This is a genomic window from Paraburkholderia tropica, from assembly GCF_900109265.1.
GTDB lineage: Bacteria > Pseudomonadota > Gammaproteobacteria > Burkholderiales > Burkholderiaceae > Paraburkholderia > Paraburkholderia tropica.
In genome coordinates this window covers 1-57,671 of record NZ_FNZM01000023.1, presented here as the reverse complement: position 1 = coordinate 57,671, position 57,671 = coordinate 1, and the positions used below count along the sequence as shown (strand labels likewise).

Annotated in this window: 51 protein-coding genes; 25 read left to right on the top strand and 26 right to left on the bottom strand. The window is 60.2% G+C overall.

What is annotated here, in order from left to right; all coding sequences use genetic code 11:
* The first annotated feature begins 377 nt into the window (after positions 1 to 377).
* From BMY06_RS31520 to BMY06_RS31510, 4 genes are all read left to right on the top strand, one after another.
* The gene (locus BMY06_RS31520) at positions 378 to 1,388 is read left to right on the top strand and encodes a PRTRC system protein D (protein WP_074987021.1); all 1,011 of its coding nucleotides are present in this window, start codon (positions 378 to 380) and stop codon (positions 1,386 to 1,388) included.
* Complete coding sequence (locus BMY06_RS31515; protein WP_074987020.1) at positions 1,385 to 1,771, top strand: hypothetical protein; 387 nt, start codon at positions 1,385 to 1,387, stop codon at positions 1,769 to 1,771. The genes BMY06_RS31520 and BMY06_RS31515 overlap by 4 nt, the downstream gene beginning before the upstream one ends.
* A gap of 121 nt (positions 1,772 to 1,892) precedes the next feature.
* Complete coding sequence (locus BMY06_RS39765; protein WP_161495525.1) at positions 1,893 to 2,048, top strand: hypothetical protein; 156 nt, start codon at positions 1,893 to 1,895, stop codon at positions 2,046 to 2,048.
* Entirely contained in the window at positions 2,048 to 2,296 is a 249-nt protein-coding gene (locus BMY06_RS31510) for a hypothetical protein (RefSeq protein ID WP_074987019.1), read from the top strand. The genes BMY06_RS39765 and BMY06_RS31510 overlap by 1 nt, the downstream gene beginning before the upstream one ends.
* Before the next feature lie 73 nt (positions 2,297 to 2,369).
* Here the strand turns inward: BMY06_RS31510 and BMY06_RS31505 are convergent, their stop codons facing one another.
* The 6 genes from BMY06_RS31505 to BMY06_RS31480 all read right to left on the bottom strand — a co-directional run bounded on the left by BMY06_RS31505 (position 2,370) and on the right by BMY06_RS31480 (position 6,463).
* Entirely contained in the window at positions 2,370 to 2,588 is a 219-nt protein-coding gene (locus BMY06_RS31505; RefSeq protein WP_074987018.1) for a hypothetical protein, read from the bottom strand.
* 100 nt (positions 2,589 to 2,688) lie between these two features.
* On the bottom strand, positions 2,689 to 3,825 hold the full coding sequence (locus tag BMY06_RS31500) for a primase-helicase zinc-binding domain-containing protein (RefSeq protein ID WP_074987017.1): 1,137 nt from the start codon (positions 3,823 to 3,825) through the stop codon (positions 2,689 to 2,691).
* Positions 3,826 to 4,073: 248 nt separating this feature from the next.
* Complete coding sequence (locus BMY06_RS31495; RefSeq protein ID WP_074987016.1) at positions 4,074 to 4,688, bottom strand: single-stranded DNA-binding protein; 615 nt, start codon at positions 4,686 to 4,688, stop codon at positions 4,074 to 4,076.
* A 14-nt stretch (positions 4,689 to 4,702) separates the two neighbouring features.
* Complete coding sequence (locus BMY06_RS31490) at positions 4,703 to 5,560, bottom strand: hypothetical protein (RefSeq protein ID WP_074987015.1); 858 nt, start codon at positions 5,558 to 5,560, stop codon at positions 4,703 to 4,705.
* Positions 5,561 to 5,568: 8 nt separating this feature from the next.
* On the bottom strand, positions 5,569 to 6,000 hold the full coding sequence (locus tag BMY06_RS31485) for a hypothetical protein (protein ID WP_074987014.1): 432 nt from the start codon (positions 5,998 to 6,000) through the stop codon (positions 5,569 to 5,571).
* Positions 6,001 to 6,109: 109 nt separating this feature from the next.
* Entirely contained in the window at positions 6,110 to 6,463 is a 354-nt protein-coding gene (locus BMY06_RS31480) for a hypothetical protein (RefSeq protein ID WP_074987013.1), read from the bottom strand.
* 456 nt (positions 6,464 to 6,919) lie between these two features.
* On the opposite strand from BMY06_RS31480, the gene BMY06_RS31475 reads away from it, so the two are divergent.
* The 6 genes from BMY06_RS31475 (at position 6,920) to BMY06_RS31450 (ending at position 12,183) form a co-directional block, all read left to right on the top strand.
* Positions 6,920 to 7,657 carry a nuclease-related domain-containing protein gene (locus BMY06_RS31475; RefSeq protein WP_074987012.1) on the top strand — a complete coding sequence of 246 codons (738 nt, stop codon included), beginning with the start codon at positions 6,920 to 6,922 and terminating at the stop codon, positions 7,655 to 7,657.
* Positions 7,658 to 7,828: 171 nt separating this feature from the next.
* On the top strand, positions 7,829 to 9,139 hold the full coding sequence (locus BMY06_RS31470; protein WP_124263234.1) for a coiled-coil domain-containing protein: 1,311 nt from the start codon (positions 7,829 to 7,831) through the stop codon (positions 9,137 to 9,139).
* Positions 9,140 to 9,210: 71 nt separating this feature from the next.
* On the top strand, positions 9,211 to 10,446 hold the full coding sequence (locus tag BMY06_RS31465; RefSeq protein ID WP_074987010.1) for a FlhC family transcriptional regulator: 1,236 nt from the start codon (positions 9,211 to 9,213) through the stop codon (positions 10,444 to 10,446).
* The gene (locus BMY06_RS31460) at positions 10,430 to 10,609 is read left to right on the top strand and encodes a hypothetical protein (protein WP_074987009.1); all 180 of its coding nucleotides are present in this window, start codon (positions 10,430 to 10,432) and stop codon (positions 10,607 to 10,609) included. Before BMY06_RS31465 ends, BMY06_RS31460 begins: the two co-directional genes overlap by 17 nt.
* Positions 10,610 to 10,623: 14 nt before the next feature.
* Entirely contained in the window at positions 10,624 to 10,992 is a 369-nt protein-coding gene (locus BMY06_RS31455) for a hypothetical protein (protein WP_074987111.1), read from the top strand.
* A gap of 195 nt (positions 10,993 to 11,187) precedes the next feature.
* Positions 11,188 to 12,183 (top strand): CAP domain-containing protein, encoded by a 996-nt coding sequence (locus BMY06_RS31450; protein ID WP_074987008.1) that lies wholly within the window; start codon positions 11,188 to 11,190, stop codon positions 12,181 to 12,183.
* A 676-nt stretch (positions 12,184 to 12,859) separates the two neighbouring features.
* Here BMY06_RS31450 and BMY06_RS31445 read toward each other — a convergent pair.
* Genes BMY06_RS31445 through BMY06_RS31380 form a run of 14 tightly spaced genes read right to left on the bottom strand, consistent with a single transcriptional unit; the run spans position 12,860 to position 27,949 of the window.
* A complete protein-coding gene (locus tag BMY06_RS31445) occupies positions 12,860 to 14,092 on the bottom strand; it encodes a hypothetical protein (protein WP_074987007.1) in 1,233 nt (410 codons plus the stop codon).
* Positions 14,093 to 14,101: 9 nt separating this feature from the next.
* Complete coding sequence (locus tag BMY06_RS31440; RefSeq protein WP_080180130.1) at positions 14,102 to 14,701, bottom strand: type 4 pilus major pilin; 600 nt, start codon at positions 14,699 to 14,701, stop codon at positions 14,102 to 14,104.
* Positions 14,702 to 14,714: 13 nt separating this feature from the next.
* Positions 14,715 to 15,854 (bottom strand): type II secretion system F family protein, encoded by a 1,140-nt coding sequence (locus BMY06_RS31435; RefSeq protein ID WP_074987006.1) that lies wholly within the window; start codon positions 15,852 to 15,854, stop codon positions 14,715 to 14,717.
* Entirely contained in the window at positions 15,851 to 18,172 is a 2,322-nt protein-coding gene (locus BMY06_RS31430) for an ATPase, T2SS/T4P/T4SS family (protein ID WP_074987005.1), read from the bottom strand. Before BMY06_RS31430 ends, BMY06_RS31435 begins: the two co-directional genes overlap by 4 nt.
* 2 nt (positions 18,173 to 18,174) lie before the next feature.
* Positions 18,175 to 18,984, bottom strand: coding sequence for a hypothetical protein (locus tag BMY06_RS39115; RefSeq protein ID WP_143064448.1), 810 nt, complete (start codon positions 18,982 to 18,984; stop codon positions 18,175 to 18,177).
* 16 nt (positions 18,985 to 19,000) lie between these two features.
* Positions 19,001 to 20,317: a hypothetical protein gene (locus tag BMY06_RS31420; protein WP_074987004.1), complete on the bottom strand. Its 1,317-nt coding sequence runs from the start codon at positions 20,315 to 20,317 to the stop codon at positions 19,001 to 19,003.
* 11 nt (positions 20,318 to 20,328) lie between these two features.
* Positions 20,329 to 21,924, bottom strand: coding sequence for a type II secretory pathway protein (locus tag BMY06_RS31415; protein ID WP_080180131.1), 1,596 nt, complete (start codon positions 21,922 to 21,924; stop codon positions 20,329 to 20,331).
* 43 nt (positions 21,925 to 21,967) lie between these two features.
* Entirely contained in the window at positions 21,968 to 22,558 is a 591-nt protein-coding gene (locus BMY06_RS31410) for a toxin co-regulated pilus biosynthesis Q family protein (protein WP_074987002.1), read from the bottom strand.
* A gap of 3 nt (positions 22,559 to 22,561) precedes the next feature.
* On the bottom strand, positions 22,562 to 22,969 hold the full coding sequence (locus BMY06_RS31405) for a lytic transglycosylase domain-containing protein (RefSeq protein WP_074987108.1): 408 nt from the start codon (positions 22,967 to 22,969) through the stop codon (positions 22,562 to 22,564).
* A 14-nt stretch (positions 22,970 to 22,983) separates the two neighbouring features.
* Entirely contained in the window at positions 22,984 to 24,225 is a 1,242-nt protein-coding gene (locus BMY06_RS31400) for a TrbG/VirB9 family P-type conjugative transfer protein (RefSeq protein WP_074987001.1), read from the bottom strand.
* Positions 24,222 to 25,016, bottom strand: coding sequence for a transglycosylase SLT domain-containing protein (locus tag BMY06_RS31395; RefSeq protein WP_244144430.1), 795 nt, complete (start codon positions 25,014 to 25,016; stop codon positions 24,222 to 24,224). Before BMY06_RS31395 ends, BMY06_RS31400 begins: the two co-directional genes overlap by 4 nt.
* A gap of 28 nt (positions 25,017 to 25,044) precedes the next feature.
* On the bottom strand, positions 25,045 to 26,322 hold the full coding sequence (locus BMY06_RS31390) for a TraB/TrbI/VirB10 family type IV secretion system protein (RefSeq protein ID WP_074987000.1): 1,278 nt from the start codon (positions 26,320 to 26,322) through the stop codon (positions 25,045 to 25,047).
* Positions 26,323 to 26,324: 2 nt separating this feature from the next.
* Entirely contained in the window at positions 26,325 to 27,248 is a 924-nt protein-coding gene (locus BMY06_RS31385) for a TrbG/VirB9 family P-type conjugative transfer protein (protein WP_074986999.1), read from the bottom strand.
* The gene (locus BMY06_RS31380) at positions 27,245 to 27,949 is read right to left on the bottom strand and encodes a VirB8 family type IV secretion system protein (protein ID WP_074986998.1); all 705 of its coding nucleotides are present in this window, start codon (positions 27,947 to 27,949) and stop codon (positions 27,245 to 27,247) included. Before BMY06_RS31380 ends, BMY06_RS31385 begins: the two co-directional genes overlap by 4 nt.
* Positions 27,950 to 28,416: 467 nt before the next feature.
* Between BMY06_RS31380 and BMY06_RS39110 the strand changes: the two genes are divergently transcribed.
* The gene (locus BMY06_RS39110) at positions 28,417 to 29,082 is read left to right on the top strand and encodes a hypothetical protein (protein WP_143064447.1); all 666 of its coding nucleotides are present in this window, start codon (positions 28,417 to 28,419) and stop codon (positions 29,080 to 29,082) included.
* Positions 29,083 to 29,128: 46 nt separating this feature from the next.
* Here BMY06_RS39110 and BMY06_RS31370 read toward each other — a convergent pair whose 3' ends face one another.
* The gene (locus tag BMY06_RS31370) at positions 29,129 to 30,511 is read right to left on the bottom strand and encodes a replication initiation protein (RefSeq protein ID WP_074986996.1); all 1,383 of its coding nucleotides are present in this window, start codon (positions 30,509 to 30,511) and stop codon (positions 29,129 to 29,131) included.
* A 797-nt stretch (positions 30,512 to 31,308) separates the two neighbouring features.
* On the opposite strand from BMY06_RS31370, the gene BMY06_RS31365 reads away from it, so the two are divergent.
* From BMY06_RS31365 to BMY06_RS31345, 6 genes are all read left to right on the top strand, one after another.
* Positions 31,309 to 32,517 carry a ParA family protein gene (locus BMY06_RS31365; RefSeq protein WP_074986995.1) on the top strand — a complete coding sequence of 403 codons (1,209 nt, stop codon included), beginning with the start codon at positions 31,309 to 31,311 and terminating at the stop codon, positions 32,515 to 32,517.
* Entirely contained in the window at positions 32,514 to 33,485 is a 972-nt protein-coding gene (locus BMY06_RS31360) for a ParB/RepB/Spo0J family partition protein (RefSeq protein WP_074986994.1), read from the top strand. Before BMY06_RS31365 ends, BMY06_RS31360 begins: the two co-directional genes overlap by 4 nt.
* Before the next feature lie 3,525 nt (positions 33,486 to 37,010).
* Positions 37,011 to 37,241 carry an H-NS family nucleoid-associated regulatory protein gene (locus tag BMY06_RS40325; RefSeq protein ID WP_341809783.1) on the top strand — a complete coding sequence of 77 codons (231 nt, stop codon included), beginning with the start codon at positions 37,011 to 37,013 and terminating at the stop codon, positions 37,239 to 37,241.
* A gap of 146 nt (positions 37,242 to 37,387) precedes the next feature.
* On the top strand, positions 37,388 to 37,738 hold the full coding sequence (locus BMY06_RS31350; RefSeq protein ID WP_074986993.1) for a hypothetical protein: 351 nt from the start codon (positions 37,388 to 37,390) through the stop codon (positions 37,736 to 37,738).
* Positions 37,739 to 38,963: 1,225 nt separating this feature from the next.
* Positions 38,964 to 39,560 carry a hypothetical protein gene (locus BMY06_RS39760; protein ID WP_167371427.1) on the top strand — a complete coding sequence of 199 codons (597 nt, stop codon included), beginning with the start codon at positions 38,964 to 38,966 and terminating at the stop codon, positions 39,558 to 39,560.
* A 261-nt stretch (positions 39,561 to 39,821) separates the two neighbouring features.
* The gene (locus tag BMY06_RS31345; protein WP_074986992.1) at positions 39,822 to 40,973 is read left to right on the top strand and encodes a PDDEXK nuclease domain-containing protein; all 1,152 of its coding nucleotides are present in this window, start codon (positions 39,822 to 39,824) and stop codon (positions 40,971 to 40,973) included.
* A gap of 909 nt (positions 40,974 to 41,882) precedes the next feature.
* On the opposite strand, the gene BMY06_RS31335 is transcribed toward BMY06_RS31345, so the two are convergent.
* A complete protein-coding gene (locus BMY06_RS31335; RefSeq protein WP_074986990.1) occupies positions 41,883 to 42,776 on the bottom strand; it encodes an H-NS family nucleoid-associated regulatory protein in 894 nt (297 codons plus the stop codon).
* Between the two features lie 973 nt (positions 42,777 to 43,749).
* Here BMY06_RS31335 and BMY06_RS31330 point away from each other — a divergent pair.
* Complete coding sequence (locus BMY06_RS31330) at positions 43,750 to 44,070, top strand: hypothetical protein (protein ID WP_074986989.1); 321 nt, start codon at positions 43,750 to 43,752, stop codon at positions 44,068 to 44,070.
* Positions 44,071 to 44,576: 506 nt separating this feature from the next.
* Positions 44,577 to 44,927 (top strand): hypothetical protein, encoded by a 351-nt coding sequence (locus tag BMY06_RS39105; RefSeq protein WP_124263237.1) that lies wholly within the window; start codon positions 44,577 to 44,579, stop codon positions 44,925 to 44,927.
* A gap of 324 nt (positions 44,928 to 45,251) precedes the next feature.
* On the opposite strand, the gene BMY06_RS31325 is transcribed toward BMY06_RS39105, so the two are convergent.
* Together BMY06_RS31325 and BMY06_RS31320 are read right to left on the bottom strand one after the other, a co-directional pair.
* Entirely contained in the window at positions 45,252 to 46,250 is a 999-nt protein-coding gene (locus BMY06_RS31325; RefSeq protein WP_074986988.1) for a hypothetical protein, read from the bottom strand.
* A gap of 380 nt (positions 46,251 to 46,630) precedes the next feature.
* Positions 46,631 to 47,635 carry a spore germination YkwD domain-containing protein gene (locus BMY06_RS31320; protein WP_074986987.1) on the bottom strand — a complete coding sequence of 335 codons (1,005 nt, stop codon included), beginning with the start codon at positions 47,633 to 47,635 and terminating at the stop codon, positions 46,631 to 46,633.
* Positions 47,636 to 48,482: 847 nt separating this feature from the next.
* Here BMY06_RS31320 and BMY06_RS31315 point away from each other — a divergent pair.
* From BMY06_RS31315 to BMY06_RS31300, 5 genes are all read left to right on the top strand, one after another.
* Positions 48,483 to 50,270, top strand: a complete 1,788-nt coding sequence (locus tag BMY06_RS31315; protein WP_080180123.1) for an OmpA family protein — start codon at positions 48,483 to 48,485, stop codon at positions 50,268 to 50,270.
* 6 nt (positions 50,271 to 50,276) lie between these two features.
* Positions 50,277 to 52,049 carry a hypothetical protein gene (locus tag BMY06_RS31310; RefSeq protein ID WP_074986985.1) on the top strand — a complete coding sequence of 591 codons (1,773 nt, stop codon included), beginning with the start codon at positions 50,277 to 50,279 and terminating at the stop codon, positions 52,047 to 52,049.
* 61 nt (positions 52,050 to 52,110) lie between these two features.
* Entirely contained in the window at positions 52,111 to 52,974 is an 864-nt protein-coding gene (locus tag BMY06_RS31305; protein ID WP_074986984.1) for a hypothetical protein, read from the top strand.
* Positions 52,975 to 52,984: 10 nt separating this feature from the next.
* Positions 52,985 to 53,893 (top strand): GIY-YIG nuclease family protein, encoded by a 909-nt coding sequence (locus BMY06_RS39100; protein WP_124263238.1) that lies wholly within the window; start codon positions 52,985 to 52,987, stop codon positions 53,891 to 53,893.
* Between the two features lie 303 nt (positions 53,894 to 54,196).
* Entirely contained in the window at positions 54,197 to 54,673 is a 477-nt protein-coding gene (locus BMY06_RS31300; protein WP_124263239.1) for a hypothetical protein, read from the top strand.
* Positions 54,674 to 54,898: 225 nt separating this feature from the next.
* Here BMY06_RS31300 and BMY06_RS31295 read toward each other — a convergent pair whose 3' ends face one another.
* Complete coding sequence (locus BMY06_RS31295; protein WP_124263240.1) at positions 54,899 to 55,684, bottom strand: HNH endonuclease signature motif containing protein; 786 nt, start codon at positions 55,682 to 55,684, stop codon at positions 54,899 to 54,901.
* Between the two features lie 564 nt (positions 55,685 to 56,248).
* Here BMY06_RS31295 and BMY06_RS40670 point away from each other — a divergent pair.
* Positions 56,249 to 56,509 carry a ParB N-terminal domain-containing protein gene (locus BMY06_RS40670; protein WP_074986981.1) on the top strand — a complete coding sequence of 87 codons (261 nt, stop codon included), beginning with the start codon at positions 56,249 to 56,251 and terminating at the stop codon, positions 56,507 to 56,509.
* 93 nt (positions 56,510 to 56,602) lie between these two features.
* On the opposite strand, the gene BMY06_RS39755 is transcribed toward BMY06_RS40670, so the two are convergent.
* The coding region (locus tag BMY06_RS39755; protein WP_208608918.1) for a hypothetical protein at positions 56,603 to 57,671 on the bottom strand (1,069 nt) is incomplete at its 5' end.

Here is a 57,671-nt window from a genome sequence, read left to right as displayed (position 1 = left end):
ATGTTGGCCCGTCGGGCCGGAGAAAAGACGCACGAAGTGCCTTGCACTTCAGGTCGATGCGTCAGGGACGCAGCAGGTATTCCAAGAATAAAGCCAGGACGCAAGCGCGCAGCCCCAAAAGATCACCTCATCCCGCGCGCTTTCGGCGACTTGACTTTGCAATGGGCTCGATAGACTGGACTCAGCAATACCGGAGATTTGCCCGGAGTTTGCCTGGGGCTGCCAGGCAAACTCCGGGATTAAACCGGGGTTCGTGAAAGCAGCATGCACGAACCCCGGGCAAATCTCCGGGATAGCGTTTTCAGCGCCGACAAACCCGGACTTTATCCCGGACTTTCGGCGCACCACTCAACGATTATTCAAGAGAGCCACACATCATGAAAACCCCGGTCTTCGCCATCGACGTCGGCTACGGCAACACCAAAAGCGCGTACCGAGCAGCAAGCGGCACGGTCGCGACCGACATGTTCCCCTCTCTCGCCCCTCTCGCCGCCACCCGTTCGCTGAGCGGATACGGTGATGCCGTTCTTACCTCGCGCAAGGTCGCGACCGTGACGCTCGACCGGATCGAATACGAGGTCGGCCCCGACGTGTCGCTGACCGCTGCATACGGCAAGACCGGCCGCGCCCTGGCCGACGACTACGTGCTCACCAACAACTATGCGGCCCTGCTCTTCGGCGCGATCCACTTCGCGGGCGTCACGCACATCGAGCGACTGGTGCTCGGCCTGCCGGTGCATAACCTGAAGAAATACTCCGATCTCCTCAAGGAGCGATTCGCCGGCGACATGGACTTTGGTTGCGGACATGTCACGGTCGACAAGGTGGTGGTGCTTCCCCAGCCGCTGGGCTCGCTCATCTCCGCATCCAGCTCGCGGGGCAAGGCGTTTAACCCCAACGACGAGCACCTGGTCGTCGACGTCGGTTATTTCACGACCGACTGGGTGTATGCGAAGGGCTTCGCGATGGACGATACCCGCAGCGGTGGCATGCCGGGCGGCGCGTCGCAGATCTACCAGCGCATCGCCAGCCTGATCTCCCGCGATGAAGGCGACGACGTCGAAGGCATTGAGCTCATCGACAAGGCCCTGCGCGAACACACCACGTTCCGCTTCTACGGAAAGGAAATCGACCTCGCGCCCTACCTTGAGCGTGCCGAACCCGTCATCGCCGGCGTCGTACTCGCGATCCAGAACAACGTCGGCAAGATGCCGAACCTGCGCTCGATCATCCTCTCGGGCGGCGGCGCGGCTCTTTACGCCGCGGTGCTGCGCCGCGCATTCCCCCGGCTCGTGATCGAAATGATCGGCTCGCCCTGCGTCGCGAACGTCGGCGGTTTTCTGATCGCCGGTGAAGCCGGACTCGCACGCGAACGGCGCGCCGCATGAACGGGAAGCTCGTGATGGAGGTCACGGTCACCGAACTCGTGAGTCCACTGCTGTTCGCGCGGCTGAGCGCCTGCGCCTCGCCGCGCGAGCGCGCAGCCGTGTTCAAGGCCTGCGCCGAAGCGCACCTTCGGGGCGAAAGCAGTGGTGCGCGCGACGATGCGGCCAACGTGAACGACCGCCATTCAGGCTCGACCACACGCAGCGCCACCAATGCGTTCGGCCGCGCTGATGTGGCGTCTGAGGCAGCTCCAACGAAGACGAACGAAACGCTCAACGAACTGGGCGCTGAACTCGGCCTGCAGAGCATCCCGATAGCACACGAGAGCGAGCAGTCGAGCGTCATGACCGACGCCCTCGGTGACAGTCTCGCCGGGTTTCTCTAGCCATCCGCCCACGCCTTGACTTCACCATGCGCGTGCGATCATGAATTCAGGACACCAGTGCAACGCGGACCCAATTCGCCTTGCACCGGTGCATAACCCCAAACTGAAAAGGAAAGACACAATGGAATACGCACTGCTCAACGCAATCCTCCACGGAGAACGACTGACCGAACCGCTCACGTGGATCTACATCGCAGCGCTGATCGCAGTCAGCATCGCTGGCTGGATGGTCGGCGGCATCGCGTTCGACAAATACCACCAACCGGAGGGAGAGTGATGGATCGTATCGAAAAGGCATGGACGATGTTCATGAGCTGGCCCGCGATCGCGCGCCGCGCGGCAATCGCCGCTGTGTGCTACCTCGTATGGCTATCATCCGCGTGGTTATACAGCGAGGGCCTCCACGACGCGGCCGTGTACATCGGCCTTGCTTCTGCACTCGGTTTTTTCTTCGCAGCCGGCGGTTGGTATGCATTGCGTGGCGCCGGCTTTCTGCTTGTGTGGTGGCTTCGCGTATCGCGGTGATCGATTTGCAATCACCCGAAGCCAAAAAAAACGGCGACCCAATTTCGGGTCGCCGTTTCTTCATGCGCGCGCACTACTGCGTGCGCTTCGTTACTACCACAGCAAGTCGTAGCGTGCAAAAGTCGAATGCCTTATCGAAGGGCTCGTCGCGTGCGACCGTCCTGCAGCTCGCGCGGTCGAACACGTCGAAGCCGGTCGCCTCGGATTTACAGACAGGCTGGTGACCGTTGGCTGCGCCATTGGTCGCCACAATCGTGAAGCGATTTCCAACTTTCATCTGGAAGTAGCTCATTTTCTGCCTCAGGGAAAAGAGCCCGGACGGACCATCCCCCGGCGGGGATGAATCCCCACCGGGCAGGTCAAATAGATTGCCGGACGTTCCGGCTAACAGATCAGGCGGTCACCGCCGGGCGCGAGGCCCGGACTAACCGCAGCCCCGTCGGGGCGATTTCATTCGCTGCAAGAAACCGTGCTTTCCACTGGTCGGCAAAATCGGTGCCGCGCACGCGCGGGCGATGCTGCACGACCGTGTAGCCCTCGGCCCGCAGGCGCTTCGCGAGTGCCATACCGGCCGCAACACCGGGCGATTTCCCGGTCTTCAGGTCAATGTGATCGAAGTCCATGAAGATGTGCACGACCTTGATACCGAGTCTTTCCGGTACGACAAACTTCGCGAGCAGGACACGGTTCAGGCAGTTCCAGACCGGCACACCGGTTTCCATGAAGGCGCCATACACCGTTTCCAGTCCCTCGCCGACACCGATCTCGCCATCGATCGGCTTCATCAGACGCACCGCGCCGCCCGCGAGCGGGTTGAGCGTCATGTCGTTGAGCTTCGCATCGAGGATTTCGCCGTCCGCTGACACGATCGCCGCCTTGGCAGGCCTCATCGGGTCAAGGAACGTGCGATGCAAGGTGCCGAGCCGGCCGTCGGGCAACTCGAACCGCGCGAGGATGCCGGGCCATTCACCCATCACCGCCCCGTCGTGCCGGTACTCGAGCTCACCGAGTCGCAACGCAGCAGATGGACCAGCCGTCAGGCCCGGCACCCGCTCCTGCAGATAACGCATCGAGAGATCGCCGATGGTCTGGGGCCTGGCGTCCTGCCACAGACCGTTCAGCCGCTTTTCAACGAAGGCGGGGCTCGCCTTGCGTTTCGGGCGTGGCGCCTTGAAATCCACAACAGGGCGCGTCGACGACGGCGCGCCTCCCGTGAGCTCCCGCATCAGCCTGAAGAGACCGATATGGGCAACGCGCGTGATCAGCTGCAGGCCATCACCAGCCATCGGATCGCCGCCATTGCACTGGCGACAGACCCAGTCGCCGCGGCCGTGCTTGTTGTCATAGGTGAACCGGTCGTCGCCCCCGCAGACCGGACACGCTGTCGCGCGTCCGGTGAGATAGTCTGCGGGAATGCCGTAACTCATCAGGATCGAGATCCACGCCTCCGGAGAGAGCGTGAATCCCTTCAGCGTGCGTTGCAGCCACTCGTACTGCTCGGGTGACAGCCCGCGTCCAGTCGTACTCATATGTCACTCTCCATAGGGAAGTGGGTTGGGTCGGTGCCTGAGCAACAGGCGTGAAAACTCGTGCTCAAAAGAGCCGCCCGCGTGTGCGAGTCGCTCTTTTCAGCAGGTTTCCGGTGTTGTGTCGAAGTGGATCAGCGCGCGGCTGCGCAGCTCAGAGGAATGCGTCGCACGACGCACCCGAAGGTGCGTCGCGAAACGTAGGTGAGGACTTGCGGGAGCAGCAAATCCTGCGGTGAGAACTTACGGGATCAGATGGCCGACCACGCTGCCCGCGGATAGGCGGCGCGGAAAGGAATGTCGTCGTCCATCTCGTCAAAACCTCCGCCCGACGGCGGCCGCGTTCCGCCTCCACCACCCGCCGACGATTGCGGCGGATTAGCACGAGGACTCACGCCCGAGGGTACCGAACGCGATCCGCCGCGTGCACCTTGCGATGCGCGCGCGGGCGGCTTCGATTCAAAACCGCCGTCGTCGGCGTAGCCGTCGTCGCCAGCGTCGCGACGTTGACCGCCAGCGCTGTCACCACCGCTGCGGCCGCCAAGCATCTGCATCTGGTCCGCGACAATCTCCGTCGAGTACCGGTCAGTGCCGTCTTGCGCCTGCCACTTGCGCGTGCGGATGCGGCCCTCGATATAGACCGACGAACCCTTCTTCAAATACTCGCTGACGATTTCCGCGAGACGCCCGAAGAATGCCACGCGGTGCCATTCGGTCATTTCCTTGAATTCGCCCGACGCCTTGTCCTTGTAGCGGTCGGTGGTTGCGAGCCGGATGTTGGCCACAGCGTCACCGCTGGGCAGATAACGCACTTCCGGTTCCGCGCCGAGATTTCCGACGAGGATGACCTTGTTGACTGATGCCATGAAAACTCCTGTTATTAACGTGTGATGGACCAGAGCCACTTGTCCCAGAGGACCTGCTGGCCGTCTTTCATGACCGGTTGTCCGCTTTCGCGGAAAGCGGACACCTTGATCTTTTCGAGGCGGCGAACCGACACGGTGTCGCCGATCTTGCAGCCCGAATCGGCGATCGCGTCCTTGAGGCCTTCGCCTTGCAGAGTCTGCTCGCCCATCGCGGTTTGGATACGCATTGCGAACGAGGTGTAGAACGGCTTGCCGTTGGGCTTGCGATTGGGAAACTTCTCCTCCCCCCAGCTCACGACCTTGCCGTGTATCGCCGCGAGCATGTCGCGACGATGACCACCGGCGTTTCGTTGCGCGCGCGGCTCCTGCGCCGCGTGTGCCGCCAGCCGTTCAGACTCCTGATGCGCAGCGTTGAAGTGTTGACCCACTGGTGACGGCGCCTCTACGTGACTGGCTGCGGAAGGTGCCGGCGACATCTGCGGCGCACCGCACCCGCGGATTGCCGCGGCGATCGCGTCTTTCAATGGTGAGGCGTGCTCCCGAAGAAGCGACCAGTGCGGGGCAAGTTCCGGAAGGATCTTGGTGCCGAACGGCGTGTCGCGCGCGCCCTCGTCAAACGCCGGGACGAACTGCACGACGCAGTCCCCCTCGTCGACGAAGAGGTTGGGCACGTCCTTGATGGTGACGAACGTCTCGTTCGTTGCTCCCTCGCCGACACGGCGCGGTTGCGCGATTTGTGTGGGTTGCGTCGGCTGAACGGGCATCGGTGCAGAAGACGCTTCGGCATTACGTGCCTGGTGCTCCCTGCGAACGTCCCCTTTTGCAACGGGAAAGAACTCCGCTAGCGCGCGGAAGAAATGTTGAGCGGCCATATTCACTCCTACAGCAACGAGCCGAAACAGATGCGGCGCAACTCAGCGAGATCGCGCGCGAGTAGTGGTGTCTCGAAGATCACGGACTGGAGCGTCTCGGGATCGATCCCGTTGACACTGCAAACGTGCTCATACGACAGCGCCCCGTCCCAGTAGCCCATGATCCAGCCTAGCGTGGCGCGGTAATCGTCGACGTCGAGCTTCACGTTGCGCAGCCGATCGCTGAGCATCGCGGCGCAGTCCATCAGCGACTCCGGCATGCGGTCGCCACGGCGGCTGTCGCGCGCAAGGGTGATCAGTGCGTCGATCATCCCTTCGCGCACTGATGCGCTCCAGTACTGCGGGTCGGGTAAGGGATCGGGTTTGGGAGGGACGACGAGCACCGGAGTGGCCTCGCCGCCAAAGATGTCGAGCTGCCAGGCAGCGACTTTTGGTTTCATGGGATTGCTCCGGGATCGGCCGGGCAATCGCACCCCTTGCCGGGAATGGATTCCCGGCGGGGTAAGGGCCACCGCGACGAGCGCCGCGGTGGAAGTGAAATGACGGACCCTAGTCGTGGGTACCCGTCTTCTTCATCGGAATGACAACGGCGGAACGTGCGTACTGACGGACCGGCGTGACCTGTGCAACAGCAACGGAATCCGGCGCGACCTGTTCCGCAGGTTTCCCCGTGGCCTTCAATGCCTGCTCACGAACCTCGTTGGCACGCTCGCGTGCGGCTTCGGCTTCGGCAGCTTCAAACGCCTTCGCCTTCAGCATGATCTGCTTGCGCACCCAATGAATGGCGACCAGAAACAGGAACAGGCCCACGAAGAACGACATCGCGGCCAGATAGACTACAAAGCACAGGGCGAGGAGCTTGCCCGGTGATTTCATGACGTCTGCAACAAACAGCTTCAGCATTTCTCGCTCCAGAAAAATTAACGCACAAGGGAAAGTCCAGGCGTCGCCTGGTGGTTTCGATGCTCGAAGCGAGCAAGGAAAACCGGTGCGCGAAGCACGTGCGCCGTGACCCGTTGTCAGGCCACCGCGTACGGACTCTCGCGGACTTGAAGTGAAGGAAGGTTGCGGCACGAGAACCGTGCGGCCGTTTCGATGCGTGCAGGACGCCTTGACATCCCGAGGTTAGGTCAGATGGAGGCGTAGGCATCGTCACTATGCTCGCGAATTCACGTGAGCTTTCGTCCAGATGCACTGAGCGGTGGTTGCCGACAGGCGCCTGTCGCCCAAAACCCGGAAAGCTTCACTTTTTGTTGAGCTTTCCTGGTTTAAACAGACATGCGCCTGCCGGGCGCGCGCACTTGACTTCGAAAAATGCCTGGCAGACTGGATTCACTACCTTCATTGAACGGAGTGACCATGACCAGCCTCTTGGGTGTCGCCGCCATCGGCTATTTCGGATACAGGTTCGCGCGGCGCGCGCCGCGCCTGCGTCGAAGCATGCCTGCCCGCGCGGAGCATCAACACAACGCGCCGCCGCCCACGCGGGCGATGATCCGCGGCGAAGCCGGCGAAGCCGCCGTGCGCGCGGAACTGCGTCGTGTGCTCGCGGGACTGTGCGGCAACGACTTCTACCTCCATGACGGTGCGGTGCTCGTGCAACACGCGCCGGGCACGGCGTTTCCGACTGCGGAGATCGATCACATCGCCATCACGCCCTTCGGCATCTTCGTGATCGAGACGAAAAACTGGAGCGGCCAGATCGCGCCCGCGGCGAACGTCGACGACGTGGTTCGCACCGGCGCCGATGGCGTGGCCGAAGTGCGCCGTTCCCCACTCGCTCAGAACCGCACCAAGGTCGCATTTCTCAACCGGAAGCTGCCGCCCGTCTGGCCGATCGAAGGCCTGGGCGTGTTCGCCGCGGCGGACTGCACGCTCCATCCCGATCTGCCGCTTCCTTTGATCCATATCAACGAACTCGCACTCTGGCTGCGCCAGCGACGGACAGATTTCGGCACCGCGCGCAAGAAACCAGTCAATGTTCGCGTCGCATGGGAGGCGATTATGCTGAATGCATCAACCTGCGACTTCGAGATAGATGAACACCGAAAACGATTGCGCACGCACGCTAAAGATCACGCAAACGATGCCGTTTGAATACATGGCTTTGTCTTTTAAGCAAAAGCTGCATGTTTTTCATCATCTTTCGCGGGGCTGCCAACCGCGCGCGCGCGTACCCTTGGCCAAAGAGTGCCGGTGTCCAAGCGATCTGCTCTGTCAGATCGGCTCTTTCGCAGACCGCGCTTTCCACATTAAGAGACCAACAAAATGAGCAACAAGAAAAAACCTCCGTTTGACGCCAACTCAGATGCGAGCAGTCCCGCTCACGGCGAAGATCGCAAGAACAGCGGGAATTTGACGCCACCCAGCGACGACTTCGACCCGACCATCCCCGAGGAAGGGGTCGTGTTGCCTTCCGACGACGGCTCCGGCGGCTTCTTCGGCACGCACCTGCCGTCGCATAACGACATCGCGCACGCCGCACGGGAATCGTTTGGCGGGACCCTCCCGGAAGAGCGACTCCAGGAACTCATGCAAAGCTGCACCGAAATCAATGAATCGGTGCGCCGCATCATGCATGAACACATGACGCTCGGCTTCCGCTTTGGCGAAGTCATTCGCATTGTTCACGCCGCCTACATCGCGAAGTTCGGCGACGACGCGAGGACACACCAGCGCGCCCAAACCGATGCCTATCTCTATCTCGAGAAGCTCCATCAGTTCTCCAGAACGAAAATCAAATCGCACCTGCGCGCATACGCAAAATTCCACGCCAACACGGAAGCGGTCGAATTCCTGCGTCAAACGGATATGCAGTTGCTGCTCCCGAAGGACCTGGGCGATGAAATCGTCAACGCGGTCATTGAACAACGCAAGGCGAATCCCGATCTGTCCACGCGCGCAGTAAGAGATCTGATCGCCGCTTACCGGGAAAAGGTGGACGAACTCACGGCCACGCGCGAGCAGGTCGAGACCAACAACGAGGAAGTCGCCCGCCTGACGGCGCTCTACGACATCAGCCGCGCAGAAGAACAGCGCGTGCAGCGTGAAATGGAGCAGATGCGCCTGGCGCAGACGGCCAATCAAGAAGAAACCGACCGCCTGCGTAACGATCTCGCTCTGTCCGGCAACTCGCGCAACGCGCTTCATCAGCAGTTGAGCGAAGTCGAAAAGGAGCTTGCTGTCGCACGTCGCGAGGTCGCCGAAGCTAATGCCCGGCCTCCCGTCAAGGACGACGCAGCACGGGAAGACCTCAACCGCCTGAACGATCAGTTCCAGAAGTTGCTCAAGGAATCCACGGAGCTCCAGGCGCGCATCGAGGCCCAGAAGGCGCAAGAGACCGAGATCGCGGCGAAGGTCGCAGAGGCCGAAACCGCCCTTGAAGCCAACAAGCGCGTCGAGGAGGAGATGAATGCGCTCGTCATCGAGTTCGGCCAGGTCGCCCAGCGCTACACGAGTGTCCAGCTGCTGTGCACCGCGGAGGGCAAGCTGCAGCGCTACGCGCCGATGTTCAACGCACTCGCCGATGTGGTCGGCAAGTTCCACACGGAGATAGTGGCCGCAGCCAAGGCAGCCTGAACGCAACACGCGCCCGGGGGCGCGAAAACGTGTCTCGAAAGCAGGTCACCAATACACCGTAAAAATCAAATATGGATCACACAAAAAACAACCATGCCAAAAGTGTAGAGGACTACAAGGCGCTGGACCGGCTATACCTTCCGCGCTGGCTCCGCGAGCGTATCCGTGCGACCAACTACGATCTCGTTGAGCACATGCGCCAGGTCCTGGTCTCCAAGCCCGCTTTCAGCGCAATCTACGGCGTCGACCCAAAATCGATCGAGCATCTGCACCGCAACGAAGCTTCGCTGCGTAGCCTGCTTGGCACGCCATTCTTGATGGTTTCACCGTCGCTTCCATCGGTCGAAGACTGGCGTTGCTTCGTTGACAACACGGCAACGACTATGGCTGTAGACGCGCTGCGAGACAGCATGCCGGCAGCACGCGACGCGCTAACCATCCAATCGATCCAACACCACAACCGGCAGTTCCTCGACCTCATCCAGTCTGTCGCAAACATGAATGTGCTTGCCGCGCCGCTGCTCGGCATGACGCCGGAACTCGTGCGCTATCTCGGCAGCCTCCCCGCGTACAAACTCCGCACAGCGCTCGAGCGCATCCGCGACCTGCCGCTCTTCTGCTGGCGCTTTCGCGATGACGCCTTCTGGTTCCAGTTCACCGCACATGACCTGAACGTCGAGCAGGTAGCCCATCACATCATGTCAACGACGCCGTTTCGCGCGGGTGATCTGCCGCACACAGCCAACTGGACCGACCTGCGACTGGGCCGCGAGACGCACGAAATGTATGCCGCGTCCCTGATGGCCCACGGCGGCCGCGCGAGTACTGCGGCCACGCTGTTCTGTCTGCCTCAGAGCAAGACGCGCCAGATGTACCAGACGATCCACGGCAAGCGCTCGCCGTGCGGCAACCTCCCGAACTCGCTGCAATGGTTCGTTGACAAACCGCAGCATCGTCTGCACTCGACGGTCTTCATCTGGCTCTTCAGCGCGGCGCTGGGGGCCGACGCAAACACGCCTCAGGCGCTGATCGCGGCCGCCGATCTTTATTCGAACCTGTTCGCCGACACTTCCCCGGTACTGCTCACGGTCGACCGCGCGTGCGGCTTGACTCGGTGGATGGGCGCTAGCACGCGACTGTCCCTCGCGCCTTGCCGCGAGTGCCGCACACATTACATCGTGTCGAACAACGAGTCGAAGATCGAAATGCGCCACAGCTTCGTGTGCCCGGCATGCAACGGCAGCTTGTTGCCCCGCGCGCGCGGCGCCGGCCGAAACGGGAGGAATGGAAATGCAGCAAGTATGTGACCGCGTTGAATTGCCCGCCGGCCTTGTCGTCTTGAGCACCGACGGTCGCGCGCAGTTTGGCTGGCAAGACTCGGAGACGGGCGACTACTTCGCCGAGGAAGACGGCCGCTGCATCGTGAACGCAATCGGCTCCGTTCCGTGGTTCGCGCGCGCCGTTCACTGATGAAGGACCGCCGCATGGAAGATCTCGCCTGGCTAGTCAGGGACAGCGCTGCGGCGTGGCTACGTGGTTACGGAGACGGCCGCTTTGCGGGCTATGAATCGTTCTACCGGGAGGCACGAAATGTCGCTCCGGAAAGCTTCGATCTTGAACGGCTCAACGAGGACTATTCGGCGTGGGTGCGCGAGCGCCCATCGCGCTTCGTGAGTGCCCTCAATCGGCCCATCGTTGCACGCGCACTGATCGCGTTTCTCGCCGTCTGGATCGGCGCGCAGGCGGTCCCTCACGCGGCCGGCTACGCCCCAAAGACGACGGCGGGCCTGCTGGTCGCGGTATTCGTCGGTCTGCGGATCTTCCACCGACAGCGGCGTAAACGCCTGATTTGATGCAAATCGCATTTCCCCGCTCTTGAGGCGGGTTTTTTCTGCGGATACTTAAAGTCTTTCGAAATCTTTCCGTTAGTTATAGGATCGCCCGCGGCGCGACGGGCTCGCCGACTTGACTTCCGGACGAGCCTGGTAACCTGGGTTTCAGGTTCGCGCATGGGGCGCGGCTAAAAATCTAAAAAGAGGACCACACCGATGAAACAGAAGAAAATCTCCTCCGTCACGGCTTTCGCCTTTGCAGCTTCGCTTGCTCTCGCCGCGTGCGGCGGTGGTGGCGGTGGCGGCGACGCCGCATCGAGCTCGAACAACTCGTCGACCGGCTCGACTGCACCGTCGGCTAGCACGGGCAACGTGTCGACCCCGCAGTACGCGGCGAACAGCGCCCAACTAGCGGTGTTCAACACGATCAACACGCAGCGCCAACAATGCGGCTTTCCGGCCCTGACCGAGAACACCGTTCTCGACCAGGCAGCACAAGCGCACGCATCGTATATGGGACAGAACGGCGGCACGGTCACCGATACGGAAGTCGCTGGCAACCCCGGCTTCACCGGCGTCACCTACACCGATCGGGCGGTTGCGGCTGGCTTTCCTGCTGCATCGATCGCAGGCGGCGTGAGCGCGGGCTTTTATACGAACGCAACGCTCACCGAGACTGCATATGGCGAGCAAATCGCTGCGGGGTGGGCCGCTGGGGTATATCACATCGCGCTGACCGTTCTGCCGATCACCCAAGTCGGCGTGGGCTGGAACGAACTGTCGTACAACGGGTACCCCGAAATCCAGTCAACTGTGACCATGGGCAGCATGCAAAAACTTGCGGGTACGTTGCCGCTGACATATCCGTGCGAAGGCACCACCGACGTTCCGTACCAAGTGGCTGGCGAGTCGCCCGTTCCGCCGAATACGTCGGGCGCTTGGGGCGCCGCTATCGGCATCGAGGCAAATCCCGGCGATACGATTCGGATCACCTCGGGAACCCTCTCCGACACGTCCGGAAACGTCGTGGCGCTGCAAGTGCTGGATTCATCAACTGACACGACTGGTTTGATTAAGGCGTACGAGGGCCGTGCCTATCCCGCCGTAGCATTGAGTAAGAGCACCACGTATACGGCAACGATCAATGGGACGTGGAACGGTACGGCATTCACCCGGACCTTCCGCTACACGACTGGCACCAGGGTCGGATAAACACCTAACGAAGAAATGAAAAAAGCCCGCTTATTGCGGGCTTTTTTCTTCCGGTTTGCGAAACGTCAGTGACCGCATGACCCAGAGGCATGTGTGGTGTAATAGGCCCACTTGTAGAAAAGGCTATCGGACGTCGTACTCCAGCACTCCAAAATAGTCTCGTAGTAGGTCGTCCCGCATTTATCTGTCAGAAGCGACGTGCTGCCGGTGTACCAGCTAATTTGGTATCCAGCCGGTGGTACTGCCGAGGATGCCGATCCACTATAGGTCCCGTTCACTGTCCAGCCGGACGGCAACTGCGCCATGCACTGCGTTGGAATGTCCGGGCGCGCCGGCAACGTCGGTTGACACATGAGATCCACCCAGGCAACGCCGTTCCAATCGGGGCCAGAAATCTGCGTATAACCTGGCGCACAAGTCGGCGGCGCCTGATACTGGCACTGAGGTGATGAATACTGTGCCCCTTGCCAGACGGCGGCTACAGCGGTCGTCCAACCCGCGGCCGCAGGACACGCGCCGGGAGTTTGTGGCGCATTGACCAGCTTTGGCGTGCATGAGGAATCTTGGTAGCCATTTGTACAGCGCACGGGCGCTGCGAATGCAGCGTTGGAAATTATCGGAGTGCAAAGCACGATGACCGTGTACATCAATCGTCGGAAATTCATGTCGTCCTCGGTCAGAACTCGCAATAAGTTGTGGCGATAGCCACTCCCTGTATGCCTGCCCCGCTTCCATCTGTAATCGTCACCGTCCAGGGTCCGGTGCCCGTTGCCCCCAAGTTCACTGTTGCAGTGGGATCGACGTACAGTCCCTGAGCATCGAGCAAGATCGCGGGTATTCCACCGGAAGCGCAGTATGGCGCCGGTACGGTCGACCCGTTAGAAACGGTGTAGTAGCCGTAGCGCAGCGTGGTTCCGCCAATCGGAAGCCATTCATACCCACTTGTCGTGTACTGACACGAAAGCATGAGCCCGGAGCCGTCTGCATTTGCCGCGATTCGCGTCGTGCCGGTGGTCGAAGTGCAGCTAGCGCGCGGAGTCGCCTGGTTCGCGACCTCGAGCGCGCCGAACACGGTCGCGTTACCGTGCACCGCGGCCGCACCCGTGTCGATCGGCGCCGAGTCGGTGCCCGCTGCGCTCTGCACGTAGAGCGTGCCCGGCGAGCGCACCGCGTTAGAGACGTCCACGTTCGACGCTGCGACGATCGGTGCCGCGATCGTGCCCGTCGCGTCGATGCTGCCGACGTTGTGGAGATCCACGCCGTTCACGTTCTGGCTGCCGGTCCATGTCAGGCTGCCGTCGCGCCGGATATACAGCGAGTTGCCGTCGTTGCCTGCGCCATTCGTCGCGAGAATCGCCGCGGCCGGGGTGCCCGATAACGGATTGGTCGCGGTCCACGTGCCGCTGATGCCCGAAATCGTTCCTGAATTTCGCGTCGACGAGAACCCGAACTGCGTCCCCTGCGAATTCGCTGCGAGCGCAATCTGGGCCGCGCCGGATACGTCAGGCTTGCCGTCACGCGTATAAGGCAACGACGGATAGAAGACCCAAGACACATGGCAGTTGCCGTCCTGCTCGGTGCAGCCGTCCGGCACCATGCTGACCTGGATCGTGTAGCTTCCGCCCCAGAACGGCCCCGCGCGGTACGACTGTTTCAGATTGCCCGCCGCTTTCAGGTCGGCCACCGTCGGCGCCGTCAGTGTCGCGTTACCCGACTGGGCGTACTGGCTGAGCAGCGTCGAGTAGTTGTCGTTGGTCCAGCTGCCGAGCGCGTCCGCGATCACGGCCTCGTTCTGCCCTTCGCTCGCAAGCAGCGCGGCCCGGTGCTTCTGGATGTCCTCGCGGATCTGGTACACCGTCAGGATCGCCGCCGCCGCGAGGTAAACCGCCATCTCGATGATGCTGCCCATGCCCGGTCCTCAGCTGCGCGTCGTGTACATGTTCACCGTGGCGGTATCGCCACCCGCCGCACACGCGCTGCCCGCCTTCGCGCTGCTGAACGTCGTCGACGGACCGGACACCACCGTGCCGTTAACCGACACCTCGGTGAAGATGTTCACGACCGCGCTGAGCGCCATCGAACACACCGCCTTCGGAACCGGGTAGCTCGTCACAATCGCGTCGTTGGACGAGGTGACCGTCCCCGGCTCCGCCGTCACCTGCCCGCCGAAGATTCCCGTCACCGTCGAGTAGTCGCTCGACACGCGCGCACCCGCCGCGTCGAACGCGTGGTTCTGCGCGAGTGTGGCCAGCGTTTCGCTGGAGAAGTCAGCGTCGTTGGACGTGGCGTTCTGGATGCCGGTGTGGAACATGCCTACCTCGCTCTTGAACGTCGAGGACTGCACCATGTTGCGCACGAACGGCACGCCGTAAAAGAGTGCGAGCGAGAGCAGCGCGGCCGCAGCGAGCACCGCGCCCGCCTCGGTCAGCGAGAGTTCGCCGGTCTGCTTCTTCAGACGGCCGAGGCGTCGCATCTGAGCCTTGTGCGCCGAGGCGCGTTGAGTGACATTGGTTTTCATGTGATAGCCCAAGTTAGAAGTTGTTTCCCGAAGTCGCGCTCAGCGCGCCCTGGAAACTGGTGATGCCGGTGACGACGTAGGAACCGACACCGAGGCCGATAAACAAGGCTGCCGCGACACTAAGGAGCACGTAATGGGTGATCCGGGCATTGCGGCGCACAGCCTCGACAACGCGATCGAGAGACGTGCGGCCGAGCGACTTGATCGCATCCACGAAGTTGTCGCGCCGCTCCGAGTCGGCGATCCGGTCGACCACATCCTCGGAGAAGATGCCAGTCGCGAACGCGCGCATTGGCTGCTCGGGATGCTCCTTGAGGCGACGCTCCATCGTCGAGACGTGCCAGCTCAACCACGGATCGGCGTGGCGGCCAATGCGCTTGAGCGCGGCCGACAACGTGAGGCCCGAGTCCAGCAGACCCGACAACGAAACGATCAGGAGCGCCGCGCGCAGGTCGCGCCGGTTGCGCCACATGAGCGGCACCGCATCCACGCGGTTGCGCAGCGCGCCGGTCCAGCGCTTGAGCCCGTAGTAATACGACGACACGCCCGCCGCGAGCAGCGCGACGTTGAGCAGGCAGTAGTCGTAGCAGTACGTGTCGACCGCGTAGAGGATCTTTCCGGACGGCATCCACTGGTCGAGCGGCCGTACCTGGAGCAGTTGCGGATACACCATGCCGCCGAAGAGCATGCACAGGCCGTACATGTAGCAGAGCAGCACCATCGGATAGGCCATCTGGAGCGCGGTCGTATTCGACAGCACGCGCTTGGCCGAGGCCGCCATCTCACACAGGTCGAAGCCACGGCGCGCGGCATCTTCCTTGTCCGACGCGAACGCCAGATCCAGCAGCGCGTACTCGTCGAGCGGCACGAACGGCTTGATTGCGAGCGCGAGGCCGTCGCCGTGGCGCATGCGCGTCTCCATCTCGTCGTAGGCGAGCCAGACGATCTGGCCTCGTTCGCGCGCGCGCTTCTTAAGCACCTGGAGCCGCTCGATGAGCGTTTCGCGGTTGCGCAGACCGGTGGTCTGCTCGATGTCCAGACGCGACTCGCGATAGAACATCTCGCGAACCTTCTGGAAGCGCCACTTCGCGACCTTCATGCGCTCGGCGCGCGGCAGGCGCATGCAGACGCGGTAGAACAGGCGACCGATCATGACGGCGTCCTCCCGTCACGGTCCGGCATGACGCTGTAAACGCTGAACGGCTTCATCCCCCGATCGATAAAACGCGGGTCGATCAATCCCTGCGACGCCTTGTAGAGCGCGTGCTCGTAGATGGTCTTGCCGGTCATGTCGGCCGAACCGAAATCCGCCGTACGCTCCTTGCGCCACACTCTTTCGGCGCCGCGCCAGTCGCGCACCACAATGCGGTCGAGAAACTCTGGCGTTGGCCGATACAGTTCCATCGCGAGCGTCTGGCCCTTCGTGCCGGCGGCCACCTTGCCGTCGCGCGTCAAAAGGCCCTTCTTTCGGCAATGCTCGCAGCCGTCATCGTTGCGGCACGCCATCTTCGCCGTGTCGAGGCCGAATTTGACACGCAGCGTTTCGAGTGCGTCGGCGCTCATGACGTCGGCCGCAGGCTTCTTGCAATGCGGGCAGAGTAGCGGGATGAGCTTCTGGTTGCCCACCGCGTTGATGAACTTGTCGGATGCGACTTCATCGGCGGCCAGCCGCAGGCGGTCGCCCATGAGGCGCATGAAGACGCCGATGATGCTGTCAGCGTGGATGGTCGAGCGCACCGGATGGCCCGTGAGCGCGAGTTCGACCACGAGACCGGCGATGGTCGAATCGAGGATTTCCGCGATCGTCAGATCGTCCGGGTCCATGCGCATCAGCGTGCGGATGATTGTCGCGACCTTGCGGCGGAACTCCTCTTCGGTCTCGTCCAGACCACGCGGCACCGACTGATCGGAGAGCCACGGCAGCGGATACTCCGAGGGCATGCTCACCGCGTACTGCTTTTTCAGTTCGCGGTCTTCAACCATGAACGACAGCGCTCGCAGCAGCGTGGTTTTGGCCGAACCCGTCTCGCCCGAGAGCAGCACGGCGCCCCCGCTGACGTGGCCTAGCGCTTCGACGATCGCCAGCTGGCTCGCCTCGAGCCCCATCTTTTCGGGCATGCGCACCGAGTAGTTGCGGAAGTTGCCGTCGAGCATGCGCAGGGCCACGTCGAACCCGCCCATCTGGGGCGCGCTCTGCCAGCGCAGGTTCAGCGTCGCGGTCGCGAGCGCGATCGGGATCATGGCCGACTGCGCGGCGCTCGGCTGGAACGCGTTGCCGCTGTTCGTGTTGCTCTGGACGAGATCCTGATAGACCGCTGACAGCGCCCGCAGGATCGTCGCCTTCGGCATGCGCTCGTAGGTGTAAAGATCACCGTCGACGCGAAAGCGCACCTCCGCATCGGAGAGGTAGTCGCGCGATTCCCAGTGCACGTCGCTCGCACCATACGTGTTGGCTGCGTCGATCACGTCGAGGAACAGGGCAATCGCGCGCGATCCCTCGGGTACATGTTTCGAGAGCCGGATGCGCGCACGCTCGTAGACACCGCCGATGACGTCCGCAGTCGCCACCATTTCCTCGCGAACGGTGATGTGTACGCGCTCCAGATCCTGCAGATAGGTCGCGTACAGCGCAGTCTCGTGAAACTCGCGTGTGGCGATCACCACAGCCATGCCGGCCTGCATGTCCACCGCCACGAACTCGCTGCGCGCCTCAGGCGTAATGCGCAGCGTTGCATCCGGCGTCGTATCGCAGAGCACACGTTTGAAGTCCGCGAGTGCCTGGGCCGAATTCAGACGTGGCATGCCGACTGGCGTGTACTCGATGTCCGACACGGCGAGCGCACGCTGCTGCGCCTCGCCTTTGTCTTCATCCGGCGTTTGCCGGTTGTGGCCGCGTGGCTCGTCGTGATCGCCGCTGTTCCCTTCGTCGAGCCTTTCGCTGCGGGGCGCACCGTCCGCTGCTGCGCGCGGGTCATCGCCGACCTGTTCGCGAACCTCGTCGCGAACCACTTCACGGACCTCATCGCGTGCCTCGGCACGTGCCTCTGCGCTCGGTGCTTCGACGGGCGATCCGGACACCATGTTCTCCGGCATCGCGAAGCTCAACGCTTCGTCGTCCAGCGCCGCCGCAGGCGGCACGCCGGGATGCACGCCAGCATCGGCACCGTCGTCGCCCGCCACGTCGTTCGGGGTCTTCGTGCCGCTCCAGCCATCGGCGGTCTCGAACGCATCGACGTCGGTGACGTCCGCGTCGCGCAGGTACGCACCGAGCGATCCAGCAGGTGCGCCGGTCCCCTTGCGCGCCGCATGCGCGGCATGCACAGGCCGCGTCGCTCCGAGAACCGGCTCGACCGGATCAAGTGACGCAGCCGCCTCAGACTCTTCAACAAAGCCGCCACGCCATGCACGCAGCCGCGCCATCATGCCGCTGCGGGGCTTTTCGCTACTTTCCATATTTCCGAACAGCGACATCTCTACCTCCCAAAACGTGCGATCGGTTGAGCAAGGCTCACCCCCAGCGGCAACGGCGACGACAGATCGCCGAGTGCCGAGCCGGCGATGTACGGCGAACCCGTGGATTCCTGTGTGCCGCCGCTCATCGGCACACTCCAGGTGTGTTTGCCCTGCGCCACGACAACCGACAGGCCATCCACGCGGCGAGCGATCCAGCCGTTGAGCAGCTTCTCGCCCACGCGCGCCGGATAGACCGCCCCGTTGAACTGATAGAGAACGTGTTGACCGGCCGAGTCGGTATAGGCGCCCACGAACGTCACCGGCGTCGTGCGTTCGCGCGCAACGAACGGCTGCACCATCGGCGCCGGAGCCGCCACGGGCGCGGCGGGTACCGGCGTCTTCAGCGTCACGGCCGCGCCGCTCGCAGGCGTGTCGCCGTCGCCGCGCAACGCGCGCGTGAGCTTGCTGCGGGCAAGCTCGTCGATGTCGTGAAGCGTGAGATGGGTGTCACCAACTGCGGCGGCCACCGACGGCCCGGCAGCGCTTGCGCTCGGTGCCGGCGCGCCCGCGGCTGCGATCGCGCCGGTACGGGCCGCTTCCTCGGTCAGGCGCGACGCTGGCGCAGCGTTGGAGGCTTCGGCGGGAGTCGCCGGTGAGGCAACGACGGAGTGCGATACCGGGTGCGATTCGGCATGCACGACAGGCGCAGCTCCGGTTGATGCTGGCGTGGATGAAGGCGCGGGCGCGATGGCTGCCGCGAATGACGGCGTGGCGACGTTGGCCGCGTGGGCAGCAGCGACACCGGCGAGCAGCGCGATGCCAAACGGCACGGCCAGATGGCGTGATTTAGTGGACGACATAGTATTTGCCCTTCGCAACGAAATGGATGCCGACCTTGCCCAGTTCCTCGGGCGCGGCGGTGTCGAGCTTTACGCTCAGGGACTCGAGGGTCATGTTCGACGGCAGCGCAGCGAGCAGCGGCGATTGCCACCGGTATCCGTCGATCTCCCAATTGCCCTCGCGCAGCAGCGCGCGACCGCGCTCGTCACGCGGAAGCGGCTCCGAGATCAGTGCGCGGCTCGGTTCGAGCTTCACCTCGTAACCGAAGCTCTGGAGATTGAGCGGCTTGATGGACATGCGCTGCGGCGGCGTCTGGAGCATCTGGATCAGCCGCTGTTCATCGGGCCACGCCTTCATGTCTGCGACCGACAGATTCGCCGCGCGCGGCAACATCGGTCCGCGCGCATAGAGGTGCAGGCCATCCGGCGCAAAGGTGACCGGCTGCATTGCGGCCGGCGCACTGCGCGAGAAGTCCTCGAATGCGCCGCCCGCGCGCTGCCAGGTCAGCGAACACGAACCCACCGGCGGGCACTCTGCCTTCTCGAACTGCCAGCCCATGCGGTTCGTGTCGATGTAATCGAGCAGCGTGAGCGTGTCGGGCGCCAGTTGCGACGCGAGCGGCCTGTGGCCCGCGAACACCTTGCCCATCGCCTGCTCATAACGCTGGTCCCAGCTCGGCGCGGTATTCACCACCGGCGGCGGGTTGAGCGCGCCCCACATCTGCTTTCCGGCAAAGCCCGCGATCGCCAGTGCGAGCAGCAGCACAACGGACGTCGGAATGCCGCCCGGCACGCGCTTGATGCGCCCCGCTTTCTTCTGCTGCAGCAGCTCCGCGGGGCTGAATCGTTCATCGCCCGGTGCGAGCGCGTCGCCCGAAACCAGCACGGTCAATCCCAAGTCCAGCTTTGCACTCTGGAGCGCGATCTCTTCACGGCGTTTCGCTGCGGCGGAGAGCGCGATTACTTCATCACGGCGCACCGCGCCACGCACGACGTGCACAAGATGCACCTGGGCGCCGTCCTGCATGAGCACCAGTACAGCGGGCTTCGCGCGCACGCGCTCGAGCATCGCCACCCGCGCGGCGCCTGAATAAAGCTTTGCGCCACGCAGTTCGCCCTTCTCGCCGGGCGCGGAAACACCGGGCGCGCAGAAGCCGCCGATCAGCTCGGTACCGACCTTCATCTCGACGTAGTGCGTCGCGGAGAAGTCGCCCGCGTAGCGCGTGCGGCTCTCCTTCGCGCCCTTCTCGGGATAGGCGCTCCAGTCCAGCCCGAACGCCAGGCGCGCGCGCTTGTCTCCGGGCAGCGGTTCAGTGATATGCATGCCTGTCGCGCTCACATCGAAGGCACAACGCTGGCCGTGAGCATCACGATCTGGAACGTGCGCGACTTGTTCCACGTCCCGGTGATGCCAGCGAGGCCGCCGTTGGTCGTGCTGTCCGCCGTGTCCGTCACCGCGCCATAGAGCACGACGGTCTGTCCATCGGACAGCGAAATGGTCTGGTCATCCTTGTTGCCGATGACGTGCGCAAGCTGGATCGACTGTGCCGTCTGACCCGAGCCGGTGCCCGCGGTCGTGAATGGACCGTTCTGCTTGGACGAGTCGCGCCAGTACGCGAGCACGATCTGGTTGTGGTCGTTCACGGCGGGCAGGATGTGCAGGAAGTCGCCCGTCGTGAGCGTGCCTGGCGTGAGGCCGACAACACCGCTCGACGTGCCCGTGAGGCTCCCCGACGAAGGCGACGTCGTGCGCAGATAATCGTCCGACTGGAAATTCGCCACCGACACGGGCAGGCCGTTGAGCGTCATCTTCGTGATGGTGTTGTCGGAGACCGTGCGGCCGTACTGGTTCAGGCCGTTGATCACCGCGTTCGTGCCGGAGAACGGCGCGTTCGACTGCAGCACCGAGAAACCGACCGTGCCACCACCAGAAGAAAGCGAAGTCGGCGAGGCGAAACTCACCGCCCACTTCGCAAGTCCTCCCTGGATGCTGTTGAACACCACGTCCGCGTTCAGCCCGGACTGCGTGCCGCGATTGAGCGCGATCTGGATCGTGCGCACGCGCAGCGCAACCTGACGCGTCGAGATGGCGTTTTCATTCTTGAGCAGCGCGCCCATGCGGTCGGCCGCTTCCTTCGTGTCGTACACCATGACGAGGCGGCTCTGCGGGTTGACCGTGATCTTGCCCATCGGCGAGCGCAGATCATTGAGCTCGGCGGTGATGTTCGCGATCTGGTCGAACTCGCCCTTGCGGCCCGTCGACGTGACAGCTGTGAAGGAGCCCGTATCGTTCGTCGAGCCCCCGGTCGAACCGGTCGACTGGTTGCCCGTCGACGTGTCAGTGCCCTTCGACATCTTCGACTCGATCGACACCTTGCCCGGAATCGCGGCGATCTGGAACATGCGCGTGACGAAGCGGCTGACGTTGATTGTCGAGCCGTCGAACGACCAGTCGAGACCGAGGTTTTCCGTCACGTCGTGCAGGTACTGGCCAACACCGCAACCCTCGCAAGGCTGCTCGTACAGGGGTTCTTCGGTGGTTTTCAGGCCCATGCCCACCATCGCCTGGGTCGTCTTGCCGTCGTTGCTCGGACGCGGGATCAGCGAATCGCGCGGGATGTACACGTCGGGGCTCACGTGCACCGGATAGCCCGTCGCGTTCGATACGAGGGTCGCGATAGTCTTGACGCCCAGTCGCGGCGGAAACGTGACCTTCTTGTCGCGGAAAATCGCGGGCAGCGTCGCCTCATAGGCAACCGGCACGGGGCGATCGCCAAGGAACGCGCGTGGCACAAGCTCAACGAGCGGAATGCCTTGCCCGAAGCCGCCGTAGGCGGAAGACGCCGTGAGATTCGCCTGGTTGTAGGCATCGTTCACGTCGCCCTGCGTGACAGCGCAACCGGCGAGCGCCGCCACGAGCGTTGAAACCATGGTGGCGGCAATGAGAGAGCGGTGACGGAGTTGGCGCATCGGTTCAGTCCTTGCAGTTCGCCGCACGCGCGATCACGCGGATGACGTTGTTGGTGTGCTCGCAGACGCGCGCGGGCGTGCGCATATGGTTGGTGGCTTCCATCACCTGCGTGAGCACGGAACGGAAGTCGCCGGTGAAGGTCGCGTTGAACTCAACCGGCAGATCGTCGTCGATCTTCCAGGCGAGCTGCCAGCCGAGCGTCTGCAGCCAGGCGTCGAGCGCGTTGCGCAGGTTCATGGACATCGGCGTGATAGAAAACGTTATCGTTCCCGCTGGCTCGCCCGTGGCCGTGCCAGGCAGTACGACCGGCTTCACGTCAATGGACGCGGCACCCAGGGGCGATGCCGCAAGCTGTCCGGACGTCACAGCAGTGGAAGCCGTCGGCGTCGCGGGGACGGCAGTTGCGGCAGGGGTGCCAGATGCCGGGTCCGTGTTCGCAGCGGGCGATGAAGCCGCGAGCGACGCCGGGCTGAGCACCTGCCAGCCATCGCCAGCCGGCGCGTGCACCTTTGACTGGTCGGCTTCGACAGCGGCGGCAGCGTTGGCGCAATAGAGAGCCAGCAGGGACGACGCGAGGATGGAAATTTTTCTCATTGCTCAGTGCCCCTGCAGGCGGCGATAGATCGAGTTGGCGTAGACGAGCTGGTGTGCACTCGTCGGCGAGTTGTAGGCCCCCACGGCTTTCCACGTCGGGCCGAATTGCCGGATGTTCGACGCGAGAATCCACGTGCCGACATAGGCGTTCACGCACGCGTTGAAGAGATGCTCGCGCCGGATGCCGTAACGCGCGAGCTTCGGCAGCCACGACGAATTGATCTGCATGAGGCCGATGTCTTCGGTGCCGTTGCGGTTCACGTTGACGGCGTCCGCGCGCATGCCCGACTCCTGTTTTGCGATGGCGCGCACGAGCTGCACATTGATGTGGCGGAACGCCGCCGCGTCGTCGAGACAGTCGGCGTGTGCAACGAAGGGCGTGACGCTGGCCAGAGCGGCGGCGGCGACGATGAAGAGCGGGCGCGTCACGACGACGCCCCCGCACGCTCGAAATACTTGACGTCATGGCGACGCAGCACGCTGATCGTCTGGCCATCGGCGGTCACGATGAACTGCTCGGACGTGCCGTTGAACTTGTAGTACCGGCCCTTCTGCTCGCCCGAACCGAGGTGATGTACATCGGCAACCGTCACGTTGATCACGCTCGGCGAGAACTTGAAATACGTCTGACCGCCCTCGTCGAACACTGATTCGAGATGCGCGGCGTTGCCCGCCGGAAAGTCGTAGACCGTGCCCGCGTTGCGCGCGACTTCGACGTGGTTCATCGCGTCGGCAACGACGAAGCGATCTGCCCGGTCGATCGTCATCACCCCCGCGTCCGCGTCCCACTTCGGATGCAGCGATTTGCCGTCGGCCGTGGTGAATTTCAGGTCCTTCGGCTTCGACGCGAAGCGGATCTGCGTGTGCTCGTCGTCGCCGTCACGGATGGCGTTAGCACCGAAATACTTCGCAAGCAGGGACTCGGGCGCGGAAACGTCAGGCGTTCTTGTCGCAACGGTCGCGACCGGCTGCGACGACGAGGCCACCGCGTAATTCAGCGCACCGGACTTCTCGACTTCGCTGCGCAGACGCACGTGACGCGTGCCGAAGTCGACATCGGCGTAGAGTCCGCTCGCATTCATCAGGCGGTCCAATGCGTGCAGCCAGTTCTCGCCCGCCTGCGTTTCGAAGCGCGTCGCGGCCGTCAGATCCACGTCCTTTTGCGCCGCGCCACTCCAGCCCTGTGGCACCAGCGCCTTGACCATCGAGGCGACCGGCATGTTCGCGTTCAGACTGCGCACAGGATCGAGCGCGCCGTGCTCGCCGATGAGCGCGAGACGACCACTGAAGCCCGCGAACGCCACCGGCTGATCGTCGCCCGCACCGGGCACGACACCGTGGCCGCCGATGAAGCTGTTCGCGCGGTTCCACGTTGCGGTCGCGGTGTGGCCTGCCACGCTGTACTGGATCGACGCGGGCGTGCCGTCGACCACGATATAGGGGCCTTCGGGATGGCTGCCTGCGACGGTGATGGCCTGCCCCGCGCGCGGCTGGATGTAGGTCTTCGATCCGTCGTTGAAGATCAGTGCGGGCCGCTCGGCGATGCCACCCGCGACCTCGTAGTCGAAATCGAACGGGTCGGTGTTGGCGGCATTCGCGAAAGGCGCAGCGACCGGCGCAGCCAGGAGCGCGCCGAGGATCGCGATACGGATAACGGTCTGCTTCATAAGCCGGCGTTGATCTGGTTGAGGTGACGCACGAAACGCGCGAGATAGGCACTGCCCGGGGCTGGGTTCGCGCTGTGGTAGTACGCGATCGCCTTCGCGACCGAGCGCGTGCTCTGGAAGTTCTCGTTGAGAATGGCCTCGGCCACGCGCACGTTCCTGGCGGGTGAGAGCGCGTCCCACGGTGACGCAAAGCGCTGGTGGTGATACCGCCAGTTGATCTGCATGATTCCGACGTCGAAGTCGGAGCGGCCTGCCGCGATCAGCGCGCGCATCGCCTCGTACGCGTCTTCGCGCGAACGAAAGAAGAAGCCCCGACCCGCAACGTTCAGCGTCCACGGCCACGCACGACCGTTGTAGGCCGACTCGTTCAGCGCAATGCCCGCGAGCACTTTCGGATCGACACTGGTATGCAGCAGCTCGAACGGCGTGACCACGCTCGCGCATGCCCAGCCGCCTCGGCCTTCGGTCATCGCCGCCTGCGCGTCGTCGTCGAGTTCGCGCGGTTGCAACCAGCCGCTGCGCACCATCAGGCCCGCGAGGGACACGTCGTGGGCGTCCACTGACACGGTCATGCCCGCATCGGTGGAACTGTTCACCGGTTGCCCGAGCAGCGGTGCCGCCCAGGTTTCAAACGGCGCAAGGCCGCAATACAGGACCGGCTTGCCGTCGAGCGTCGCCACCTCGCGCGCCCCGCCCGAACCGAGAACGAGCGAGACCGGGCTGATCACCTGTGTGATCGACGCCGCGTGCACAGAAGCGGCGCACGCGAGGACGGCTGCCCCGGACGTCAGCGCGAGGCACAGGGATGCGAGCGCGCGCCTAACCACGGTACGGCTCCAGGTGAATGTCGCGGTTCACCTTGATCATGAAGCGGTCGCCCGGCTTGAGCGTGATCGTCGGCGGGATGTTCTGGTAGCGGCTCAGGATCGACTGCGCGGTTTGCGCGGCCACCTGCCCGGCCGTATTGCCGACCTGCGTGACGCCATACGGGCCACTCGTTGTCGAGCTCGTGTCGCTGCCGTCGAAACGGTTGAGCAGGATGGCGGTGATAAACGACGCGCTGTAGATCTTCCAGAAGTGGTTGTTGACGTCACCCGAGAAGCCCGCGTAGCCGTTCTGGTCCGCGCCCTGCGCGCCGTAGAGCGGCACCTGCTTGCCGTTGGGCAGACGCATCTCGGTGGCGGCAACGAGGATGCTCTCCTGCCCGACCTTGATGTCGCTCTGGTACGGCGCGGTGATCATCGTGCCCTTCGGGATCATGAGACAGGTGCCCGTGAGGCTGTCATAGATATCCCGCTCGACCATCAGCGACGCCGTGCCCGGCCGGTCGGAGTTTTCGCCTTCCGTCACGAGCACGCCGATGTGATGCGGCGGCGAGAGCGTGCACGCGCCCGACTGGCCGACGAAGCCCGCGCTCAGAAAGCCTTCGCCCGACGCTGACTGCGTTTTCGCATCCTTGAGGAACTGCAGATCGCGCTGGGCGGACGAGGTCGTCGAAGCCGTGTTGCCCTGCCCCATGGCCGCGCTAAGCGCCTTGGCCTGCGCTTCAGCCGCGCTCGTCGCCGATTGCTGGGCTGCGGCCGCCTGCATCGCCATCTGAGCGGGCGTCATCACGCCCTGCACCCCAGCCTGACTGGTCGCCTGCGCATTCTGCTGTTCGTTGACTTTCTTGCCCGGCGTGAAGATGGGCGAGGCGTAGATGGCGTCGACGTTCGCCGGCGTGCCGAGATTGGGCGACGTCGTTTCCTTCGCAAACTGATCCACCGAAAGTGCGGGCTTCGAGGCCTGCGCGGGCGTGGATGCGCCGGCAGTAGCACGCGCCCTGCGTTCGGCTTCGCGCGCAGCGGCCTGCTGGTCCTGGATGATCTTGTCGATGTCTTCGCCGCTATGCGTGTGATCGACCGACGCAGCCATCTTTGCGGCCTTCTCGGCCTTGGCGTCCGCATCGGCCTGGCTCGCTTCCTTCGACTGGTAGTAGAAGCCAAGGCCGCCGATGACCAGCGCGAAGAGCATGCCGACGGCGAGCAGCGCGCCGCGCGGCGACTTGCCCTTTGTGACGCGCTCCTGATCGGTCGGCTGGGGGTTCTGGTTCGACATGCTCAGAACCCGAAGATGCCGCGGCGGCCGCGCGTGATCGTGACGTCGTCGCTCCCGGCGCGCAGCACGATCTTGTTTGCGAGCTGCTGCACGACGATGTACTGCCCGCGGCGGATAAAGTTGGGCGCGATGTCATCGCCGTGATCCTTGACAATCGGCACGGCGAACGGCGCATCGGCGGGCAGACGCAGCCAGACGAACTTGCCGTCATCGAACACCGTCTCGGGCTTGAACGGCGCCGAGCCCGAAATCGTGTATTCGAAATTGAGCTTCTCGGGCGAGACGCCGAGCGGCCCCGAGTCGGTCGAGCTGCCGTGCTCTGCATCTGCACCGGTATCCACACCAGCGCCTGTTCCTGCTCCCATGCCCTGCCCGATCCCGGCCGCATCACGCGCACGCGCCTTCGCCAGCAGCGACTGTTGATAGTGAAAGCGCACGCTCTGGTAGAACAGGCCACCGACCGGTGACGAGACAAGCGTGAAGTCGTAGTCGCGCAGGTTCGTCGTGATGTGCATCGTATTCACGAGCGACGGGCGCATCGGCTTGATGTACAGGTGGTTCGCGTTATCGGAATCCCACGTCCACGACACCGTGTCGCCAAATGCCGGATCGGAAACCAGCTTCTCGCCCGGGGCGAACTCGATCGTCGTGAGCTTCGCGGGCGCAGCCATCACCCGGTAGATCTGGTCGCGGCTGTAGTTGAAAACCACGATGCGCGCGTCGTTGGGCATCGTCACCGGATCGACACCCGTGTTGTACGGATTCACCGGGCTCATCGGGTCGCCGATGATCGAGCCGACATCGAGCGGGCCGGAGAGCGTCTGCAAGGACTGCGTCTTGCGCGCGGCGTGCGCGGGGACAGAGATCGCGAGCGCGCAGGCGAGCGCGGCAAGCGGCACGAAGGAACGGGATGCCGGGTTCGTCATGCGGTCTTTTGAAGCGTCCAGAATGGGAAGAAAATCCCGAAGGGGTTGGTGCCGATCGCGTCGTCGGAGCTGGCCGGAACGATCTGGTAGCGCAGCGTCAGCGCGTAGCGCACCTCAACAGGTTTGTCCGACGGGAACTGGGTGGTCGTCGTTGTGAATTCGACAACGACGGTCGAGTCATCGAGGACGGACACGTTGATGACCTTCACCTCGCGAACGAGCTTGGGGTTGGCCGTGATGGTCTGGAATGGCGCGTCCAGCTTGACCCAGGCGGCAAACTGGTTCTTGCCGTTGTCGACCATCTGCGCCTTGACGGCGTTGATGTTGCGAGCAAGACGGGACGTCTCGATGGTCGGCGTGAGCACGGGCTCGATCGTGAACCAGTATTCGACTGACTCGGAAACGGACTTCCGCAGCGCCTGATCGTCGGGCTTGTAGGCGGCGAGCTGGCGAACGAGCGGGTGGCCGCCCGCATCTGCGGACACACCATAAGCCTTCACCACGGACGGCGGCGGCTGCCGTGTCCACACTGCCCCGCCGGCGATGGCCGCGAGTAAAAAGCAGAAGAGCTTCCAGTGGTTCGCTTCGACGCGCAGACGCGTGCCTTTATCGAAGATGATCTTTTCGGGATCTTCTTCGGAGTAGCCGCCCGGAGCTGTGGACAGGGCGATCTGCTTTTTGGAACGACGGAAGAGAGGCATGACGCGCGCGCAAGACGAGTTGGTTCGCGTCAATTGAATCAGTGCGGCACCCCACGCTCTGGGCAAAAGCCGAGCTATTTTGCACACCATTACGCCGCGCTGTGTTTCGCGAGCCGAGGTGACAAGCGCCTGCCGGTGTTTTCGCGGAATGGTGAGGTTTTCGTGCAGCTTTTGAGGCAAACGTAACGGTTGCTCGGTGTTACGTTGTGTCCCAACAATCCCACACCTATCGCGGCATACCTTCCTTCTAATAATCAACGGCTTGTGCGCGAAATGTCACTCCCAGGTGACAAGCGCCTGTCGGCTTTGATTCTTATCCGGAAAGAATCGACAGTCCGATCGTGCCCAAACATGGGCGATTGTTTCGCGGGCGATGGGAAATCACGCGTCGAGCGATCACAGGCAAGGACTTGACAAGCTTTCTCGCGAACTATCTTGAGAGAGCCCTTCGCTACCACTTTGACACCATGGAACAACTCTTCGTCGTCCCGCAATCACTGAACAAACGCACTGCGCGCTCCATGCACGCTCAAATGCAGGAACTAGATGTTTCCCGATATGAAGTCGGGCGTTTCTATCGTGGAGTTCTGCGACAACAGATCTGGCCATCGCAACGAGATATGGCGAATGCACTCGGCGTCTCGACGTCTAGCGTATCTCGTCTCATTGCACTGGCGCGCATTCCCGCGGAAGTGGTATCCGCGCTAGGAAGCCCAAACGAACTTTCGTTTCGTGTGGGTGAGCTTGTGCTTGGAGCGCTCAAAGTGTCCGGCGAACGCGCAGTGATCGAGAGAGCGATGGAAGCGAAGCGGTTGGGCTACCAAAAAGTTGAGGAGCGTATCGAGTACATTGTGTCTGATCGGGTACCCCAACAAAACGTCGGGGGAATTCGAGTTCGACTTGCGCGGGATAAGCAGAGCTTGCGAGTGGAAATACCTCAGCTCTTGCGCTTGATGCCGCATCTTTCAGCCCTTGAAGAGTGGCTATCCAGTTCGATTACTTTCTTTGAAGCGTCGGTACTCAGCAAAGTGGCCGTCGCAGCCCACGATGCACACGGGGCACGGCGGTCACCCCTCGATCGACCGGTCTCAACGGGGCAACAGAAATCGGGCACTGAGAGGGTTAGACTTTAGCGTTCGGCCTGCGGATCACAAAACAAGAGCCGACGTGCTGCCACAGCTAGCGCGCCCTACCCTTTGCTGCACGCGCTTTGTTATACACAAAGCCAGCAAAACCATCGCGGAGGTCCGGGTAGCGCTCAACCATCGTCTCGGAAAAATCTCCTGAGACGTCAATGCCCAGTCGACGCAATGTGAGCTTGCCTGCCGCACTAGCCTTGAACGTTCGACGCAAATCATCCCGCTGCTTTGACGTTGCTTCTTGGTAGATTTCCCAACCGCGGCGCACCTCATCGACGATGCGATTTTGCGCATGTACATCCTGAGCCGCGATTTGCAGAGCCACACGTGTTTCCACATGCTCTCTTGCATCGGCTTCACGTCGTTCCGCAAGTGCGAGCGTCTCCTGCTGCTCTACCATCAGGCGTTCAGCGTCCGACACAATCCAGCGCTCCTTCAGGGCCTTCATGAAAAAGCCCGCAGGGCTTTTCGATACCTTGCCGAGCTTTAGACTGAAGCGAGTGCGCTCAATGGCCTGCTCTAAGCGTTCGTCCGTGTACGTGTCGCGATCCGATGCAATCTGACCAAATTGAACGCTGGAGAGCCCGAACTCTTGCTTGAGCGTTTCGTACAGCACTTTCGCTTGCTCGTGCGTATGTAACAAGCGCTCCTCGACGGCTTTACGTTCGATGCGGAAACGGAGGCGGCCGATCTTTCGCGACCCCTGCTCATTGCGAGTTTCGAAGGACAGGTGGAGGTCGGAAACGGCATTGATCTGCTCGACAGCTGGTCCGAGCCAGTCGCGCTTGAAATATTTGAACTCCTTCGCCTTTGCACCGATCGCTCCCTGCCAAGACCGTAGTTCATCGAGAGTGAACCATTCGGTTACGCCCTCATCTGCATACGGCAGTAGGTGGTCGTACATCACTCGCGCATAGCTAAGCGTGAACAGTGAAGTGATGCGAAGACTCAACCAGTGCGATTTCCCGGGACCACGAATTATGCCGATGAGGTCGGGCGGAACTCGAAACTGGAAGCGGCCGCCGGCGTAGGAAATGCGACCGATCAACTGTACAGAGCCGAACGGCTTTGTACCGTCCGCCTCGGCTTCCGCTGTAGCCTGGATTAGAGCTCTCTGCGCTTCAGTGATGACCTGCTCGAGGTGAGCGTTGTTGCGGCTTGAGTACCGCATGAGCCACTTAAAGTAATCGAGTTCGACGTCATAGAGATCGTGAACGCCGGACTCCTGAGCCACCACAAAATAAGCAGCATCGATCAACCGCCGCGCGGCAACACCAAGATCCACGATCCGAATGAGGACGTTTTTTCGGGCAAAGCCGATATCTTTTCGGGCGGCTTCGACCGGTAGGTCTTCCCCTCGCGCATCGTCGAAAAGCGCCAACGCCAACTGCCTGGACGTGGCTACCTGCCCTCCTGCCGTCATTCGACTCCCCTCGCCATCGTGGCCGCATATTTGTGCCGTACGGTACCGACGGCAAGGTGCGCTGTCAACACAGATCACCTCACCTTATCCAGCATAGCCGCTCAAATCACCTCACCTTTTGCTGATCGGATCACAACTTACCTCACCATTGCCGCCCAAACACCTCACCTTACGGACCTAAATACCTCACTTTTGCGGGGTAAACGCCTCACTCTTGCGCTCAATCAACAGCACCTTGGACACAAAATTCCTCACCTTTCGGCGCTAACCCATTGTTTATATTGACAGACACTGCCGCTGTTTGTGGTTGGTAGGTTCTATGTTTACAAAAACAAACTAACCCCTGTTCTGCAATAACAGAAATGTGTGCGCTCCTTTCCGTGCCGTGGAACTGCCAACCAGCGGAGAAAACGAAGATGCGTCGTAAAAATCCGCGACCACAAGGTGAGGCGAATTGTGATCCATCGAGAAAGCTGCACAGGATCACGCGACTTTTGCAGCCCTAAGGTGAGGTGTTTTGTGTTGCTCTACCCGGCGACGCAACGTGGATTGAGGCGGTGCTTCGTAGCTCGGACGGCCGAAGGCCGTCCGTTGGACCGAAACCCTCCCGCTAAGCGGTTGAAATTCAAACCTTTTCGAAAAATCTGTCTCAGTGGGCCTCGAAAGGGTCGAATGTAATGGCAATTCTTCGGCACGACGAGTATTCTACGGTTCGACGGGCGAATGCTGCCAAACCGTAGAAATGGAAGGTGGGCGTTCGGAAATCGCCTCACCTTTGATGAAAGGGAATTTCCAATATGAATTTAAGCGAGCTTCCAAGTATCGATCGACGGGTGAAACTCACGGATTTCAGTGAGTTTGCTGATCGTTTGAAAGTGATGACGGACGAGCTTCGCGATCAAATCTTGGCACCGCGTCCGCGGAAGAATGCTCCGGTCTTCACGATCGGAGAACTGTCGGAGCTTTGTGGCCTTGATCGACAGAAGATCAATTACCTTGCGACCAAGGACGGCAGTGACCTGCCCGCCGGCGAAACGCACGGAACTGGTCGAGCACGGATCTTTTCATTGAAAGACGCCCGGGAATGGGTGCAAAAGATCTCGACGATTTATCAGACGCCGCTTGTCACCGGGACTCGGGAACAACGCGGCCGTGTGCTGACAACGGCAAATTTCAAGGGAGGATCGTGCAAGACTACGACCTCGATGTGCCTTGGTCAAGGTCTCAGCCTGCGCGGCCGCAAGGTGCTCATGATTGATTTGGATCCGCAAGCGTCGCTGTCGGAACTCTGTGGGCTATACGCGGAGAAAGATATTAATTGGGACGACACCGTTCTCCCCTACATCTACGATCCGAACATCGAAGGTGGCCTCGGGTCGAAAGTCCAGAGCACCTATTGGGACGGACTGGACATTATCCCCGCGCATAACTATCTGCATGATGCGGAATTTCACCTGCCCGCTGAGCAGAAGACGAATCCAGGATTCAAGTTCTGGTCGATTTTGCGTAACGGCATCGAGCCGCTCCGTACGCAGTACGACTACATCATTATCGACACGGCGCCATCGCTGTCCTATATGACGTTGAATGGACTGATGGCGGCCGATTCAATGGTGATGCCTTTGGTCCCAGAGAGTCTCGACTTTATTTCTTCGTCGTCGTTTTGGTCGTTGTTCGCCGAGGTTGCGAATGGCTTTGCCGAGCACGACGTCGATAAGACCTACGACTTCGTTTCCGTGCTCCTCTCGAAGGTTGACTATGGAACGACGTCGTCGGCGCCGGTCGTTCGCTCGTGGACGCAACGCGCCTACGGCGATTGGCTCCACGCGATTGAGATCCCAGCCAGTTCGGTCATGAGCAATGGTGCGCTCGCATTCTCCACCGTTTTCGATTTGTCACGTGCCGACACTGTGGCGAAGACGTTGGCTCGGGTAAAGCAGCCACTAATGGACTACTGCAAGTGGATTGACGATCAATATGTTGCACAGTGGAGGGCCGGCCAATGAGCAGCCTGCGTGACCGCATGATGGCCAAAACGGCCGACGTTCGAGCAACGAAAGATATCAAGCTCGCTGAACAATCAGAGAAGAATAAGACGCCTCTTACTGCGCCTGGAATGGCAGGAGCGTTAGCGCAAGCACAGCAGCGGATCTCTGAGTTGGAGAAGGCAGGCTTGCCATCAGAGGTGAGAGTCGCCGATATCGTTCCGAATCCGTGGCAGCCACGTCAGGTGTTTTCCGAAAGCAAGCTGACTCAACTCGCTGAGTCGATTCGAGAGTCGGGCCTCGTTCAACCCATTGTTGTCCGACGGAAGGACGCGGGCTACCAACTTGTGGCGGGCGAACGACGTTGGCGCGCGCACAAGATGATCGAGAGGGAGATCATCAAGGTCTTTGTGGTCGACCTTTCAGACGAAGAGATGGCGTTGCTTGCGCTCGTCGAAAACGTCGCGCGGGAAGATTTGTCGGACTACGAGATTTCACGTTCGATTCGTCGAACGGAGAAGGAGTTTCCGAGTCGCAAGCGGGTCGCTGAAGCTTTGGGGATTTCGCGCTCGGAGCTGTATAGATTTCTCTCGTTTGCAGAGTTACCGGACTTTGTCATTCGAGACTTGGACGTGCAACCACGCTTGCTCGGCGCCCACGCCGCCCAGAACCTGGTTTCAGTGCTGCGCGATCAAGACGAGAAGGCATTCGAACTTGCCAAGCAAGCTTGGACGAGGGTCGTCGCTGGCGATCTCGATCAAACAAAACTCGCGAAGGCCATCAAGCAGGCAATCGAGGACGATGGGAAGACGGACCATAACGTTAGTGATCGAAAGATCGAGAAGATCTTCGCGGGCGGAAACCAGGCCGGATCTATCACCCGCGATTCTGTGGGCCTCACTGTGAAAATTAGAGCGGGACTGCTCACCGATGAAAAGGAAAGGCAAGTCCGCGAGCTAATCGCCCAACTATTCACTGGGACGGCGTAAGTTTTTTGTGCGGACCACGAAGCCCGATTTATCGGGCTTTTTTTACGTCTTTTGTGTGGCGGTTTATTGCGCTACAACGCGAGACGATCGTGACCCGCGGAATCCCGCGGGCAAGGTGATGCAGATCTAAGTTGTCCCGGTGGAGCGACTCGGTTGCCGCAGGGATGCTTTTGCGTTGTTGTTGGCGCTGCTTCGTGGATCTGGAGTGTCCCCAATGGAGACACGACGTGAAACGCATGTGACGGGTATTTCAACAATGCCGGCGGAGTGCCAAGGTGTCTCCATTGGAGACACTGGCGATGAGTTTCGGGCACGGAGACCGACGTGAGCTGGCTGAGCCGAAGCTGCTCCGGTGAAGAGTTAGAGCAATCGCTAGCTTACGCGACGCCGTCGGTGGTGCGGGGCTCAGAGGCGCGAACATTGCGGAGACGCGGTGTGCGATATTGGAGATGAATACTCGTTACCAGGCTTCGTGTCCGTGTGTCTCCAGTGGAGACACACGCGTCCAGCGGGCTGTTCCGAATTATGCCGAGAACTAGGCGGCCTTTGATCCCCGTTATAAGGCAGGTGTGGAAGCTGTAGCGGTGCCCGTGTTTGTGTCGGATCATCTTAGTGGGCACTGTCGGGCGCAACTCGGCTCGTCAGGCCGAGACGGGAGCAACTCCTTTCGATAGTGTCTCCATTGGAGACACCAGTTCGCGTTTCCTGGAAACAGTCAGTTACCGAAGTTAGAACAAAGTGCGCATATTGTCCGCGCGGGCGCGTGGACATATATTGCCGGCTTTTTCCGTTCTCTATGGCCGCACTGGCGTGGCGCTGAATGCGACTGATACAGGCTCGTGGCAGCGAGTGTCTCCATTGGAGACACGCCTGTTGGCGTGGGTGGAGGTCCTCATCGAAAGTGACCTAAGTTGAGCCAATGCCCATATGCGCAGCGACGCGCTGCCAGCGCCGAGCGCGTTGATCTGACCTGAATGGTCAGAAGCAATAACAGCGTTCACGCGGATGAAGGTGTCTCCAATGGAGACACTTCGTACTGCGCCGAATCATCCGTACTGTCTTGCCGCAACGATTGGCTCGCGTTGAGTCTGTATCGCCGGGTGCGATGAGTATTAAAGCGCAAAGTCGGACATTTGCCCGGAGATTGCGGAGTGTTAGCCTTGAGACTCCGGTTTAATCCCGGACTTTGTTCGCGAACTCCGGGATTAAACCGGGGTTCCAAGTGGTGAGCGTAGGGCTATCACGAGGCGATTGCACACCGCATTCAGCTAAGACCTTTGTGCGACCACTGTATTGTCCGCCCAATTTTTCCCCTGCATTAGTCAGCTGAGGCGAATGTGTGTCAGCGATCTAGCCCGTTACATGGCAAGCGAGATTACGGAACGCGGCGACGGGATCGAAGCTGGATAGCTTTGGCGAATCTCATAGTCTGGCGATCTTTGGAGGTTCCGAAGATAAGGGGGAGAGCGTGGAAATACGTGCACATAAGCAGATGCACGAACGCCTGCGTGACCATGCGCCAAGAGAGTAGCGCCTGCTCTATTGGCGGGGAGTTGGACTGGATTCTTCACCAGAGCGAGAGCAGCTACCGGCTCGCCTGTCGCGCACGCGCCTCGACTTCGTCGATGCTTGCCTTCGCCCAACGCAGCCACGTTACAAGCTTCCACACTGCAGTGCGGACGCGCAGGCCCACTTCATTATCGAATTTCAAACGCTGTACTGCGCCACGAGGACTCCGGGGCGTGCGGTGAAGATCGCTCCAGCCTAGGGAAAATCTAATAAAGCTGGAGCAACTGGGCGATTTCGTTGAATGGTACCTCGTGTGTCTTGGCCCCTTTGTCGCGAGTAGCGCGCAGGTGCAGAATGGCCGGTGGCGCCTCGGATAGTTCGTGCGGGGCTTGATACCCCCTACGCGATCACGCGTGGCACTGCTGGCAGACGATCAGGTGCGGACGGATTTCGTGCTTTCCACCGACGTGTTTGCGTGGTTTCCGACCGGGCGGCGATCGCTTCGCGCTGCAGCAGATTGTCAGCGAAAAGTAATCCGGCCGAGGGTAATGCAGATCAGCGAAGTGGCGATACACAGCAACTCTCTGCCGAGGCGTTGGATAGGTGGACGCTGGTCGGCCGAGCCAATGTGTGCGGGACGAGTGTACGGATCACGCACGGCGTCGGGGTTTGGCGGAGCGCGATCTAGTTACAGAAATTGTCGAGTGCTTCTGCATAGGTTGGTATGTTTGCCTGTCACGTGCAGCAGAAAAATCGGTTCGGCGTCAGTGAGCGACCACAACGGTGTCCGAGCGGCCGGCAGGCGGACCGGAGCGGACTATCGAGCCCGATCGACGCCGTGCAGAGCAACTGCACCGCCGCGGGATGCTCTGCCTAGGTACCTGAATCATTCACGGTCTGCAGATTTGCGTTGACGGGCCAGGCGTGCGACTAGAGGCAAGCGCGGCGCCCAGTGCGGCATAGGCCGGATGGGCGCCCTCGTCGGCAAACGTCCAGTTTCCGCTACTGTTCAGCAAGACGGCGCAGCGGATCGCATCTGCCAGTGTATTCCCGCTGAGCACCTTGCGGACCTCGGCATTCACTAGTGCGCGGCACTCGTGCGGTTTCCGCATCGTCTAGGCATAAGGTTCGGGCGTGCGGCAACGACGCAGGTCGACAGCGGGGCGCAGGTCTACAGCCAACTACGCCTGCGAACGACTGCGCGACCGCCACGCTGGTATGGAAGCAGGGCAGTCCGACGTATTCTCCGTATGGCGTACGCGTTTCATCCTCGGCCCTCGCGTCTGGAGAGCCGCGCCTCGGGGGCAGTCGAGCCGCCGTCGCCTGTCTACCGGGACCGTCGCTGCCTTATCGCGGCGAAGGCCGTCGAAGTGAGGGGGAGCAACGGATCGCTGGCGCGCCGCCAGTCAGATACCAGTTGGATTCCGACTTCGATTCGCTTGCCCGCAATGTAGGGCAAGCGCAACTCTCATGGGCGCTGCAGAGAAGGAGGGGGCCTGTATGGCGCCGCAATTGGAATAGGTCCCAGACTGGGCTACATTATGGCGCTAAGGTTGCCTAGTTTTTGCCCGTACGGAGGCTGTCCGTGAAACAATGGGGGCGCATTGAATTCCGTTGTCTATATAATTGATTTTTAACGATAATCAAACGATTTGCGGGTGATGTTTCACGGAACTGGCTTGGCCCAAGGCGGGCAGGACTGTACGTGAGTGCATCGAGGTTCGATGTGGACCGGCTGCGAACCGTCGATGTAGCGATTGATACGTATTCTGTAATTCTCACCTTCCTGTTCCTGGAAGCCGGCAGATGCCGCGTACTGACGCGTTCACGGACCGCGTCGGTAGCCGGTCATGCATCCGAGGCGGACGTACGGATCAGTGCGGTGGACGCTAAAATCGGGAGGTCGCCGCGGCGGCGGCTTTTTGACGAAATCCATGTCCAACCTGAAAGCACTGCGCGCCGAACTCGGCCACGTCAACGAACTGCTGGCCGACGCGCGCTCGCACGAAGTCACCGCTGTGCTGGCCGGGGTTCCGGGATGAGGTTGAACTGCTGGGGATCACTGAGCCGGAAAGCCGCCGGGCGCTGGGATATGACCGGCCTGCGCCGGCGAAATACTACGATCCTGCGACGGGCAGGAAATGGTCGGGCCGGGGGCGGCGTCCGGCGTGGCTTGCGGGTAAGCGCCTCGAGGACTACGCGATCGACGCGCTTCGGTCCCAGCTCTGGTGGCACGGTGAAGAGTGAGCAACGCGGGGCAAGGTGAGGGAAATTGTGTGTCCGGCATTGTGAAGGGCCAGACGCCCCTTTGCAGTTTTCACAAAGCCAGCACGTATCCCTGGCATCCTCCACTCACGCATCCCCATACATATATATAGAGAGTCTCGCCCACGATGGCCGACCGTTTTGAACTCGTTGCCCTGGCGCTGCCGCCTGCTTGCGCACCAGAATCCCTGCCGGCCGGCATTTCGCAGTTCATCGCCGCGTGCTGGCCGGGGATGAGCCGCGCCCAGTTGCTGGACCGCGCACGACGCCTGGCGTTGCGGGCGTCCCTGCGCGTGATGAAGGAGGCGGGGAGTGGCAACGCGGAAGGAGTGCGGCAGTATGCGCTCGTGCTCGTGACATCAGACGGGTGGGCCGAGCTCGTGGCGCACGTGCGGCGGGCGGTGCGCCGACGCGGCGCGCGCCGTGCGAAGGTGTCGCTGCCGCCTCCCAGAGATGTACGGCAGGGCGGCCTTTTCTAGTCGCCCTCAGTGTGACTTTCTGAATCGTAGCTTCAGTGAGGGCCGGTTTAAGCGAGCGGGTACATTCCGCACCGTCTGGTGATCCCGGCGTAGGCACAACGCCTGGGCTTGAGCTGGCGTCGTCTGCAGGTCGCATTGGGTCAAGTCTGCAAGATTTCCACGAATGTCCCTCGGGCATCTGCACGCGCTACCGCGCTTGCGGGCGCGTCCGCATAGTGAATCTGAGAGTTGGACATTCTCTAACCGGTCTGGCGTTACTTCAGCGTCAGCCCGGGGCTGTGTTGCATGTTGGGAGCCAACTTGCACGCATCGCTCGATTCCATGAAGATGGGTGCTTAGGAATGCGAATCAATGTGATTGCGGATCTATGTGATGCGGTTCCTTGCCGGTCGCAGCCTTGCATTTCCCAAAGGCCTGAGATGCCGATAGCCCTGACGTTTCGGGACGTTTTCGGGGGAGCATGGCTCACCACGGCGACCCCGTGGTCCGTGCCGGGGAGTGTGCGAACGCGGTCCTGCGAATGTCATTGTTCGGTTGTTGGGCTGGCGTTGATATGAAATCGGCAGTGGCACCAGTCATCCCCTACTTTGGTTCATGGTCTGCGTGACGGGTCGTGCCGGGTTCTTGCGCCACACAGTTTGACAAGTCGAGACGCGCAACTATCAGTACTGCACCGTGACATCACCGCTCCTGCTCTTCCGTATGCTCGAGGCCGTGCTCTTGCACTTGTTGCGTTGTTCGGACATAGACGACACTCTCGCTGCGGTGTCCGGCGTGGATCAGCAAACCGCGAGTCGGACTTGCTGACTTGACTTTGCATCTGGCCCGATAGAATGAGGGGGCTGCAGTCAGGCAGGTCGCCCATGAGGAGACCTGGTGAGCCGCGCGTTCTACCCACCCTGCTGGGATTGCGGTGTGGTTGGTCCCAGCGATTGGACACGGCACTACTGATGGGCAGAGCTATTGCGAACGGCCTTGCGTGAACATCATCTTCCGGGGCCGCGGCAAAGCGGTCGGGAATCCAACGATTCGTAGGCCGGTTCAACTTCAGGCGGAAACGAGCCGAGTCTATAGCCCGGCAATTTTCCAGCGCAAACAATACGGCGCAAAACATGCAGGCCATCGTGTCTCTGGGTGCAGCCAGGGGGGGAGCTATCGGTGTGCGATTGACGCACGCGCCAGCGACGGCCAGTTCCAAACGTAGTGGCGCGCTGTCGCCAATGAGGTGCGTGAAGTCGCGTCGGCTGACAGCGAACGTAAGGCGGCGAGCGTGATTGCGTGGTGGCACGGCGACTGGACCTGCGTGTCCGGCACGCCACTGGCCGCGGCGCATCCGACGGGCGGCATGCTTTCTGGAAGGGAGAAAGGTTACCTGATGAGCAGATATTCAGCTGGCTTGGCAACTTCAGGTTATGTCATCGATGCAGCGGATACGCGAGATCGCACGATAAATTTCCTGAACGGGATCGGGATTGCCGCGCGTTATGAAAGTGGGGCGAACGGGTTTTCCGATGGATGCGGGATTGATAGGGGTACGCTCGCTGTCGATCCGGCATGTCGAAACTCAACGCCGCTCCATGAGGCGGGGCATCTCGCGATCACACCACGTTGCTTCCGGTCATGGATGGGCAGGAATCTTTTTGCGGGCCAGCGCGCAATGCTGGATGCGGTCTGTGACGCTAGGCATGATCCGGATGATCCACTCTATCGCGCGGTGATCCAGTGCTCGGACCCGGAGGCGCCGCGCTCGGGTTGCCCGGCGAAGAGATCGTCCGCAGTGACGAAAATGGTGGCGAAGGCGATCCGATCCGTCTGGCGTTAGAGATGCGCGCCTATATTGGTATGCATGGACTTGCTCACGCAGGCTTCTGCTCGATTCGGGATCGCGGTAGCGTGGCCGGCTGACCGCATCTGCACTTCTGGACGCAGGATGCAGGTAGTGTCGACGCGGCTGGCTCCCATGATGCCGGTCGTGGCGGAGGTGTAGCCGAACAGTCTTGATTGAGCCTGACGGGACGGCCGTACCGTCCCAACCGGAGAGCCTCGCGGCTAACTTCGTAGACAAGGATGAAGTGAACGTACCATGACGAAAGTGGATCTTGCGCAGGCGGACTACGTCGAGTTGCATCGCGAAATCGCGTTGGTGGTGGAGTCTGCCCGGTCGGCGGCGGCGCGCAGCGTCAATGCGCTGATGACGGCCACGTACTGGGAGATCGGCCGCCGGATTGTCGAATTTGAGCAGGGTGGTGAGGTGCGGGCGGGCTACGGAGAGGCGTTGATCAGGCGTCTGGGGACGGATCTGTCTGGCAGGTTCGGTAGAGGGTTCGGTGTGCGCAACCTCGCGCAGATGCGGGCGTTCTACCTTGCATGGCCCGCCGATCGAATTGTGCAGACGGTGTCTGCACAATCTACTGAATCCCGGATTTTGCAGACAGCGTCTGCAAAATCTCAAACACAGAAAACAACCGATACGGCCAAAGTCGGGGCACCGGAACTGACCGTCGTCGCCCAGGCCTTTTCACTTCCCTGGTCTGCCTATGTGCGGCTGCTTTCCGTCAAAACCGAGGCCGCGCGCGTCTTCTACGAAACCGAAGCGTTACGGGAGGGCTGGTCAGTACGTCAGCTTGACCGCCAGATCGGGAGCCAGCTATACGAACGTCTGGCACTCTCGCACAACAAGGCGGCGCTGCTCGGCAAAGCTGCGCAGGTTCAGCCCAGTGATCTGCTTACACCGGAGCAGGCCATACGTGATCCGTTTGTCCTCGAGTTTCTCGACATGAAGGACGAATATTCGGAGTCCGATCTTGAAGCTGCTCTCATCCAGCACCTCGCGGATTTCCTGCTTGAGCTGGGCGATGACTTTGCATTCCTTGGGCGCCAGCGCCGTCTAAGAATCGACGATACCTGGTTTCGGGTTGACCTCGTCTTTTTCCACCGGCGCCTGCGATGCCTCGTCATCATCGACCTGAAGGTGGGGCGCTTCAGCTATGCCGATGCAGGGCAGATGCATCTCTATCTGAACTATGCCCGTGAGCACTGGATGAAGCCTGGAGAAAACCCGCCTGTTGGCCTGATCCTGTGCGCAGAGAAGGGGGCCGCTGAAGCGCATTACGCGCTCGACAACCTGCCTAACAAGATTCTTGCGGCGGAATATCAGACAGTGCTGCCCGATGAGGAGACAATTGCGCAGGAACTCGAACGGACCCGAGCTGAACTCGAACGTAGGGGTAAATAGCGTGCTCCTACGTCTTTCGTAGGGCATTAAAAGCTGATTGACTTCGTAAATTGTCGTCACGCGCTACGAGGTAGGCTCCAGTGGAGGGGCCCAATTGAGCCACCAGATATAAAATGAGCGTGCGGTCTTTTGAATAGTGGGGGTTTGCGTACTCGTAAAGTACCTGGCTCTCTGGGTTCCAAAAAGATGAAAGAAGACGTGAGGCGAGTACTTCGTGAAGAACAGCCATTGAAAGGTAGGGACATCGCCTAGCGAATTGGCCGCTACCGCAGTGCTTCAACTCATTTCCGGAAAGAATCCGAGACGTTTTACACAAAATAAGGAACCCGAATAATCCTTGGCCGAGGAGCAAGAGCTAGTCGTCTTTCTACCCGTCAACTGGCTCACAGGTGAGCAGCTCGAGACTGCACTATGCGGCAGTGGTTCGCCGCTTGTGATGCCGGCCACATTGTTTTTCGATTTACCTCGAAGCTCCTAATTGATGCCCTTGCGTGCTATCAGCAATCAGGTCGTCGCCAGTGGCAAGATCTCCAGCATGTCGACGGCTATCATGCTGAGTTCGTTCAGACCACTGAACTGGCGATTGTCACTGATTCGAGTACAAAGGCGGTTCAAGCTTCTGTCGACTGACTGAGCGGCCGCTCAGAGGACATTGATTCTGGAATTGATAGTTTGTATCGCGCTTCAATGGAAGTTGTTCGCCTCGGACGATGACTGATGCGATCCTTATAGTGTTGCTATGAAAAGTGAACGCCGCCGAGCCTGTTGGGGAGCTCGACGCCGTTCTGGATCGGCGGAATACAGGAACACATTCAATAGTCGCAGGCGGACTTGAGTGCGGCCATGTTCTGAAAGCTGCAGCAACGACGCGCGCCAGTGGTATCACGGAGCAGCGTGACGGGGCATGTCTTATGCGGCTGCGTTCGCCAACGGCAGCTCAGTTGCCGGCACAGTATTCTCGATGGGCGCTGATGCTATCGCCTTGTCCTGCAGTTGAGCTCTCGCAGCGGTGGCTTTCTTCGCAGGCGCCTTGCGGGCAGTCGTCGCTTTCTTTGCCGGGACGGCCTTTTTGGTCACGGTCGCCTTCTTTGTTGCAGTCGCTTCTTTCTGAGTATTTGCCCCATTAACTGCTTCGGCCTTCTTTGCCGTGGCTGCTCGTTTTCCCGCAGTCCTGCTTACGGCGGCCGCTTTTTTGGCAGGAGCCACGTTTTTTACCGCATTTGCTTGTTTGGCAGGTGTGGCCTTCTTCGCTGTCGCGCTCTTCTTCGCGGTTGCCGTTTTCTTGGCGGCCGGGGCCTCGACAGCCTTGTTATCGGCTTTTGCAATCAAGAAGCGCGTGCGGTCCTTTGCATTTGCAATCCAGGACGGAGCGCGGCCGCGACCGCTCCAGGTCGCACCTGACTTCGGATCGCGATAAAGCGCCGGTTGCGGGCCGCGTTTGTAGTTTCCAGCACGCTTCGCTTCGGCTTTCACAGGTGCAGGGGCTTGGGACGCACCCTCAACCAGAAACTTACTCCGGTCTTTCGCGCTGGCGATCCATTGCGGGGCACGCCCATGTCCCGTCCACGTCGCGCCGCTCTTCGGATCGCGGTACTTCGCAACCGACGCTGTGCCGACAGCGCTTGCGGTTTTGCGACCGCGACGCTTGCCTACGTGAGCGTCGACGTCGGCAACGCTGATACCGTGCTTGTCCATCAAGTCGCGGATCTTGTTCAAGACGACTGTGGACTTGCTAACGACAATTGCTTCTGCCTGAGCCTGAAGCTTTGCAATCTTTGCCTGAATGGAATCGAGCGTTGCCATTGTTTTTTGTTTCCCTGAGGTTGGTTTGACGAACTATGCCACAACGCGCATTTGAATTGTTGAAGTACGGTGATTCGCCATGTGAAATGATCACTCTGTGGATTTCCGACTGTTTCAGTCCGATCCGTCACATGCCAATGTTTAGAAAAGCTATCGGTTCATGAGTAGCTTTTGACGGGTGGGTCTTTCACGCATTAGCAGTGACATCCGATGAATGAAAAGGTTGTTTAATTCTAACTATTTGTGAGCAGATTTCTCCACGACTGTGTTGGACACGAATCGTGAAGGTCAAAGTCTATGCGGTCCCGAGCGGATCTCAGTCCCTATGCGTTGTTCTCGTTGGGTGCAGCAAGCACGTCGCGGCTACGGCAAATCGTCGTTGGGTCTGGTGGAGGGGCCCAACACAACAAAGAACATCGACGAAGTCGCGGGATCGCTGCGACAGCGTCGCGCGCCGACTTGGCAAGGAGGCAGTCGCCAGCAAGAAATGCATCTAACAGTCTCTTGCCTCTACCTTACATCCGCGCCTCTCGGCGGAATCAGTGATCGAAGTTGATCTGATTTTGGTCCTATTAAGCAGATGTCATCATGCAAGATCGCTTGTGCCGGATGCCGTGTACAAATTGAGGACCGCGGCACGTCGTTAAAGGGTGTCGACTACCGATGGTAACGATGGCTTGCTTACGAGATTTGGTGCGGCTGTACGCCGCGTTTCATTCTTCTCACGCGATCGCAGGTGCAGGTACAGATAGAACGCGTCGACGTCGTGATGTGAACGGAGCATTGCGTCGTCTCTATCGCCGTCTGTATGATCAGCGCCGCGAGCAACAGCTGTCTGGAAATCGGGTGGCGAGCAAGTTCCGCGTCAGTCTCTATCGGATGTTGAGGCTCATCAGCAGGAAGGCTATGGCAAACCGGACTCGCGTTGCTTGATTGATGAGCTAGAAAAACCTGAATATGCGAAAGGTAGAACATGGATGATGAAACCGGAGAGGAGGTCGCTGCGATAGCCGGTAAGCTCCTACAGCAGGTCATCGAGCTCGGGCTCGCCTGGGACGAAGCCGTGGCCGCCTTCGGCCTGGCGGCTAAGGCGGCCGCGCTGGCTGCCGCGAATGCCGGTGCGGACCCCGGTGGAGACTGTGTTTCGATTGCGCGCCAACAATTGATGGCGGCGTTTGAGTTTGATGTGAGGGTCATCGTCGCGACGAACCTTCCGGATCGCGCCGAAGCGCAGGCGGACGACAATCCCCTGCTCGCGACAGCACTACGCCGGCACGGTAGCAAGTTGCACTGAGCTGGAGTTGCACAACGCGGTGAAGGTGAGTTGAACATCCCGCCAGGCATATGGTTACGAAGGTTGCCCCGCATCATGCCAATGCCGAAGGAGATTGCAGGACGGCGCGAGTCGGAAAAGTGCTGTGTGTCGATAAACGCGCCGAATGTGGCCATCGAGGCTAGCGGCGGCTCAAATGGGATTGGCACGACGGAGATGCCTCGCCCCGCTCATTCTGCGGCGCGCCAGTTGCGCTCTAACGGGATGGTGGCGTCTCGTTCGATACGTCGAAGTAGGTTGCGGATGAAGTAATTGCACGAGCCCGTGCGCGAAAGTAGCGAACTGGACACAGCCCCCCCCCGACTTTTGCAGACGATTCAAGCCCTCGGGAATTTCAACCGATAACCATATTGTCGGCGGTATGCTGTGACACGAAGGCACTGAAGGAGTCGCGCGGTGTGTTCTGAACCTTCGCAATCTACAGGCCACCGAAAAATCACAACGAGGCCGAAAGCGGGAGGTCAGGCATGAAAGTCTACACAGGTGCACTCGCGTTGCTCGGGTGGTTGGCGCAACGTGAAAGTGCGTCGGTTAGCGAAATCACAGCCTCAGGATTGATGGGTTCCCGCGAAGCATCGGACTTCATCCGGTACGCGCTACGCAATGGCGTCGTCGAGCGGGCAAATGGAGAGGCAGCTCGACGCGGCTCCGCTCGCTACCGATCAACAGGCGTTCCATTGCCCGAGCCACGCTCCAGGAACGTCGAGGCTTCTTTTGACGGCCTGTTGCACGCATGGGGAATCACCACGGAGCCTTTGCAGCTTCGCGTGCTGGATGCGCGGGTCCACCAGATCTCCGACGCGCCGCGGGAAATCTGAAAGCACCTGTCGCCAGGCTGTCGGTTCTGAGGCGAGTCGTGTCAACGATCTTCTCGTTTCTCGGTGTGGCGCATCTCGCACCGCTTGCACTCAGTATGGGACACTGTCTAGTGCTGCCGCTTCTAGCGCTCATCAGGCGCCTTGAATAACCGATGCCGGTTGCATTTCTGCCGTATCTCATCGTCGGGCGAGCGATGTCTTACAGCCGATTGTGTCGTCGCGATTCGAGAAATGGACACTGGTAACTGCGCTCTTCGGCGCGTATAAGCCAGCAGACTAGCTTCGTATTAACCTTTAGACTTTTGGATTCGCTCCAGATTCCCTCTAATTGTCCGCCGCCGGAAGTGTTACCAATTGCTCGACGCGCATCGACAATGAAGATTCCGTATTTGTGCTGTGCCATGCAGGTATGCTGTGTTCGGCATGATTTCCTCCTGAGTTCAGAAAGCCGAGCGCGTCGAAAGTGCCAAGAAACTGATCGTATTGTTTGACGCGCGTATTCTCCGCGATCACGCAGCCAAAGGTCATGATGTGAAGACGCTCAAGGCACTCATCAGGAAGGTCGGCGATTGCATTTCCGATGACCAGTGCACCTTTGCTATGACCGACCAATGTCGTGAAGTCGTTCGCTAGTCGCAGCAGGGCGTGGAGGACATCCGAGGAGCCACTTCCGCGGCGAAAGACCGGCACACCTGTGCCTGGCGCCACGGCGTGTCCTGGTGTAGTCGCGAGAAGTTGGCGTCCTATTGTTGCGGCATCCGGTGCAACGCGAGCGAGTATTTCCTGGACCGGCTGTTTGATCCAGTAGCTGTACATCTCGAATCCAAACCATCCGCCGAGCGCTTGCTGCACGACATCCGCGAGTCCGTATCCAGGCACGATCGCAGCAACGGGCTGTTGAAAAGCGGTGGAGACATTCCACGCAAGGGCAGCTGAGCCGAGTGCAGAGCTTCCGACGCCGCTGACCGAGACGGCCTCAACACGATGGACACCGCTCGCGAGTGCATCGACAAACGTCTGGAAATCGGTGAAGCGCAGGACGTGAGGTGTGTTGGCCGCGTTGACGATGAGAATTGAGCCTTCGGGGTTCAGCATTGCGCTGAGATTTGCTTGTTCTTGCACAGGTTGGTCGGCCGCTGCATCGGTCCAGTCAAGCTCTACACCGTCGCGCGCAAGCGTGCGGCTAAACGCTTGTACGTCATAGAAAGCAAAATCGAGCGCAGCATTTGCAAATCGCAATGCAGTAAGGGCCGGCACCATTTGTGCCCGCTGAACTTCGAAGCTGGCAAGCGGGGGCATGAAGTAATCAGCAATGCTGAGCATAGAATCGAGACCTCACGAAAAGGGTGCGTCTGCAGATCGCCTGCAGGGAACCGTCCGAGGGGATGAGCACCGTGTGCTCGAGTCGATTTAAGGCGAAGAGTCGGCCCACTTCCAGATTTTGCACATCCGGCTGTGTGCAGTAAGCCACATACTCGCGCAGTTGGTACGGGCGACGTAAAGAATCGTTCGTGGAGTCGCAGGAGTGTGACGGCCATGCGCCTCGCCAGAGGGCATTGCTTCACGACGCGAAACCCAGGTTGGAAAATTCACGCAGGATCCGCTTTCAGTCGTTCTTGCAGCACACGGTTGGCAGTGAGCCCCGAGCCTCGCTCGGACCTCGGCGGATGAGCGCTACTCTTGTCGACGAAGGTCCATGCAGGTTACTGAGTTGCGGCTTGTGTGACGACGTCGTTCATTTGAACCGGCACTGCGATCGTCGCGAATGACCGTCGGACATCAAAGGGCGCATTGGCGACCCCGAATTGCTGTGTCAGGCGCCCGGTCGCGTGCGCAGTGTAGGTCGTGCCAGGACGCAACGGTGTGAAAGGCGTGCAAACAGCCGTATTCCGCCCTGTGTCTGCGCTTGTGAGCGGTGCGATCTGGCAGCTCACGGGCTTGCCGCGTCCGTCACGAAGCTCGAACTTCTCAAGCAGGATGTGTGCGTTGGTACCACCGGACACAGTCAGCGGATAGCCGAGGAGAGCGCCGCGATAGCGTGAATTTGGTCCCATCGGGTCGGGCTGCTCGATATTCTGCCATGAGAGCGGCGCGTCCTTCTGGCCATCATAGGGATAGACCACGAGTTCGGTATCGCCGATCGCGGGCTCGGGGTCCGCAAAGTCCACGACGGTGATTTGACTATCGCCCGACGCAACGGCTTCGCCGGCGCGTGCCCACTCATAGAGCATGGCACCCCGGTGATACGGCGAATCGAATATCTCCTCAATCGGAAGCGCCGGAACCCGCTGACCTCCGTAGACAGCGAACACCTCACTCGCCCCCGTCGTCTCAGTGTGCTGACGCACCCGCGTTGTGACGTCTGTACCCGAGAATCCAGGAAGTCCCGCGCTCTCGTCGTGGCTGCTTGCGCGATTGACCTCCAGGTAGTGCGCGTGTGCAGCCGCGGCTTCAGCCACGAGCGGGTCGGCAGCGATCGCGTTTAGACCGAGTTCCGCACGTCGCGCGTTCAGATAGCAGATCGCCGTGGGCACGGGATCAACGGACAGGATGGCGAGTGCAGCAGGACCCGGTGCCGTGTGAAGTGTAATGCGCGGGCCTGTATAGGGCGGCTCGGAGACTTGGGGCAGGGCCGGTTTGGTCGCGCATGCGTTGAGAAGGGTCAGGGCGGCAGCGAGCGGAATGGCCGCAAGTGTTCGGAAAAGCATCACGAAGATCTGTTCTTTGTTGGTATGTTTGATCTCCTTATCGGCAAAATTCGTTTGAGGTTTAGAGAGTGGGGAGCCGCGTACTCGATCGCGATGCCCAGGATAGTTGCCAATTCGTGGTTACCAGCTGCCGGCCTGAATGGGGAAAGTGGTGATAGCTTGACGCGTAGTTGACTATGCAACGGTAAGGAGCGACTTGAATGCACCGCGAGCTAGCGAAGAGAGCATGCCGATTATCGATTTGTCGGCCGTTTGAATCAGCGTGCAAACGTTTTACATTGCAGAAAAATCCAATTTCTAAAATCTTGATCGCTGACTGGAAAAACGATTGGGACTGTCCAGTGTGAGCGGCTTGTGTTCGTGGACAAATCAGGCCGGCAAGACTTCACACGCCGGTTCGTGTGAGAAATCATCCGTAGTCGGATTCGCACGCTGTCTTCCGTGTTTTCCTGATAAAGTTTGCGTCAATCAAAATGAATATACGAATTCGGGGAAAGAAGTGAAATCTATTCAATTCGCATAGAACGCTAGCGTTCGACCGTGTTGGATCACGCGTGCCTCCTTCATAAAGGCGAAATATTCGCCGTGATCGTTGTTCCGTACTCCGATAGCCGGTTCGCACGTACGCTGTCACTGTTATCGCGCTGCAATTGCGGGCAGGGCGTCATATCCGTTTAAACAATCACCCGGGTGCTGAAAAAATTCGTTCAGCCCTCAAGATTGCACGCGCCTTACCGATATAAGTAGGGTGACACTGTCACGATCGAATTGGAAGTTGTGATCGCAACCGTCCCGGAATTTTCGGGGTGCGACGGGGGACCACTGTGAAAAAGAGAACGTATATCGCATGAAACGACGCATATTGGTCGGCGTATCGACGACCGTGATTGCAGGTTGCGCGGTCAATCCGCAAACGGGGCAACCTGAGTTTTCTCCGGCCGTAAAGACAGAATTCAAGAGTGTTTTCGACAATCCAGACCCCTGTTCCAATAATGACCGCAACATCGCGGCAATCATTGGCGCGGGCGCAGGTGCCGTCGTTGGGCACTATCTTGGGAAGAATGTCGCGGCCACGGTGGCAGGAACCGGCATCGGCGCGCTGGTCGGCATGATGATTGGACACGCGATGGACGAGCGCCGTTGCAATCTCTATCACATTGCTCAGCAGTACCAGATGAAGCTCGCGAGCGCGCCAATCAAGGCCACCACCATTGACGCTGCAAATGGTCAGGGCGATGTAGTGGGGCTCGACGTGCAGATGGGCGGTGTCGATGATGAGTTCCTGCCCGGTACCGCCACGCTTACGCCACGCGCGAAAGAGTATCTGGGCAAGGTGGCTGACCAGTACAACCCGAAAACGTTCGCGACATCGCTGGACGCGCAAACGCGTAACGCCCAGAACGCACGACAGACCGCTGCCGCACAGTCCGCGAACCAGAACGCGGCGGCACAGCGCCAATTGCTGATCGTGGGTCATAGCGATGAACGCGACAACATGTCGGGTCCCGATCTCGCACGGCTTTCGGAAGCTCGAGCGAAAGCGGTTGCGGAAGTGTTTCGCCAGCATGGCGTGCCGGCCGCCAATATTGCATATCAAGGCGCGGGAGACTCGCTCCCGATCGCGCCGAACGGTACGGTCCAAGGCCGTAGCGACAACAACCGCGTCGAAGTCGTCGACGTGCCGAACCTCGATGCGTTGAAGGCGTATGCCAGCAACCGCTCCGCGAATCCCGCCAACTTCGCCGTCGCGCGTCAGGCTGACCCGGGAGCATCGGGTCAGGATGATTGGCGCACGAGCGACCTCGCACCTGCCGGCGCAAGCCTGACGACGCCCGCTTTGCTCGCGTCCAATACGCCGACGACGCCCGCTTTGCTCGCGTCCAATACGCCGACGACGCCGCAACCGGCGGCAGCGATTCACAAGGTCACGCGCAAGAAGGCGGTGCGCGCAGAAACAACGTCGGCGGACACCACATCTAATAGCGCCAAAGGCGACGTGCCGGGTGCCCCAGGCGCGCAGGCAGTTGCTTCCACAAGCGCACACCCAGCGAATCCGGTGGGGGCAGCCGGTGGTCTGGGCTTTGCAGGCAAGCCGCTCCCTGCGGCGGGTTATCAGGTCAATCTGGGGGCGTCCAGAGACAAGTCGTCGATGTTCAGTTTCATCACGGATGCGCATGCCGACACGCCGGTCATTATTGGTTCGTGTTTGCAGGACCGGCCGCACGCGAGCACGCTGATTCGCTCACTCGCGACCAACCAGCCCCTCAAGGTGGAGGATTCGATGCCGGGCCTGTATGGCCAGCCGTGGTTCGGCAGCCAGGGCGACGCTGCTGTCGCGTTGTTGCGCGTCTATGTGCCGAGTGACGCGGCGGCGCCCGTACCACCCGTCACCGCCGAGATATACCGCCGGGAGGGCAGCGGTTATGCCGCCGCACCCATCGCGCGATTCAGGGACGCACCGGTGAACGTTTACCGCGGCGCTGACGCGACGCTCTATCGCGTCTTCCTGCAAGGCTCGGCGCAATGCGTCGATCTGCGCGTGCCGACGAAGTCCGCTTCGGGCAGTGGTCTCGTCGTCTATCCGTGGAACGACGCGGAATACAAGGCAGTCGTCAATTTCTCATCGAAGGGATAAGCCATCGTGCAACATGCCATCATCTCAGCGCTGTCTTCGCTGCCGTTCCTCGTCTCCGTGACGGTGGCAACGATTCTGGCGGCCTTTTTCTTCTGGCTTCGTGCCGACAGCTTCCGTTTCACTGCGTTCGCCTATAAACGCTGGTGGGCATTCGGGAACGACCATCGCGCCGAATTCCAGCGTCTCACGAAAGAGAGCGGCGATTCGACGGTGAACGACGGGCTCGTCCAGGCCGAGCTTACGCTGTGCACGACCTTCAAGTCGGTCATCTCGGGATCGAGCAACACGGAAGTGACAGCGGGCCAGTTCGGCCGCGCGAAGAACTATCTGAAGATCACGCAGCAGACCGATATCCATCCGCCTTCGATGATGGCGCGCGTTGGCCTGTTCGTGCTGATTCTCGCTGAGTCCGTGGGTACGGGCTATGTGCTCGCGCCGTGGATGTCCACTGAAATCACACCGTCTCAGGCGAATCTCGCGGCGGGCGTACTGGCGCTCGCGGTCGCGATCGTGCTTGCGCTGCTCACGCACACGACGGGCGCGGAAATGGCGAAGTTCTCGCACTTTCGCAAGCGCCACGGTTCGGAAGGTCTCGAAGTGCGTATCGATCTCGGCGACGACCAGGATCAGGACGCCTACTACATCGACCCGAATACGAACACTGTGCGGCAGAATCCGCTGCCGCGCCGCTTTGCCAACCGGGTGGACGATCCAGGCGTCAAAGGCCCGATCCTGCTGGTCGTATCGGGCGCGATCATCATTGCAATCATGGTGGCGATCTACGTGATCCGCGTGAATGGCGTGGAAAGCGAAGCAACGCGCCAGATTGTCTCGATGGAGACGAACGGCGTTCAGGGCGGGGGCGACGTGAGTCCGTTCGATTCTGCGGGTACTTCGTCGGCATTGCCGCTGAGCGTCGCCCAGGCACAGCAGGCGAGCCGCAAGGACGTCGCCGAAAGCCTTGGTGGCAACTACAAGGTCCAGGGTATCGCGGCTTCTCTGATGCTCGCGCTGATCTATCTCGTCACGCAGTTCACGGCTTTTATTGTTGCATTCAAATCGACGTTTAGCGGGCAGGGCGAAGCGGCTTACGACTTCACGCGCAACCAGCCTTCGTTCGAAACGTTCCGCGCACGCTTTCTCCAGCCGAGGATCGCGCGTGCCGAAAGTTTCCTCACGCAGTTGCGGGAAGCTCGCAAGAAAAGCAACCACCGCATCGGTACGCTGACGTTTGAGTCGTTCCTCAAGCACGGCGAGCAACGCGAAGAGCAGGCGCGCGACAACGTGATCGACAGGGTCGCCGCCGACGTGGCCACGGGTAAGAGCGAAGGCGAGCGCGAATTGCGCTACGAGCTCGCATTGAAGAACCATAACTTCTCGTCGGGCGAGCAGGATCAGGTGATCAAGGCGTATCAAGCCGCCATCCTGCGTACCGATGGCATTCGTAGCAAGCCGGCAGCAACGCGCCCGCTCGCACAGACGCTGGACACAACGCTCATACGTGTGCAGGCCGATGAGCGGGCGGCGCTGCAGGAGGCGCAGGCGACAATCGAGGCAGCGCGCGCGCGCCCCACTTCGCCTGTGGAGGAGGCGGCGGACATCAACGCGCTTGCACAGGCGTTCGCGGCGTTGCCCGACAATCTCGCGAAGGGCGAGTTCCTCGAGAAACAGGCGTCTACGCTTTCCAGCGATGACTTTGCCCAGTTGAGCGATGAAATCAAGCGCCGAAAGCGGCTTGCGAAAACGACTGAGAAGTTCAGCGACCTGCTGGACGACTGAGCCTCCTGAATGATCGCCGTGGCACCTTTCCCGGGCGCCGCGGCAAACCGACTGACTGCACATGAAGATTTTCAAGACACTAGGCAAGGCCGTTGCGCTGGCCGCGCTCAACATTGCGACTGCGGCGCACGCAGGACTCGTCAACGATGTGCCGAGCTGCTACGGTGCGTTCCATCTCGCGGCCGCACCACAGCAGCCGGCGCGTGTGGTGTACGTTCTCATCGATCAAACCATGCTGCTCGATCAGTCTCTCCAGCAATCGGTGCTCGACAACGTGGATCGGCTGATCCAGCCGGGTGCGAAGTTCGTGATCGCTGAATTTTCCGCGTTTGCCCAGGCTCATTACCTCAAGGTGCTTCATACCGGTTACGTCGAACAACCGCTGCCCGATGATGCCTACAACACGCTGCCGATCACAAAGGCACCGCAGATCAAGGCCTGCTTCGGCCAGCAACTCGCGTTCGCGCGCAAGATGGCAGCCTCGACCACGCGGCAGGCAATGGCAGAATCGACTTCGACACTCAACGCTTCTGAAATCATGGCGGCGCTTGGCGAGCTGGGGCCGGCTGTGCGTAACGATGCGGCGTCGGACAAGGTGCTGTTCGTCGTGACTGACGGACTGGAGAACTCGCGCACCTCGTCCTTCTATGCGCATGGTGGTGTGCGCGATATCAGCCCGGGGGCTGAGCTCGCCAAGGCGCGGGCGAACGGTATGTTCGCCGATCTCGGTGGGGCGAAAATCTACGTGCTTGGAGGCGCGGTGATGCCTCCGTCGTCCAGCGGTACGCAAGCGGAGCGCGACGGCTATCGGGATTCGAAGACTGTCCATGATCTGCGTGCTTTCTGGCAGGGATATTTTGAGTCGTCGCACGCGCATTTGGTCGAGTTTGGCGCTCCCAGTCTTGTCACACCCGTCTCGTACTGAGGCATTACGAATGCAAGAACGAGAAGCGGCCTTGTATCGCTACTTCGACAAGAACGACCAACTGCTGTACGTCGGTATTTCGAAGAGCGCGCCTGCGCGTTTAGCGCAGCACATCGGTGTATCGCATTGGGCGTATCAAATAACGCGCGTCAACATAGAAAAACATCCAAATAGAGCTGCAGCACGCGCGGCTGAGCTGCAAGCAATCAAAAATGAAAACCCGCTGCACAACATCGAAGGTCGCCGCAACGGAATGTCCGCGTTTGATGCGAGGCGTGCTGACTCAACTCTCGAAGATTTGAAGCGCGATTGGGAAGACAGTCAAGACCTTTTTGATCGTCACTGTCGTCTTTACTTCAAGTGGTTTCGAGAACAGGGTATCGAGCCAGTGATGGAGGTTGAGATGACCGTGCGTCAAAAGAAGGCCTATGAAAAATGGGCGAAGCCACATCTTCGTGAGTACGCGTTACGGATCGCAAATGAACGATCGGCAAACCCAAACTGGAGAATAGAGCGCGAGAGAGCACGGCGGGAGGCGGAAAAAAAGAGAGACGATGAGTATGCGGAGCGCAAGCGGCTAAACCTTGAGCAGCAGGCAGCTCGACGGGCAGCTCGAGCTTTGTTGCTTCCTCCGACTGAGGAGCAGCTAAAAAAACGAAAAATTGCCCGGCAGGCAAACGCCTTTCAGAAAATCATAGACTCACTTCCAAAGGCGGATCTGGCCGAGTATATGGATCGCTTCATGGCTCAGCGTGGCGAAGCGCTCCCGACTTACATTACCAACTCAGGTCCTTACTTTGCCAGCAACGGTATCCAGCGAAAATTTACTCGCTTTTTACGCGCACTGCTTGCAAAGGAGTATGGATTTGTTGAGTTAGGGGAGTACTCCCAGGATGGACGAAAGGTACGAGCGGTATAGTGAGTCATTACGAGCGAATATTGATCAAATCTTTCTGAATATGAGCTCAACCCTAGGGGGCTCACTTTAGTATAGATCGCTCTGGACAACACCGCGCTGTTCACGCAGATGCTAGGTGTCGCATTGACCGGTTGAATCCGCTGAAGATTGAGTCGCTTACAATGGCTACGTGCCGGCTGAATCTAAATTGTAGCGAGCCGCACGAGACCCCATGACGTGTTGAGTCACGTCGAATTTCCTGGTTACCAATATCTCTCGCTGGCTCGTTCAGATCCAGCTTCAACGTCCTAAAGGTGCGCCTCCGTGATAAATGCAAAAAAGTGCTGGCACGGTTCAACGGTTGGCTGGATCAACGAGATCGACCCCAGTAAGGGCCGCACTTATGGTTTTCAGGTGGGGCTGAACGTTTTTGGTGAAACAAAAAGCCCCCAGGACTTCATCTGGCTCACGGAAGTGGAGCAACGGGCGCGAAACCAATCGCAAACATCACTGGACGAAGTTATGAAGAGTCAGAAGGCAGGCGAAGACCCGTTTAGAGAAAGGCCGATGAAAGCCGGTCGCTGGGTCTACGAAGTGGAAGCCAGTCAATATTCCGATCAGATCGATCTTGGGGCGGCGGTCCTGAGCGACCGCATGCTGGAGCGCTTAGTGAGTGGCGTTGAGGCGACCAAGCAGCTAGAACTCTATCGGGAGAACGACGGGTTTTTGGCGTGTAAGGTCAATGAGTGGGGTGCCTACAGTTTGCTGCCAGAAAAGTACGAGCATTGCCTGCCCGACTGATGTTATTTCAGCGTGATGCATCGTTGCCGTAATTTTCGGCCAGAGCCGAAATTCGAATCGGTAAGTTACACATGTGGTGACGTAGACTGAAAGGTATCCGATCAGCACAGGTGCCAGTCGTACTTTGGCAATGCGAGCATTAATTTTTGAGAGCTGGAAAAGAAGATTCGTCAACGTTGCTGAAAGAAAGCACCCAAATGGGTGCTTTCTTTGTTCAGAAAAATCTTACCAACCCACAAAACTGGCCAAGTGAACCTCTGGATAGGTACTCTTCAAATACGCAAGAATTTGGTGATAGCTAGCGACCAAATTTTCTAAAAGCGGTTTGACGTCTGCGATAGCCTGTCTACGCTCATCAAAATCCAATTCGCGATTCAGATAACTTCTATTGGAATCAGCGTTTACGAGGTGGCCCGGCATGTAGACGTTCTTGTCGCCGATGACGGCCTCTTGCTCATAGTCAATGAGCTTATCTAGGCTTTCGGAAAAACTCCGATAGTAGCTCTCGAGATTGGCATCACTAAAGGGGCGACATTGTGGGTTGTCGTTTGCGAAGTTTCCAAGCGTATCGGCCACATAGAACAGTTTATGATCGAATCGCTCCGGCAAACCATCCGTTAGGATGATCATCTGAGAAAATGGTAAATACAGCATCAAAGCCTTGAGTCCAGCTACGTCCATCACTCGACCTTGGCTTTGATGGGCAAAGACTTGCAGAACATACGCTTCGTGCTCTTGCTTGTACCTATGCAGCCTTTCTGGCGGAAAGGCGTCTTCGTTATTGTCGACTTCTGTGTGATGATTCGGGCAGAGGAGTATCAAATTGTCGTAGCCATTGATATCTCCTTCAATCGGGATATTGCCTCTTGCTCCACCTTTATTCTTCGCAATGATGTGGGCCATCTCCCCGATTTTGACATCCTGCTGAACGACTTCGATCTTGCACATACTGCAACGTCCGGCAGCCAAACCAAAAAGTTTGGAAATTGTTTTATCCGTTATGCTTGTCATGCGATTTCCTCAAGTTCCCCGTACAGTCGGACTGCCGTCGGCGTGAAAAGGGTGTGGCCGACCCGTCTCCCACCGAAATCAGTCAATCCGTGGTGCATATCTCGATGTTCGAAATATAGCGAATCTGATTGTCGCCGATTTTTACTATCTTTGGCGTCCGGCGGGGGTTCGTCACCGAAGCGATCGAGGTCGACCACATCACGCGGCTTGAGGACGGTGGCACCGATGACGCAGCCAACCTGCCAACCTGCAATCCCTTTGCCACGACTGCCACGCGCGCAAGACCGCCGCCGAGAACGGCGCTCGGCCTCGTGGGTGCGACGTGAACGGGATGCCGACCGATCCTGAGCATCCGTGGGCGCGTTGACCCGGCGCAGGGTGCGAGGGATGGGAGGGAGGAGCCCCCGGGGGGCGTTCGAAAAAAATTTTCTCGATTGAACGGTCACCCCGGCCCAACTTTTTTTCTCAAAACGCGGAAATCCGAAGCCGGGGTCGTCCGGCGCAATCGGGCGCGCGCGAGCCACGCCGCGCGCGTCCACGCGGCATCGCGGGAGGTTCCCTCCCATGTGGGCTGACGCAATCGAGCAGCGGCCGATCTCGACGCTTACCGCCTACGCGCGTAACGCGCGCACGCACAGCGAGGCGCAGATTGCCCAGTTGCAGGATTCGATGCGGGAGTGGGGGTTCACGGTTCCGGTTCATCACTTCGACATGTACATGATCATTGCAAATACGAAGACAACAACAATGACCGCTGCCCACACGATCTGTTCGCCCTCGCTGCGAGTGTTGATATGCGCCGCCAGGTGGCTCTTTCTGCGATAACGCCGCTTTGTCATTTTCTTGATTTTTTCGGTTTAGCCGCGACAGATGATTGTCGCGGCTTCAGTCTAGGAAAGGATGGTTGCTGGCGGAAGTTTAAAGCTCGAATGGATCGCGCGTTCTAATCCCGAGCCATGTATCGAGTGACTTCCGCAGAGTCTTCAGGGCGACCTCGTGTTCGGGGAAGTTGCTTGGGTCGATCGCATCGCAGCGCACCTTCGCAGCATCTATACCGATGAACTCGTCGATCGTCTCTCGATTAAAGGTATAACGAGGCGTGGAAACTCGATCACCCAGCGAATGGCTTGATCCGCGGCTCATTGTACGTGTTGCCATCTGGGCGAATCCTTCATCGGTGCGTATCGCTTCAGCGATCCACTCGCGTGGTTCCTCCATAGAGCCGGCATAGGAGCTCCACCGATAAAGTAGAGACGTGAGGTCGGGTTCGTTGATCAGAGAAATGCCGTCTGCAGCTCTGCGCCGAATCAGCCGGAGCCACTCTGCTTTCATTACTGTGATAGTTTCGATGTCGAGCGTTGGCTCGAAGGCTCGATCTCGTCCTTCACCCTGATCGTCAGGATCACTCAGGTGAATGATCATGCCGGCAGCTGACAAGGCTTGGGATTCGCGAAATGCTTCGAGTGCAAGATCACCTCGAGCATCTTGCGGGATGCGCTTCAAGAACCAGCTCGTTGCTCGCCAAGCGGAAACCCAAGGTGAACTAAATGGGCTTAATTCGCGAGAGCTTACAAGCCGTTCCGCCAAAGAGAACATAGCTGGCAGCAGTACGTCGGCATTTTCGACAGGGAGGCGTTCGACAGATTCGTCAAACCTCGCGACAAGAGAGGGCAGCAATCGGTCGGCTTCGATAGCTGTGATTGCCGCAGCGAGTCTCACGGCTGTTTCTGTAGCATCCAGTACTTCCACAAAGCGTCGCTCTGATATTTCGCCAGCAGCTGTCTGCAGTTCGAAGTAACGCGGGAAGTAACGCGCTGAGCATACACGCTTCTCGGCAAGCCATTGACTACGAAAGCCATTCTCGTAGTGTGGTCCACCGAACGCCCACGCAAGCTGAGGGAAGAGCTCGGTGAGCGCACCTTGGGCAACGCTCCGGCGCTCTACTGGTACTACTTGCAGAAGCCGCTCAATCGCAGCTTTCTCGGTG

What these genes read in the sequence shown, in the direction of transcription:
- BMY06_RS31520 (WP_074987021.1), top strand. Translation starts at nt 378, where the DNA reads ATGAAAACCCCGGTCTTCGCCATCGACGTCGGCTACGGCAACACCAAA.
- BMY06_RS31515 (WP_074987020.1), top strand. Translation starts at nt 1,385, where the DNA reads ATGAACGGGAAGCTCGTGATGGAGGTCACGGTCACCGAACTCGTGAGT.
- BMY06_RS39765 (WP_161495525.1), top strand. Translation starts at nt 1,893, where the DNA reads ATGGAATACGCACTGCTCAACGCAATCCTCCACGGAGAACGACTGACC.
- BMY06_RS31510 (WP_074987019.1), top strand. Translation starts at nt 2,048, where the DNA reads ATGGATCGTATCGAAAAGGCATGGACGATGTTCATGAGCTGGCCCGCG.
- BMY06_RS31505 (WP_074987018.1), bottom strand. Translation starts at nt 2,588, where the DNA reads ATGAGCTACTTCCAGATGAAAGTTGGAAATCGCTTCACGATTGTGGCG.
- BMY06_RS31500 (WP_074987017.1), bottom strand. Translation starts at nt 3,825, where the DNA reads ATGAGTACGACTGGACGCGGGCTGTCACCCGAGCAGTACGAGTGGCTG.
- BMY06_RS31495 (WP_074987016.1), bottom strand. Translation starts at nt 4,688, where the DNA reads ATGGCATCAGTCAACAAGGTCATCCTCGTCGGAAATCTCGGCGCGGAA.
- BMY06_RS31490 (WP_074987015.1), bottom strand. Translation starts at nt 5,560, where the DNA reads ATGGCCGCTCAACATTTCTTCCGCGCGCTAGCGGAGTTCTTTCCCGTT.
- BMY06_RS31485 (WP_074987014.1), bottom strand. Translation starts at nt 6,000, where the DNA reads ATGAAACCAAAAGTCGCTGCCTGGCAGCTCGACATCTTTGGCGGCGAG.
- BMY06_RS31480 (WP_074987013.1), bottom strand. Translation starts at nt 6,463, where the DNA reads ATGCTGAAGCTGTTTGTTGCAGACGTCATGAAATCACCGGGCAAGCTC.
- BMY06_RS31475 (WP_074987012.1), top strand. Translation starts at nt 6,920, where the DNA reads ATGACCAGCCTCTTGGGTGTCGCCGCCATCGGCTATTTCGGATACAGG.
- BMY06_RS31470 (WP_124263234.1), top strand. Translation starts at nt 7,829, where the DNA reads ATGAGCAACAAGAAAAAACCTCCGTTTGACGCCAACTCAGATGCGAGC.
- BMY06_RS31465 (WP_074987010.1), top strand. Translation starts at nt 9,211, where the DNA reads ATGGATCACACAAAAAACAACCATGCCAAAAGTGTAGAGGACTACAAG.
- BMY06_RS31460 (WP_074987009.1), top strand. Translation starts at nt 10,430, where the DNA reads ATGCAGCAAGTATGTGACCGCGTTGAATTGCCCGCCGGCCTTGTCGTC.
- BMY06_RS31455 (WP_074987111.1), top strand. Translation starts at nt 10,624, where the DNA reads ATGGAAGATCTCGCCTGGCTAGTCAGGGACAGCGCTGCGGCGTGGCTA.
- BMY06_RS31450 (WP_074987008.1), top strand. Translation starts at nt 11,188, where the DNA reads ATGAAACAGAAGAAAATCTCCTCCGTCACGGCTTTCGCCTTTGCAGCT.
- BMY06_RS31445 (WP_074987007.1), bottom strand. Translation starts at nt 14,092, where the DNA reads ATGGGCAGCATCATCGAGATGGCGGTTTACCTCGCGGCGGCGGCGATC.
- BMY06_RS31440 (WP_080180130.1), bottom strand. Translation starts at nt 14,701, where the DNA reads ATGAAAACCAATGTCACTCAACGCGCCTCGGCGCACAAGGCTCAGATG.
- BMY06_RS31435 (WP_074987006.1), bottom strand. Translation starts at nt 15,854, where the DNA reads ATGATCGGTCGCCTGTTCTACCGCGTCTGCATGCGCCTGCCGCGCGCC.
- BMY06_RS31430 (WP_074987005.1), bottom strand. Translation starts at nt 18,172, where the DNA reads ATGTCGCTGTTCGGAAATATGGAAAGTAGCGAAAAGCCCCGCAGCGGC.
- BMY06_RS31420 (WP_074987004.1), bottom strand. Translation starts at nt 20,317, where the DNA reads ATGCATATCACTGAACCGCTGCCCGGAGACAAGCGCGCGCGCCTGGCG.
- BMY06_RS31415 (WP_080180131.1), bottom strand. Translation starts at nt 21,924, where the DNA reads ATGGTTTCAACGCTCGTGGCGGCGCTCGCCGGTTGCGCTGTCACGCAG.
- BMY06_RS31410 (WP_074987002.1), bottom strand. Translation starts at nt 22,558, where the DNA reads ATGAGAAAAATTTCCATCCTCGCGTCGTCCCTGCTGGCTCTCTATTGC.
- BMY06_RS31400 (WP_074987001.1), bottom strand. Translation starts at nt 24,225, where the DNA reads ATGAAGCAGACCGTTATCCGTATCGCGATCCTCGGCGCGCTCCTGGCT.
- BMY06_RS31390 (WP_074987000.1), bottom strand. Translation starts at nt 26,322, where the DNA reads ATGTCGAACCAGAACCCCCAGCCGACCGATCAGGAGCGCGTCACAAAG.
- BMY06_RS31385 (WP_074986999.1), bottom strand. Translation starts at nt 27,248, where the DNA reads ATGACGAACCCGGCATCCCGTTCCTTCGTGCCGCTTGCCGCGCTCGCC.
- BMY06_RS31380 (WP_074986998.1), bottom strand. Translation starts at nt 27,949, where the DNA reads ATGCCTCTCTTCCGTCGTTCCAAAAAGCAGATCGCCCTGTCCACAGCT.
- BMY06_RS39110 (WP_143064447.1), top strand. Translation starts at nt 28,417, where the DNA reads ATGGAACAACTCTTCGTCGTCCCGCAATCACTGAACAAACGCACTGCG.
- BMY06_RS31370 (WP_074986996.1), bottom strand. Translation starts at nt 30,511, where the DNA reads ATGACGGCAGGAGGGCAGGTAGCCACGTCCAGGCAGTTGGCGTTGGCG.
- BMY06_RS31365 (WP_074986995.1), top strand. Translation starts at nt 31,309, where the DNA reads ATGAATTTAAGCGAGCTTCCAAGTATCGATCGACGGGTGAAACTCACG.
- BMY06_RS31360 (WP_074986994.1), top strand. Translation starts at nt 32,514, where the DNA reads ATGAGCAGCCTGCGTGACCGCATGATGGCCAAAACGGCCGACGTTCGA.
- BMY06_RS31350 (WP_074986993.1), top strand. Translation starts at nt 37,388, where the DNA reads ATGGCCGACCGTTTTGAACTCGTTGCCCTGGCGCTGCCGCCTGCTTGC.
- BMY06_RS31345 (WP_074986992.1), top strand. Translation starts at nt 39,822, where the DNA reads ATGACGAAAGTGGATCTTGCGCAGGCGGACTACGTCGAGTTGCATCGC.
- BMY06_RS31335 (WP_074986990.1), bottom strand. Translation starts at nt 42,776, where the DNA reads ATGGCAACGCTCGATTCCATTCAGGCAAAGATTGCAAAGCTTCAGGCT.
- BMY06_RS31330 (WP_074986989.1), top strand. Translation starts at nt 43,750, where the DNA reads ATGGATGATGAAACCGGAGAGGAGGTCGCTGCGATAGCCGGTAAGCTC.
- BMY06_RS39105 (WP_124263237.1), top strand. Translation starts at nt 44,577, where the DNA reads ATGAAAGTCTACACAGGTGCACTCGCGTTGCTCGGGTGGTTGGCGCAA.
- BMY06_RS31325 (WP_074986988.1), bottom strand. Translation starts at nt 46,250, where the DNA reads ATGCTCAGCATTGCTGATTACTTCATGCCCCCGCTTGCCAGCTTCGAA.
- BMY06_RS31320 (WP_074986987.1), bottom strand. Translation starts at nt 47,635, where the DNA reads ATGCTTTTCCGAACACTTGCGGCCATTCCGCTCGCTGCCGCCCTGACC.
- BMY06_RS31315 (WP_080180123.1), top strand. Translation starts at nt 48,483, where the DNA reads ATGAAACGACGCATATTGGTCGGCGTATCGACGACCGTGATTGCAGGT.
- BMY06_RS31305 (WP_074986984.1), top strand. Translation starts at nt 52,111, where the DNA reads ATGAAGATTTTCAAGACACTAGGCAAGGCCGTTGCGCTGGCCGCGCTC.
- BMY06_RS39100 (WP_124263238.1), top strand. Translation starts at nt 52,985, where the DNA reads ATGCAAGAACGAGAAGCGGCCTTGTATCGCTACTTCGACAAGAACGAC.
- BMY06_RS31295 (WP_124263240.1), bottom strand. Translation starts at nt 55,684, where the DNA reads ATGACAAGCATAACGGATAAAACAATTTCCAAACTTTTTGGTTTGGCT.
- BMY06_RS40670 (WP_074986981.1), top strand. Translation starts at nt 56,249, where the DNA reads ATGTGGGCTGACGCAATCGAGCAGCGGCCGATCTCGACGCTTACCGCC.